At 56.8% G+C, this 57,671-nt stretch carries 47 protein-coding genes (1 of these 47 running past the window's edge); 17 read left to right on the plus strand and 30 right to left on the minus strand.

The window, feature by feature from the left end; translation table 11 throughout:
* Positions 1-130 precede the first annotated feature (130 nt).
* The 8 genes from INF73_RS18685 to lrp all read right to left on the minus strand — a co-directional run bounded on the left by INF73_RS18685 (position 131) and on the right by lrp (position 12,091).
* Positions 131-994, minus strand: a complete 864-nt coding sequence (locus INF73_RS18685) for a dimethyl sulfoxide reductase anchor subunit family protein (protein ID WP_048960585.1) — start codon at positions 992-994, stop codon at positions 131-133.
* A 1-nt stretch (position 995) separates the two neighbouring features.
* A complete protein-coding gene (locus INF73_RS18690) occupies positions 996-1,613 on the minus strand; it encodes a DMSO/selenate family reductase complex B subunit (RefSeq protein ID WP_014883208.1) in 618 nt (205 codons plus the stop codon).
* Positions 1,614-1,623: 10 nt separating this feature from the next.
* Positions 1,624-4,068 carry a dimethylsulfoxide reductase subunit A gene (dmsA, locus tag INF73_RS18695; protein WP_193540378.1) on the minus strand — a complete coding sequence of 815 codons (2,445 nt, stop codon included), beginning with the start codon at positions 4,066-4,068 and terminating at the stop codon, positions 1,624-1,626.
* Positions 4,069-4,279: 211 nt separating this feature from the next.
* Positions 4,280-5,572, minus strand: coding sequence for a serine--tRNA ligase (gene serS, locus INF73_RS18700; protein ID WP_008499983.1), 1,293 nt, complete (start codon positions 5,570-5,572; stop codon positions 4,280-4,282).
* Between the two features lie 92 nt (positions 5,573-5,664).
* Entirely contained in the window at positions 5,665-7,008 is a 1,344-nt protein-coding gene (rarA, locus tag INF73_RS18705) for a replication-associated recombination protein RarA (protein WP_028012558.1), read from the minus strand.
* A 9-nt stretch (positions 7,009-7,017) separates the two neighbouring features.
* Positions 7,018-7,632, minus strand: coding sequence for an outer membrane lipoprotein chaperone LolA (gene lolA, locus INF73_RS18710; protein WP_028012557.1), 615 nt, complete (start codon positions 7,630-7,632; stop codon positions 7,018-7,020).
* Positions 7,633-7,759: 127 nt separating this feature from the next.
* Entirely contained in the window at positions 7,760-11,461 is a 3,702-nt protein-coding gene (locus tag INF73_RS18715; protein WP_193540375.1) for a DNA translocase FtsK 4TM domain-containing protein, read from the minus strand.
* Between the two features lie 135 nt (positions 11,462-11,596).
* A complete protein-coding gene (gene lrp / locus INF73_RS18720; protein WP_000228469.1) occupies positions 11,597-12,091 on the minus strand; it encodes a leucine-responsive transcriptional regulator Lrp in 495 nt (164 codons plus the stop codon).
* Between the two features lie 544 nt (positions 12,092-12,635).
* Here lrp and trxB point away from each other — a divergent pair.
* The 5 genes from trxB to infA all read left to right on the plus strand — a co-directional run bounded on the left by trxB (position 12,636) and on the right by infA (position 18,459).
* The gene (gene trxB / locus INF73_RS18725) at positions 12,636-13,604 is read left to right on the plus strand and encodes a thioredoxin-disulfide reductase (RefSeq protein ID WP_028012555.1); all 969 of its coding nucleotides are present in this window, start codon (positions 12,636-12,638) and stop codon (positions 13,602-13,604) included.
* A gap of 114 nt (positions 13,605-13,718) precedes the next feature.
* Positions 13,719-15,485 (plus strand): cysteine/glutathione ABC transporter permease/ATP-binding protein CydD, encoded by a 1,767-nt coding sequence (gene cydD, locus INF73_RS18730; protein ID WP_193540373.1) that lies wholly within the window; start codon positions 13,719-13,721, stop codon positions 15,483-15,485.
* Entirely contained in the window at positions 15,485-17,206 is a 1,722-nt protein-coding gene (gene cydC, locus INF73_RS18735) for a cysteine/glutathione ABC transporter ATP-binding protein/permease CydC (protein WP_193540371.1), read from the plus strand. The genes cydD and cydC overlap by 1 nt, the downstream gene beginning before the upstream one ends.
* 45 nt (positions 17,207-17,251) lie before the next feature.
* On the plus strand, positions 17,252-17,956 hold the full coding sequence (gene aat, locus INF73_RS18740) for a leucyl/phenylalanyl-tRNA--protein transferase (protein ID WP_041910636.1): 705 nt from the start codon (positions 17,252-17,254) through the stop codon (positions 17,954-17,956).
* A 284-nt stretch (positions 17,957-18,240) separates the two neighbouring features.
* On the plus strand, positions 18,241-18,459 hold the full coding sequence (gene infA, locus INF73_RS18745; protein WP_002211347.1) for a translation initiation factor IF-1: 219 nt from the start codon (positions 18,241-18,243) through the stop codon (positions 18,457-18,459).
* A 70-nt stretch (positions 18,460-18,529) separates the two neighbouring features.
* Here the strand turns inward: infA and INF73_RS18750 are convergent, their stop codons facing one another.
* The 3 genes from INF73_RS18750 to clpS form a co-directional block, all read right to left on the minus strand.
* The gene (locus INF73_RS18750) at positions 18,530-18,979 is read right to left on the minus strand and encodes a hypothetical protein (protein WP_193359485.1); all 450 of its coding nucleotides are present in this window, start codon (positions 18,977-18,979) and stop codon (positions 18,530-18,532) included.
* Positions 18,980-19,281: 302 nt separating this feature from the next.
* The gene (gene clpA, locus INF73_RS18755; protein WP_028012550.1) at positions 19,282-21,561 is read right to left on the minus strand and encodes an ATP-dependent Clp protease ATP-binding subunit ClpA; all 2,280 of its coding nucleotides are present in this window, start codon (positions 21,559-21,561) and stop codon (positions 19,282-19,284) included.
* Between the two features lie 27 nt (positions 21,562-21,588).
* Entirely contained in the window at positions 21,589-21,909 is a 321-nt protein-coding gene (gene clpS, locus INF73_RS18760; protein WP_006174393.1) for an ATP-dependent Clp protease adapter ClpS, read from the minus strand.
* Positions 21,910-22,176: 267 nt separating this feature from the next.
* Here clpS and cspD point away from each other — a divergent pair, with 267 nt between their 5' ends.
* Positions 22,177-22,398 (plus strand): cold shock-like protein CspD, encoded by a 222-nt coding sequence (gene cspD / locus INF73_RS18765; RefSeq protein ID WP_006809408.1) that lies wholly within the window; start codon positions 22,177-22,179, stop codon positions 22,396-22,398.
* Positions 22,399-22,468: 70 nt separating this feature from the next.
* Here cspD and macB read toward each other — a convergent pair whose 3' ends face one another.
* Positions 22,469-24,409, minus strand: coding sequence for a macrolide ABC transporter ATP-binding protein/permease MacB (gene macB, locus INF73_RS18770; protein ID WP_193540369.1), 1,941 nt, complete (start codon positions 24,407-24,409; stop codon positions 22,469-22,471).
* Positions 24,406-25,521 carry a macrolide transporter subunit MacA gene (macA, locus tag INF73_RS18775; protein ID WP_041910641.1) on the minus strand — a complete coding sequence of 372 codons (1,116 nt, stop codon included), beginning with the start codon at positions 25,519-25,521 and terminating at the stop codon, positions 24,406-24,408. The genes macB and macA overlap by 4 nt, the downstream gene beginning before the upstream one ends.
* 159 nt (positions 25,522-25,680) lie before the next feature.
* Here macA and INF73_RS18780 point away from each other — a divergent pair, with 159 nt between their 5' ends.
* Positions 25,681-26,637 (plus strand): VirK/YbjX family protein, encoded by a 957-nt coding sequence (locus tag INF73_RS18780; RefSeq protein ID WP_047368198.1) that lies wholly within the window; start codon positions 25,681-25,683, stop codon positions 26,635-26,637.
* Here the strand turns inward: INF73_RS18780 and INF73_RS18785 are convergent.
* The gene (locus tag INF73_RS18785; protein WP_041910643.1) at positions 26,634-28,292 is read right to left on the minus strand and encodes an ATP-dependent endonuclease; all 1,659 of its coding nucleotides are present in this window, start codon (positions 28,290-28,292) and stop codon (positions 26,634-26,636) included. The genes INF73_RS18780 and INF73_RS18785 overlap by 4 nt on opposite strands.
* Positions 28,293-28,583: 291 nt before the next feature.
* On the opposite strand from INF73_RS18785, the gene aqpZ reads away from it, so the two are divergent.
* From aqpZ to hcr, 4 genes are all read left to right on the plus strand, one after another.
* The gene (gene aqpZ, locus INF73_RS18790) at positions 28,584-29,279 is read left to right on the plus strand and encodes an aquaporin Z (RefSeq protein WP_028012545.1); all 696 of its coding nucleotides are present in this window, start codon (positions 28,584-28,586) and stop codon (positions 29,277-29,279) included.
* Between the two features lie 180 nt (positions 29,280-29,459).
* Positions 29,460-30,359 (plus strand): lysine exporter LysO family protein, encoded by a 900-nt coding sequence (locus INF73_RS18795; RefSeq protein ID WP_028012543.1) that lies wholly within the window; start codon positions 29,460-29,462, stop codon positions 30,357-30,359.
* A 144-nt stretch (positions 30,360-30,503) separates the two neighbouring features.
* Entirely contained in the window at positions 30,504-32,156 is a 1,653-nt protein-coding gene (gene hcp, locus INF73_RS18800) for a hydroxylamine reductase (protein ID WP_041910645.1), read from the plus strand.
* Positions 32,157-32,166: 10 nt separating this feature from the next.
* Complete coding sequence (gene hcr / locus INF73_RS18805) at positions 32,167-33,135, plus strand: NADH oxidoreductase (RefSeq protein WP_193540366.1); 969 nt, start codon at positions 32,167-32,169, stop codon at positions 33,133-33,135.
* Between the two features lie 274 nt (positions 33,136-33,409).
* Here the strand turns inward: hcr and INF73_RS18810 are convergent, their stop codons facing one another.
* Positions 33,410-33,844, minus strand: a complete 435-nt coding sequence (locus INF73_RS18810) for a DoxX family protein (RefSeq protein ID WP_193540364.1) — start codon at positions 33,842-33,844, stop codon at positions 33,410-33,412.
* Positions 33,845-33,995: 151 nt separating this feature from the next.
* Here INF73_RS18810 and poxB point away from each other — a divergent pair, with 151 nt between their 5' ends.
* The 4 genes from poxB (at position 33,996) to INF73_RS18830 (ending at position 39,306) form a co-directional block, all read left to right on the plus strand.
* Positions 33,996-35,714 (plus strand): ubiquinone-dependent pyruvate dehydrogenase, encoded by a 1,719-nt coding sequence (gene poxB, locus INF73_RS18815; RefSeq protein ID WP_193359482.1) that lies wholly within the window; start codon positions 33,996-33,998, stop codon positions 35,712-35,714.
* Positions 35,715-35,752: 38 nt separating this feature from the next.
* Positions 35,753-36,754 carry a low-specificity L-threonine aldolase gene (gene ltaE, locus INF73_RS18820; protein ID WP_193359481.1) on the plus strand — a complete coding sequence of 334 codons (1,002 nt, stop codon included), beginning with the start codon at positions 35,753-35,755 and terminating at the stop codon, positions 36,752-36,754.
* 10 nt (positions 36,755-36,764) lie between these two features.
* The gene (locus INF73_RS18825) at positions 36,765-38,201 is read left to right on the plus strand and encodes an SDR family oxidoreductase (protein WP_045261794.1); all 1,437 of its coding nucleotides are present in this window, start codon (positions 36,765-36,767) and stop codon (positions 38,199-38,201) included.
* A 91-nt stretch (positions 38,202-38,292) separates the two neighbouring features.
* The gene (locus INF73_RS18830; protein ID WP_028012536.1) at positions 38,293-39,306 is read left to right on the plus strand and encodes an NAD(P)-dependent oxidoreductase; all 1,014 of its coding nucleotides are present in this window, start codon (positions 38,293-38,295) and stop codon (positions 39,304-39,306) included.
* A gap of 111 nt (positions 39,307-39,417) precedes the next feature.
* On the opposite strand, the gene INF73_RS18835 is transcribed toward INF73_RS18830, so the two are convergent.
* The 15 genes from INF73_RS18835 to gspC all read right to left on the minus strand — a co-directional run bounded on the left by INF73_RS18835 (position 39,418) and on the right by gspC (position 55,643).
* Positions 39,418-41,238: a chitinase gene (locus INF73_RS18835; RefSeq protein WP_193540362.1), complete on the minus strand. Its 1,821-nt coding sequence runs from the start codon at positions 41,236-41,238 to the stop codon at positions 39,418-39,420.
* 133 nt (positions 41,239-41,371) lie between these two features.
* The gene (iagB, locus tag INF73_RS18840; protein WP_048959679.1) at positions 41,372-41,812 is read right to left on the minus strand and encodes a type III secretion system invasion protein IagB; all 441 of its coding nucleotides are present in this window, start codon (positions 41,810-41,812) and stop codon (positions 41,372-41,374) included.
* 102 nt (positions 41,813-41,914) lie between these two features.
* Positions 41,915-44,641, minus strand: a complete 2,727-nt coding sequence (locus INF73_RS18845) for a glycosyl hydrolase family 18 protein (RefSeq protein ID WP_047368191.1) — start codon at positions 44,639-44,641, stop codon at positions 41,915-41,917.
* Between the two features lie 255 nt (positions 44,642-44,896).
* Positions 44,897-45,694, minus strand: a complete 798-nt coding sequence (locus INF73_RS18850; RefSeq protein WP_193540360.1) for an A24 family peptidase — start codon at positions 45,692-45,694, stop codon at positions 44,897-44,899.
* Positions 45,691-46,176: a type II secretion system protein GspM gene (gene gspM, locus INF73_RS18855; RefSeq protein ID WP_045261799.1), complete on the minus strand. Its 486-nt coding sequence runs from the start codon at positions 46,174-46,176 to the stop codon at positions 45,691-45,693. The genes INF73_RS18850 and gspM overlap by 4 nt, the downstream gene beginning before the upstream one ends.
* Positions 46,173-47,306, minus strand: coding sequence for a type II secretion system protein GspL (gene gspL / locus INF73_RS18860; protein WP_193540358.1), 1,134 nt, complete (start codon positions 47,304-47,306; stop codon positions 46,173-46,175). The genes gspM and gspL overlap by 4 nt, the downstream gene beginning before the upstream one ends.
* A 15-nt stretch (positions 47,307-47,321) precedes the next feature.
* Positions 47,322-48,332 carry a type II secretion system minor pseudopilin GspK gene (gene gspK, locus INF73_RS18865; RefSeq protein WP_045261800.1) on the minus strand — a complete coding sequence of 337 codons (1,011 nt, stop codon included), beginning with the start codon at positions 48,330-48,332 and terminating at the stop codon, positions 47,322-47,324.
* On the minus strand, positions 48,329-48,961 hold the full coding sequence (gspJ, locus tag INF73_RS18870) for a type II secretion system minor pseudopilin GspJ (RefSeq protein WP_193540356.1): 633 nt from the start codon (positions 48,959-48,961) through the stop codon (positions 48,329-48,331). The genes gspK and gspJ overlap by 4 nt, the downstream gene beginning before the upstream one ends.
* Complete coding sequence (gene gspI / locus INF73_RS18875; RefSeq protein ID WP_028012527.1) at positions 48,958-49,335, minus strand: type II secretion system minor pseudopilin GspI; 378 nt, start codon at positions 49,333-49,335, stop codon at positions 48,958-48,960. Before gspI ends, gspJ begins: the two co-directional genes overlap by 4 nt.
* The gene (gene gspH / locus INF73_RS18880; RefSeq protein WP_193540354.1) at positions 49,328-49,813 is read right to left on the minus strand and encodes a type II secretion system minor pseudopilin GspH; all 486 of its coding nucleotides are present in this window, start codon (positions 49,811-49,813) and stop codon (positions 49,328-49,330) included. The genes gspI and gspH overlap by 8 nt, the downstream gene beginning before the upstream one ends.
* On the minus strand, positions 49,813-50,262 hold the full coding sequence (gene gspG / locus INF73_RS18885) for a type II secretion system major pseudopilin GspG (RefSeq protein WP_028012525.1): 450 nt from the start codon (positions 50,260-50,262) through the stop codon (positions 49,813-49,815). Before gspG ends, gspH begins: the two co-directional genes overlap by 1 nt.
* A gap of 3 nt (positions 50,263-50,265) precedes the next feature.
* Positions 50,266-51,471, minus strand: coding sequence for a type II secretion system inner membrane protein GspF (gspF, locus tag INF73_RS18890; RefSeq protein ID WP_193540352.1), 1,206 nt, complete (start codon positions 51,469-51,471; stop codon positions 50,266-50,268).
* Positions 51,471-52,949 carry a type II secretion system ATPase GspE gene (gene gspE / locus INF73_RS18895; protein WP_193540350.1) on the minus strand — a complete coding sequence of 493 codons (1,479 nt, stop codon included), beginning with the start codon at positions 52,947-52,949 and terminating at the stop codon, positions 51,471-51,473. The genes gspF and gspE overlap by 1 nt, the downstream gene beginning before the upstream one ends.
* Before the next feature lie 14 nt (positions 52,950-52,963).
* Positions 52,964-54,898, minus strand: coding sequence for a type II secretion system secretin GspD (gene gspD / locus INF73_RS18900; protein ID WP_193540348.1), 1,935 nt, complete (start codon positions 54,896-54,898; stop codon positions 52,964-52,966).
* Positions 54,899-54,911: 13 nt separating this feature from the next.
* Positions 54,912-55,643 carry a type II secretion system protein GspC gene (gene gspC, locus INF73_RS18905; protein ID WP_059358020.1) on the minus strand — a complete coding sequence of 244 codons (732 nt, stop codon included), beginning with the start codon at positions 55,641-55,643 and terminating at the stop codon, positions 54,912-54,914.
* Between the two features lie 301 nt (positions 55,644-55,944).
* On the opposite strand from gspC, the gene INF73_RS18910 reads away from it, so the two are divergent.
* Together INF73_RS18910 and INF73_RS18915 are read left to right on the plus strand one after the other, a co-directional pair.
* Positions 55,945-57,510, plus strand: coding sequence for an ExeA family protein (locus INF73_RS18910; RefSeq protein WP_028012520.1), 1,566 nt, complete (start codon positions 55,945-55,947; stop codon positions 57,508-57,510).
* Positions 57,510-57,671, plus strand: partial view of a hypothetical protein gene (locus tag INF73_RS18915; protein ID WP_028012519.1) — the beginning only. 477 nt of this gene lie beyond the right edge of the window; 162 of the gene's 639 nt are visible here — the first part of the coding sequence; its start codon is at positions 57,510-57,512; the stop codon falls past the right edge of the window. The genes INF73_RS18910 and INF73_RS18915 overlap by 1 nt, the downstream gene beginning before the upstream one ends.

The raw sequence follows: 57,671 nt of genomic DNA on the forward strand, positions 1-57,671 counted from the left end.
ATATTAATTATGTATCTGTTTTTATTTATTAATGACCTAAATTAAAACAAAACGACAGTCGAAAAATTTCATGAATGAAAAAAAGAAAAGCCGGGCGCTATGTCCCGGCTTTTTATAACGAAAAATGAAATTAGCTGGCGATAGCCATACCGACCGTCATATGCAGGCCGTAAAACACACCGCGACCAATTAACTCCCCTGCCAGCACCAGCACAAAAGCCAGTGACAGGAGCGGCAGTGCAGGCTGATAACCTTTAAGCTGAGGGGCGATCCAGCACACCAGCGCAGCTGCCAGCAACACCACGCGCCAGGCCATCAGCGAACCGTAGTCCGGCACCAGCGCAGAAGCCTGCTGGATAGAGCTGTGAATGGTTGCCAGCTCGGCTCCTTGCATCAGGGCGACCATCGCGCTCACCACCAGCGCCAGCAGCGAAACGGCTGGCAGCAGACGCATTGCCCAACCGTTTACCCCCGCCACGCGCAGCAGCAGGTAGCCCAGCAGCGGCCCGCCGATAAACATCGTCAGGAAGAAGCTCATCGGCGTCCAGACGCTGTACCAGGTTGGAACGGTATCGATGGTGTTATAGACGCGCACCATCATCCACACGAACACCACGCCCAGTACCATGGTGACGATCAGCCACAGGCTGCGCAGGCCCGCAGGCAATTTCTTCAGCGCAGCCAGCAGCCACCCCAGCCCGCCGACGGCAAAGAAGATTGCCCCGCTGGCAATTTCGTTACTGAGCGACGACGCCCCCACGCGGTTCAGGGAGTTGAACGCGCGCATCGGTGAGCCCAGGTGCAGCGTAGAGGCGATAAATCCAATCCCCATCAGCACCCACAGGCCAAACATGCTCAACACTAAACGCTGCTGCTGTTCGGCATTGAGGTTCCCTTTTAACAGCGCCAGCGCCAGAACAATAAAGCCGCCCACTACGCACTGCCCAAAGACCGTGAAGATCATCAGCGGCCATTCATGCCATCCACTTCCCATCTCACACCTCCTTCGGATTTGCCAGGTAGCCGGTGGTGTCACCCGTCGGACGGCTGTTGGCGTTAGGTTTAATGACAATACTCGGCTTCGTGAAGTGCGCGGACGGCAGCGGTGCCACTGCGGCAAGCTGACCGTGTTTCTGACGCAGCTCTTCTATCGGACCAAAATCCAGCGCGCGCAGCGGGCAGGACTCGACGCAGATTGGCTTTTTGCCGTCCGCTACGCGGCTGTGGCAGCCGTCGCACTTGGTCATATGTCCTTTAGCGGCGTTGTACTGTGGCGCGCCGTACGGGCACGCCATATGGCAGTAGCGACAGCCGATGCAGACATCTTCATCCACCACCACAAAACCGTCCTCCCGCTTGTGCATCGCCCCGCTCGGGCACACCTTTGTGCAGGCCGGATCTTCACAGTGGTTACAGGCAATCGACAGGTAATAAGCAAAGACGTTCTGATGCCAGACGCCGTTATCTTCCTGCCAGTCTCCCCCGGCGTATTCGTAAATGCGGCGGAAGCTCACGTCCGGGGTGAGATCTTTATAATCTTTACAGGCCAGCTCGCAGGTTTTGCACCCGGTGCAACGGCTGGAATCAATGAAAAATCCATACTGGGTTGTCATCGGTTACTCCTTAAACCTTTTCAACCTGGACAAGGTTTGTGTGAGACGGGTTGCCTTTCGCCAGCGGCGACGGACGCTGCGTGGTCAGGACGTTAATACTGCCTGCCTGGTCGATGCGGTTGGCATCCGGGCTGTACCAGGCCCCTTCCCCCAGTGCCACTACGCCAGGCATCATGCGCGGTGTCACTTTGGCTTCAATGTGTACCTCGCCGCGACCGTTAAAGATACGCACGCGATCCCCGTTACGGATATCACGTGCTTTGGCATCCATCGGGTTGATCCACATCTCCTGGCGGCAGGCGGCCTTCAGTACGTCAACGTTGCCGTAGGTGGAGTGCACGCGCGCCTTGTAGTGGAAACCGGTCAGCTGCAGCGGGAATTTCGCCGTCAGCGGATCGTTATAGTTTTCGAACCCCGGCGTGTAGATCGGCAGCGGATCGATAACATCTCCCTCCGGCAGCTCCCAGGTAGACGCGATTTTGGCCAGCGCTTCGGAGTAAATTTCGATTTTGCCTGACGGCGTGGTCAGCGGATTCGCCTGCGGATCTTCACGGAACGCTTTATACGCCACGTGATGCCCTTCCGGGTCACGCTGCTTGTACATGCCCTGCTTGCGGAAGGTGTCGAAGTCCGGCAGATCGGGAATTGCTTTAAGAGAGAGCTCGTGCAGATGGCGCATCCACCCTTCCTGAGTACGCCCTTCGGTAAACTGCTGTTCGACGCCCAATCGCTTCGCCAGTTCGGAGGTCATCTCATAGATGGTTTTGCACTCGAAGCGCGGCTTGATGGCCTGGTCGGTAAAGATCACGTAGGACATGTTGCCGCAGGAAGCGTCCAGCGCGAAATCCATCTGCTCAGACGCGGTGCAGTCCGGCAGCAGAATATCGGCATATTTTGCCGAGGAGGTCATGTGGCAGTCGATCACCACAATCATCTCGCACTTCTTGTCGTCCTGCAGAATTTCATGGGTGCGGTTGATTTCCGAGTGCTGGTTGATAAGGCAGTTGCCGGCGTAGTTCCAGATCATCTTGATCGGCACATCCAGCTTGTCTTTGCCCCGAACGCCGTCGCGCAGCGCGGTCATTTCCGGGCCGCGCTCGATCGCGTCAGTCCACATAAACATGGAGATGCTGGTCTGAACCGGGTTATCCAGCGTCGGCATCCGCTCAAACGGCACTTCATAAGAACCTTCGCGCGCGCCGGTGTTACCGCCATGAACGCCGACGTTGCCGGTCAGAATTGAAAGCATGGAGATAGCGCGGGTGGCGATTTCACCGTTCGCATGACGCTGCGGTCCCCAGCCCTGGCTGATGTAGGCCGGTTTAGCTGAACCAATCTCACGCGCCAGCTGAACAATGCGCTCGACCGGAATACCGGTGATGGTGGAGGCCCACTCCGGCGTTTTCGCTACGCCGTCGCTGCCCTGGCCGAGAATATATGCCTTGTAGTGACCATTGGCAGGGGCACTGGCTGGCAGCGTTTTCTCGTCATAACCGACGCAGTATTTATCAAGGAACGGCTGATCGACGAGGTTTTCAGTAATCATCACCCACGCCAGCGCGGAAACCAGTGCCGCATCGGTACCGGGACGAATGGGGATCCACTCATCTTCGCGCCCGGCACCGGTGTCGGTATAGCGCGGATCGATAATGATCATGCGGGCATTAGATTTGGCGCGGGCCTGTTCGAGGTAGTACGTCACCCCGCCGCCGCTCATGCGGGTTTCGCCCGGGTTGTTGCCGAACAGGACGACCAGCTTACTGTTTTCGATATCGGACGGGCTGTTGCCGTCGGCCCAGCCGCCGTAGGTGTAGTTCAGACCTGCGGCAATCTGTGCGGAAGAGTAGTCGCCGTAGTGGTTGAGATAACCGCCGCAGCAGTTCATCAGACGCGCGACCAGCGTTTTACCCGGTGGCCAGGAGCGGGTCATCGTGCCACCCAGCGTCCCGGTGCCATAGTTCAGGTAGATGGACTCGTTGCCGTACTCTTTGATCAGGCGCTGCATGTTGGTGGCGATAATGTCGTAGGCTTCGTCCCAGCTAATGCGCTCAAACTTCCCTTCCCCACGCTTACCGACACGCTTCATTGGGTATTTCAGACGATCCGGGTTGTAGACGCGGCGACGCATGGACCGACCGCGCAGGCAGGCGCGAACCTGGTGTAACCCTTCGTAGTTATCGTCCCCGGTGTTGTCGGTTTCGACATACTTAATTTCGCCATCCACCACATGCATACGCAGCGGACAACGGCTACCGCAGTTTACGGTACACGCACTCCACACCACTTTTTCCGGAGCTGCGGCTGCGGATAGTGCGTCCGCCGCCGACGCCAGCCGGGTAAAAGGGAGCGTGAAGGCGCTGCTGGCTACAGCCAGGCCGCCTATTGCCGTGGTTTTCATCAACCCACGGCGAGTGACCTCGGCAGCCATTAACGCTTCAGGCGCTTTGATTTTCATAGAGACTCACTTTGGTTGCTCACAAAGAAAAAAGAGGCGGCACGAACCGCTATATAGTTTTGTAAATAACGAATTACTTCGTTATCAGCGTCTTATGCTGACTTTCATTCGGAGGAGTATTACTACTTTAGAGGGAGGGGGTATTGCGTCGTGTCAATTCATAGGCATAAAAAAAGCGCCCGAAGGCGCTTTTTTGTTGTGAGGCAAAGAATTAGCCGATGTACTGCTGGCCTTTCATGTATGGACGCAGCACTTCAGGGATCTCGATGCGGCCATCTGCCTGCTGGTAGTTTTCCAGCACGGCAACCAGCGTACGGCCAACAGCCAGACCAGAACCGTTCAGGGTATGCACCAGACGGGTTTTCTTGTCAGATTTGCTGCGGCAGCGTGCCTGCATGCGGCGCGCCTGGAAATCCCAGACGTTAGAGCAGGAGGAGATTTCACGGTAGGTGTTCTGTGCAGGCACCCAGACTTCCAGGTCGAAGGTTTTGCAGGCACCAAAGCCCATGTCACCGGTGCACAGCGCCATGCGGCGATACGGCAGGCCCAGCAGCTCCAGCACTTTTTCCGCATGGCCAGTCATCTCTTCGAGCGCGTCCATGGATTCTTCCGGACGGACAATCTGCACCATCTCGACTTTGTCGAACTGGTGCATACGGATCAGACCACGGGTGTCGCGACCGTAAGAACCGGCTTCTGAACGGAAGCACGGAGAGTGTGCCGTCAGCTTGATTGGCAGATCGTCTTCGTCAATGATCTCATCACGCACGAGGTTGGTCAGCGGTACTTCCGCGGTTGGGATCAGCGCATAGTTGCTGCTGTCTGCTTCTTCATCCAGCGGACGAGTATGGAACAGATCGCCGGCAAATTTCGGCAGCTGGCCTGTACCGTAAAGCGTATCGTGGTTAACCAGATACGGAACATAGGTTTCACTGTAGCCATGCTGCTCGGTGTGCAGATCCAGCATGAACTGCGCCAGGGCGCGGTGCAGATGGGCAATCTGACCTTTCATTACTACGAAGCGAGAGCCGGTCAGCTTAACCGCAGCGGCAAAGTCCAGGCCCGCGTGCATTTCGCCCAGCGTCACGTGATCGCGCACCTCGAAGTCAAACTCGCGAGGCGTACCCCAGCGCTTCACTTCAACGTTGTCGTTCTCGTCTTTGCCGACAGGCACGCTGTCGTCAGGAATGTTCGGGATAGCCAGAGCGATGTCACGAATTTCGGCCTGAAGAACGTCCAGCTCCGCCTTCGCCTGATCCAGCTCTTCACCCAGCTTGTTCACTTCCAGGCGTAATGGCTCAATATCTTCCCCGCGCGCTTTCGCCTGGCCAATGGATTTCGATCGAGAGTTACGCTCTGCCTGCAGATTTTCAGTTTGTACCTGCAGTACTTTACGACGCTCTTCAAGAGCGCGCAGCTTATCTACATCCAGCTTAAAGCCCCGGCGTGCCAGTTTTTCAGCGACTGCGTCTGGCTCATTACGCAGCAGATTGGGATCGAGCATGCTTATCCTGTGCTTATCGAATTAAAATAGGAAATGTGACCACAGCCTGCGGTCACAAGGATACAATTGCCAACATTACCGCAACGATTGAACTAACGGTAGCGTTTTATAGGGCTATTTTGATCCTGTCCGGCGAGCCAGGTGAGCTTTTCACCAATCTTGCCTTCAAGACCTCTGTTTGTGGGATGATAATAGCGCGTTTGTGCCATCTCCTGCGGGAAATATTCCTCCCCGGCGGCGTAGGCGTTAGGCTCATCATGGGCGTAGCGATACTCCTGCCCGTAACCCATCTCTTTCATCAGTTTGGTTGGCGCATTGCGCAGATGAACCGGCACATCATAGTCCGGGCGCTCGCGCGCATCCGACATCGCCGCTTTGAACGCGGTATAGACCGCATTGCTTTTCGGCGCGCAGGCCAGATAGACAATCGCCTGCGCAATGGCGCGTTCGCCTTCCGCCGGGCCTACGCGGGTGAAGCAGTCCCAGGCTGAAAGCGCAACCTGCATGGCGCGCGGGTCAGCATTGCCAACATCTTCTGACGCAATCGCCAGACAGCGGCGCGCAACGTATAGCGGATCGCCACCTGCGGTAATGATACGTGCGTACCAGTAGAGCGCCGCATCCGGCGCGCTGCCGCGTACGGACTTATGCAGCGCCGAGATCAAGTCGTAGAAACGGTCGCCTTTATTATCGAAACGCGCGCTGCGCTCGCCGGCAATTTCGGTGAGCAGTTCAGGCTTCAATACGCGCTTGCCCGCATCGTCCACTTCGGCCATATCGGCCATCATTTCGAGCGTGTTCAACGCGCGGCGCGCATCGCCGTTGACCAGCTCCGCAATCGCACGTCGCGTGTCGTCAGGCAGAACGATATCCTGCCCGCCGTAACCACGCGCTTTGTCGTCCATTGCCTGGGTCAGAACCTTTTCGATATCTTCCGTGGTCAGGGATTTAAGCAGGTAGACGCGGGCGCGGGACAGCAGCGCCGAGTTGAGTTCAAACGACGGGTTTTCCGTGGTCGCGCCGATGAAGAAGATCGTCCCGTCTTCAATGTGCGGCAGGAAAGCATCCTGCTGGCTCTTGTTGAAGCGGTGGACTTCATCGACAAAGAGAATGGTGCGGCGTCCGGCATTGCGGTTTTGACGCGCGCGCTCGATCGCCTCGCGGATCTCCTTCACGCCAGACGTTACCGCCGAGATACGCTCAACGTCCGCGTTGGCATAGCGGGCGATCACTTCAGCTAGCGTGGTTTTTCCGGTGCCGGGCGGCCCCCAGAGGATCATGGAGTGCAGATGCCCCGCCTCAATAGCGCGCGGCAAGGGTTTCCCCGCAGCCAGCAGATGCTGCTGACCGATGTACTGCGCTAAATTTTCTGGCCGCATACGGGCGGCCAGAGGTTGAAACGCATTATCTGAAAAATCGAGCGACAGGTTGCTCACTCACGCCTCTTACTTATTGCGTTGGTCGTCCACCGTTACGCCCTGCGGCGGGGTAAAGGTGAATTTCGATGCGTCAACGGCGCCGTTTTGCTGAGACTTAAGCTGGTAGCTGCTGCGCTGATCGTCCTGCTCAACCGCGCCGAACTGATTAATGGTACCGTTGGTGCTTACGTTGATGGTGAACTGCTTCAGATTGCCGTTGCTGCCTTTCGGCGTCAGGACAAACTCATCACCGTTCTGTTTAATGTTGTACTGCTGCCAGTCGCTGGTCTGGTTGCGGGCGATCAGCATAAACGGCGTATTGCTGGTCGCGTCTTTCAGCCAGGTCGCAGTGGCCTGCTCAACAAACGGGTTGAAGAACCACAGGGTTTTACCGTCAGAAACCAGGATGCTCTCATCCGGCTGGGTCATGTGCCAGTTAAACAGATTGGGGCGTTTCACCCATAAATCACCCTGTCCTTCCTGCACCGCGTTACCGCTGCCGTCCGTCACTTTTTGCGTGAAGCTGGCGTGGAAGCTGCTTACTTTATCCAGTCGGCTTTTAAGGTCGCTGGCTGCATCAGCCCAGACGCTGCTGGCTACAAAACTGGTGAGTAATGCACAGGCGATGGCGATTTTTTTCATTGTTATTCCTTAAAATACGTCTTCCCGAAATGGGGTTTCCGTTTCTATTCTGGACCTGCCAGAAGGCAGGCGACAGAAGAATATGCTTAATTTTTGCTGATTTACCCTTCTTTGCAATCGCTGAAGGTTAATCAAACGGCGGCGGAGCCAGCACCTCACGGTTACCGTTGTGCCCCTGCTCGCTCACAATGCCCTGCGCTTCCATCTGCTCGATGATGCGCGCCGCGCGGTTATAGCCAATGCGGAACTGACGCTGCACGCCAGAGATGGATGCTTTGCGTTTTTCAGTAACGAAATTAACCGCCTGGTCGAATAACGGATCCAGCTCTTCGCCACCGTCAAAGCCACCACCGCCGCCTTCGCTTTCGCTGTCGGAGGTAATGCCGTCAACGTACTGCGGACGTCCGCGCGCCTTCCAGTCCTGCACCACGGCGTGTACTTCCTGGTCGCGAACAAACGCGCCGTGTACGCGCACCGGAGAGGTGGAGTTCGGGCCGGAGTACAGCATGTCACCCATTCCCAGCAGCGACTCAGCGCCGCCCTGATCAAGAATGGTACGGGAGTCGATTTTGCTCGAAACGGTAAACGCAATACGGGTCGGAATATTCGCCTTAATCAGACCGGTGATAACGTCCACGGACGGACGCTGGGTCGCCAGCACCAGGTGAATACCTGCCGCACGCGCTTTCTGTGCCAGACGCGCGATCAGCTCTTCCACTTTCTTCCCGACGGTCATCATCAGGTCGGCGAATTCATCCACCAGCACGACGATATAAGGCAGTTTCTCCAGCACAGGATGCTGGGCATCCATGCTGTCACCCGGCTTCCAGTATGGGTCCGGAATCGGACGACCCATGCGCGCCGCCTCGGCGATCTTCTCGTTATAACCGGCCAGGTTACGCACGCCCAGCGCAGACATCAGCTTGTAGCGACGCTCCATTTCATTGACGCTCCAGCGCAGGGCGTTGGCGGCGTCCTTCATGTCGGTGACCACTTCCGTCAGCAGGTGCGGAATGCCTTCGTAGACCGACAGTTCGAGCATTTTCGGGTCGATCATGATGAAACGCACGTCTTCAGGCTGCGCTTTGTAGAGCATGCTAAGGATCATGGCGTTCACGCCGACCGATTTACCGGAACCGGTGGTACCCGCTACCAGCAGGTGAGGCATTTTCGCGAGGTCTGCCACTACCGGGTCGCCGGCGATATCTTTACCCAACACCACGGTCAGCGGAGATGGGTTATCGCGGAACTTGGTGTTATCCAGCACTTCACGCAGGTAAACGGTCTGACGTTTCTTGTTCGGCAGCTCAAGGCCAACGTACGGTTTACCCGGAATCACTTCCACCACACGTACCGCCACGGTCGACAGAGAACGCGCCAGGTCGCGGGAGAGGTTAGAAATACGCGCGGCTTTGACGCCCGGCGCCAGGTTCAGTTCGAAGCGGGTGATCACCGGACCCGGCGAGTAGTTCACCACGTCCGCCTTGATGCGGAAGTCTGCCAGACGGGCTTCCACCAGACGGGCCATCTGCTCCAGGGCAAACGTATCAACCGGCTCGACTTCAGCCGGTGGCGGCGTCAACAAATCCAGCGACGGCAGCGGCGTGCTCGGACGCTGCAGCGGACGGCTATCACCGTTACGCATCAGCAGCGGGTGAATCAGGCTCTCCTGCGGCTGCGGCTGCGGTGCTGGCTGCTGGTACTGCGGCGGCTGCTGTTGTGGCTGCTGCGGTTGCGCATACGGCTGCTGAACAGGTGGCTGCGGCTGCGCGTAAGTCTGTGCCTGCGGCGCTGGCGGCTGACGCACAGGCTCTGCTTCAGGCATCACGCTTGGGGTGAACAGCGGCTCGCTCGGGCCATCATCCACCAGATCTTTCATCGGCGAGAACTCGAAATCCGATAATGAGAACGGGTTCGCACCAGCTGGCTGTTCACCTGAGTAACGCTGCTGCTGGGTTGCCGCAAACTGACGCGCTAATTCGGCTTCAGCCGCGTCATCTTCGTCTTCCAGCATCGGTTCATCATGCTGATAGTCTTCACCGTAGCGCTGATTCTGCTGCGCGGCGAACTGGCGCGCCAGCTCGTCCTGCTGCATTTCATCAGCATCATCTTCGTAGTCCGTTCCACGCGCTTTCTCTTCGGCCATCCGCTGGGAAGGCAGCTTGATCCCATAGGAGGCAAGCTCACGACGGGTTGGAACGCGGACGCGGTTAGGGCGAGGCAGTTGCGGACCAATTCCCTCTTTCACCTGCGGACGCGGCGCACCGCCCGTTGCCAGGCTAAAGACAGGTGCCGCCGCCGCTGCGGCTGCGGTAGCCTGCTTCACGCTTTCCGCTACGGGGGCATCAGCAGGCGTCGGGTCGACCGGTGGAACCGAAACCGACGGGGCTTTTGGCGCAGGTTCCTGCACCGGTTCAGGCACAGGCTGATACCATGCCGCCAGCTGTTCGCGCTCACGAGCACGGCGTTCTTCAACTTCTTCAAAATAGTACATTGGCGGACGAGACGGTTTCACCTCTTCCACCACCTCAGGTTCAGGCTGAGGCTCGACATAAGGCTGCACAGGTTCAACCGGTTCAGGCACGTACTCCTGATAAGGCTGGGCCACAGGCTGCTCATAGTGCTGCTGTTCATACTCAGGTTGCGGCGGCTGATAAGGCTGCTGCCACTGCTCCTGCTGCACGGGGATATAGCTCTCTGGTTCCGGCGCGATAACAGGCTCCGGCGTGTGGACACCCGGCGCGGTCTGCCAGGCAACCTGAGGCTGCTGAATAGCGGATTCCGGAGGCGGAACTGGCGCGGATGGCATCACGGCTTCGACAGGCGCGGCATACGCCTGTGATGCTGTCGTTGCGGCTGCGGCTGCGGCAACCGGCGCGGTAACGGTATGGCCGTTAAGCAGCGGATCGTATTCATCGAAATCACCCGGCATCGCACGGTTGCCGGAGAAAAGCACATCATCAGGATCGACTGTACTACCCGCAGCGCGGTACTCCACCTGCTCGTCTTCATCCATACGCTTACCGGAGAAGAGCGCCGCGTCGGTTTTACGTCCAAGCGGGTTGGCAAATTTTTCAGCAACGCGCTGGCGACGCGCCAGGGCACCGCGCAGAATACGAGCACGACGAGATTCACGACGTTGCACCGGCGCATCGTCTTCCTCTTCGTACTCATCTTCATATTCTTCTTCATCGACCCACGTGTCGTCGCGGCGGGTACGGTTGCTCGCAAAGGTCAGGATCGTCAGAATAAAGCTGCCGATCTTCTCGGCAATGCTCACCCATGACCAGCCGGTAAACAGCGTCAGCCCGGCCGCCCAGATGCAGAGCAGCGCCAGCGTACCGCCGCTGCTGTGAAGCATCGGCTGTAGCGCAGAGCTCAGCAGGCTGCCAATCACCCCACCGGAGGCGAAGTACCAGATATCATCGGCATTAATCGCCGCCAGCCCGCAGGAGGTGAGGATCAGCGCCAGGGCGCCAATCAGGCGCAGGGAAACCGCAAAATAGTCGATGTAATCATCGTTCTGACGATGACGCCATGCAAACCAGCATCCGCCAATGATTATGACGGGAATGGTGTAGGCCATCACACCGAAAATGAAAAAGAGCGTGTCCGCAAGCCAGGCTCCGGGTACGCCGCCTAAATTATGGATAGGCTCATGCCACGCGGTTTGCGACCAGCTGGGATCGGAGGGGTTAAAACTGAGTAAGGCTGCCATCAGCCAGACGGCAAAAAGGGCAATAACGATCAGCAAAGCCTCGAGGAGACGACGTCCGCTGCTTAGCTTCGATAGTGTGACTTCTTTGTCTTCAGTGTATTCCTGGCTCAAGAAAGGCTCTCCAGGTATCAGGCATATCCTGCCTGTTTGCTAAAACGGACAACAGCGCCGGGGCTCCCCGGCACTGTTGCTGTATGGATTAACAGGAGTGTAATCAAACTACGCTGATTTTGCACCTGTTCCGTGTTAGCGCGTCTTAATAACCAGACGATTGCTCTGTTTGACCTCTTCCATCACCACATAGGTACGGGTGTCGTTCACGCCTGGCAGACGCAGCAGGGTTTCCCCCAGCAGCTTACGGTAGGCGGACATATCAGGCACACGGGTTTTCAACAGGTAGTCGAAATCACCGGACACCAGATGACACTCTTGAATTTCTTCAAGTTTTTGTACAGCGGCGTTAAATTGCTCAAACACATCCGGCGCACCACGATTCAGAGTAATCTCAACAAATACCAGAAGTGAGGCATCCAGATAATGCGGGTTCAGCAGAGCCGTATAGCCCTGAATAAAACCCTGTCTTTCCAGTCGGCGCACACGCTCAAGGCACGGCGTCGGGGAAAGTCCCACACGTTTTGAAAGCTCGACGTTGGAAATACGCCCATCCTTTTGCAATTCATTAAGAATGTTACGATCGATACGGTCGAGATCTTTGCCAGGGCGCTTCTTGCTATCTACCATTATTATTGTCTCTCTGTATTCCTTCCCTACTCCTGCCTGGACCCTGTGCACATCACTGTTCAGAGCCTGTACCCGTTAGTCATCACATCGCCTGGTTATGTATTAGACGCGATGCGGATTCGGGTTCTGTTGGTAAGAAGACCGCTGCCCGAAGGCTGTCACCGACATCACGTATGGCGTCTGTCCACGCCATGCGTAGATTTCACTGACACGGTAAAAATGGCATTTACGTGCATGCCTATGCGGCATACGGTTAACGCGGTTTTTTTTCTTCCTTGAATGTTTTCGCAAATGCGCAGGGGATTGTCAAAGCAAAACATCGTTTTTTAGTACAAGATGCCGGATATTCATTACGGGGGGGTATTAATCCTCATTTTACTGCTTTATAAACGAGCGGTTTTCAGTAGAAAACGTGACGTAACGGCACTGGATTCATCGGGCGCAGCTATTGCATATATCGAAAGCAAAATCCCAGTGCTCTTTTTTTACGGCAACAAATTCCCTACAATCCAGCCCATTGCCTGCCAACAACAATGGGGATCTCATGGGCACGACCAAACACAGTAAGTTGTTAATCCTTGGTTCTGGACCTGCGGGATATACCGCGGCGGTCTATGCTGCACGCGCAAACCTGCAGCCGGTTCTGATCACCGGCATGGAAAAAGGCGGTCAGTTGACCACCACCACGGAAGTGGAAAACTGGCCGGGCGACCCGAACGATCTGACCGGGCCGCTGCTGATGGAACGCATGCACGAGCATGCCGCCAAATTCGAAACCGAAATCCTGTTCGACCACATTAATAAAGTGGATTTGCAGAACCGTCCGTTCCGCCTGACGGGTGACAGCGGTGAATACACCTGCGATGCGCTAATCATTGCCACCGGCGCCTCTGCCCGTTATCTCGGCCTGCCGTCTGAAGAAGCGTTCAAAGGCCGCGGCGTCTCTGCCTGTGCGACCTGCGACGGTTTCTTCTACCGTAACCAGAAAGTGGCGGTTATCGGCGGCGGTAATACCGCGGTGGAAGAAGCGCTGTACCTGGCGAACATTGCCTCCGAGGTGCATCTGATCCACCGTCGTGACACCTTCCGCGCCGAGAAGATCCTCATTAAGCGCCTGATGGATAAAGTGGCGAGCGGCAACATCGTGCTGCACACCAACCGTACCCTGGAAGAAGTCACCGGCGATCAGATGGGCGTTGCGGGTCTGCGCATTCGTGATACCCAGAACACCGATAACGTCGAAACGCTGGAAGTGGCGGGCCTGTTTGTGGCAATCGGCCACAGCCCGAACACCGCGATCTTCGAAGGCCAGTTGGAGCTGGAAAACGGCTATATCAAAGTGCAGTCCGGCATTCACGGTAACGCGACCCAGACCAGCATCCCGGGCGTGTTCGCTGCCGGTGACGTGATGGACCATATTTATCGTCAGGCGATCACCTCTGCGGGCACCGGCTGTATGGCCGCGCTGGACGCTGAACGCTACCTCGACGGACTGGCTGAACAAGGTAAATAATCTTTACAAGTCAGTAACAAACGTAAATAAAGGCGGCCACAGGTCGCCTTTATTTTTGCTCGCGTGTAACATGCAGATGTCTAATTTCTTATAACGTCACCTGCAAAATACGCAATGGAAAAAACCCGTCAACAAGAGTTAACACGCTGGCTGAAACAGCAAAGCGTTATTTCCCGCCGATGGCTTACGATCTCCCGTCTTCTGGGGTTCGTTAGCGGTCTGTTGATTGTTGCCCAGGCATGGCTGCTGGCCCGCATTCTTAATCACATGATCATGGAGAACATTCCCCGCGAAGCGCTCCTGCTGCCTTTTATCGTTCTGATCCTGGTTTTTGTCCTGCGCGCCTGGGTGGTGTGGCTGCGTGAACGTGTCGGCTTCCACGCCGGACAGCATATCCGCTACGAGATCCGTCGTCAGGTGCTCGACCGCCTGCAGGAAGCCGGGCCCGCGTGGATCCAGGGTAAACCGGCCGGAAGCTGGGCGACGCTGATCCTTGAGCAGATCGACGATATGCACGATTACTACGCGCGCTATCTTCCGCAGATGGCGCTGGCGGTTTTTGTGCCGCTGTTGATTGTTATTGCCATCTTCCCGGTTAACTGGGTGGCGGCGCTGATCCTGCTGGGGACCGCCCCGCTGATCCCGCTGTTTATGGCGATGGTCGGCATGGGTGCGGCTGATGCCAACCGCCGCAACTTCCTGGCGCTGGGCCGGCTGAGCGGACATTTTCTCGATCGTCTGCGCGGGATGGAAACCCTGCGTATTTTTGGTCGCGGTGAAGCGGAAACCGAGAATATTCGCCTGGCATCACAGGACTTCCGCCAGCGCACGATGGAAGTGTTACGCCTGGCGTTCCTCTCGTCCGGCGTGCTGGAATTCTTTACCTCGCTGTCGATTGCCCTCGTGGCGGTTTATTTCGGTTTCTCCTATCTCGGCGCGCTGGATTTCGGCCACTACGGCACGGCGGTGACCCTCTCTGCCGGTTTCCTCGCGCTCATCCTGGCTCCGGAGTTTTTCCAGCCGCTTCGCGACCTGGGGACCTTCTATCATGCCAAAGCGCAGGCCGTTGGCGCGGCCGACAGCCTGAAAACCTTCCTGGAGACGCCGCTGGCGCACCCGGAGCGTGGTGACGTGGCGCTAAACGCTAAAGAGCCGGTAACCGTCGACGCGAGCGATTTCTGCATTCTCTCGCCGGAAGGAAAAGTGCTGGCTGGCCCGCTAAACTTTAGCCTGACCGCCGGAAAACGCGTGGTGCTGGTCGGCACCAGCGGTTCAGGGAAGAGTTCGCTACTGAATGCGTTATCCGGTTTTATGGCCTACACCGGTTCGCTGCGGATAAACAAAACTGAACTGCGTAATCTCGATCCCGACGCCTGGCGTAAGCAGCTCAGTTGGGTCGGACAAAACCCTCAGCTACCTGCTTCCACGCTGCGCGAAAACGTGCTCCTGGCACGCCCGGATGCTCGTGAAGACGAACTTCAGTCCGTTCTCGACCGCGCGTGGGTCAGTGAATTTCTGCCGCTGCTCCCGCAGGGTGTCGATACCGTGGTAGGCGATCAGTCTGCCGGGCTGTCTGTCGGCCAGGCACAGCGCGTGGCCGTCGCCCGTGCGCTGCTGAACCCGTGCCAGCTGATGCTGCTTGATGAGCCTGCTGCCAGCCTGGATTCACACAGCGAGCAGCGCGTCATGGCGGCCCTGAGCGCCGCTTCCCTGCAGCAAACCACCCTGATGGTTACCCATCAGCTGGAAGGCATTGCTGACTGGGATGAGATCTGGGTGATGGAAAACGGTCATATTGTTGAGCAAGGCAATTACGCCGCTCTTGTTGCCGCGCAGGGGCCGTTCGCCGCCCTGCTGGCGAACCGTCAGGAGGACATCTGATGCGTGCTCTGCTGCCTTATCTTGCGCTCTATAAACGCCACAAGTGGATGCTGACGCTGGGGATCGTGCTGGCGATTGTCACGCTGCTTGCCAGCATCGGCCTGCTCACGCTTTCCGGCTGGTTCCTGTCGGCCTCCGCCGTAGCCGGGTTCGCCGGATTATACAGCTTCAACTATATGCTGCCGGCGGCGGGCGTGCGGGGTACCGCCATTACCCGTACTGCCGGACGCTATTTCGAGCGGCTGGTCAGCCACGACGCGACGTTCCGCGTCCTGCAGCACCTGCGCATTTACACCTTCAGCAAACTGCTTCCCCTCTCCCCTGCCGGGCTGGCGCGTTTTCGCCAGGGCGAATTACTGAACCGTGTCGTTGCGGATGTCGACACGCTGGACCACCTTTACCTGCGGGTGATCTCCCCGATAGTGGGCGCGTTTGTGGTGATTGTGGTAGTTACGCTGGGGCTGTCCGTTCTGGATGTTCCCGTTGCGCTGACGCTGGGCGGGATCATGCTGCTGACGCTTATCATTCTGCCGCCGCTCTTTTACCGCGCCGGAAAATCCACCGGAGAAAACCTGACGCGGCTGCGCGGGGATTACCGCCAGCAGCTGACCTCCTGGCTTCAGGGCCAGGCGGAGCTGACCATTTTTGGAGCCAGCAAGCGCTACCGTGCCCGAATGGAAGGTACGGAGCTGAACTGGCATGAAGCCCAGCGCCGCCAGTCGGAACTGACGGCCTTCTCGCAGGCGCTGATGGTGTTAATCGGCGGCGTGGCGGTGATTGCCATGCTGTGGCTGGCATCCGGCGGGATTGGCGGTAATACCCAGCCAGGCCCTCTTATTGCCCTCTTTGTTTTCTGCGCGCTGGCCGCATTTGAGGCTCTGGCCCCGGTGACGGGCGCTTTCCAGCATCTTGGACAGGTGATCGCCTCTGCCCTGCGCATCACTCAGATTGCCGAACAGGAGCCTGAAGTCACGTTCAGTGCCGGGCAAACCACCGTGCCTGAGCAGGTGGCGCTGACGCTTGATAACGTGACCTTCGCCTATGACAAACAGGCGCAGAACGCGCTGGAGGGTATCAACCTTTCCGTTAATGCAGGGCAGCGGATTGCGATCCTCGGCCGTACCGGCTGCGGTAAGTCGACGCTGCTGCAGCTGCTGACGCGCGCCTGGGATCCACAGCACGGTCAGATTCGTTTTAATAATACGTTGCTGACTGATTTCAGCGAGCAGGCCCTGCGCAAGACCGTGGGCGTTGTTCCACAGCGCGTGCATCTGTTTAGCGCCACCCTGCGCGATAACCTGCTGCTGGCCGCACCAGAGGCTTCGGACGATGATCTTCGCGCCGTACTGGAGCAGGTCGGACTGCAAAAGCTGCTTGAGGACGAAGGACTGAACAGCTGGCTGGGAGAAGGCGGTCGTCAGCTTTCCGGCGGAGAGCTGCGCCGTCTGGCCATTGCGCGTGCGCTGCTGCATGATGCACCTCTGATGCTGCTCGACGAACCTACAGAAGGGCTTGATGCGACAACCGAGAGTCAGATCCTTGATTTACTGGCAAACGTTATGGCAGGAAAAACCGTCCTGATGGTGACGCACCGCCTGCGCGGGCTGGCAAGTTTTGATCGGATAATTGTGATGGACAACGGACACATTATTGAGCAAGGTAGTCACGCAGAGCTGTTGGCGAAACAGGGTCGCTACTACCAGTTCAAACAGCGTCTGTAGACTATATTTGTAGCGTCCTCACTCGCGTACTGGAGTTTTGCTGTCATGCGCCTGGTCCAGCTTTCTCGTCATAACATCGCGTTTCCTTCGCCGGAGGGAGCGCTGCGTGAGCCCAACGGGCTGCTGGCCCTTGGCGGTGACCTTAGCCCTGCGCGGCTATTAATGGCCTACCAGCGCGGCATCTTCCCGTGGTTTTCTCCCGGCGACCCAATTTTATGGTGGTCTCCCGACCCACGTGCCGTGCTGTGGCCAGCGCAGTTCCATCTGAGCCGCAGCATGAAGCGTTTCCATGCAAAATCCCCGTATCGCGTCACGCTGAATCACGCCTTTGGGCAGGTGATCGAAGGCTGTGCCGAAGATCGCCATGAAGGGACGTGGATCACCCGCGATATCGTCAACGCCTACCACCAGCTCCATGAGCTTGGCTACGCCCACTCCATTGAGGTTTGGGAAAAGGGGGAACTGGTTGGCGGCATGTACGGCGTGGCGCAAGGGACGCTGTTTTGCGGCGAATCGATGTTCTCCCGTGCGGTCAACGCCTCGAAAACCGCGCTGCTGGTCTTCTGCGAGGCCTTTGCCCAGCGCGGCGGACGCCTGATCGATTGTCAGGTGCTCAACGAGCACACGGCCTCTCTTGGTGCAGTTGACATCCCGCGACGACAGTATATCGAGCATCTGGACGCCTGCCGTCAGGAGAAGCTCCCACGCGACTTCTGGATCCCCAGAACGCTCTTTATGCCCAATGCTTAAATGTTTTCCGCATATTTTTTGTGAGGGTGTTATAATTATGCCGCAGAGTAGCTTCTGCCTGTTGCCCCGCCGCCGTTTGGGACCCTCGCTTCAGATAACGTTCTGACGTTTATCCTGTCGTCTCCCCTTTACGAATGCGCTTCCTGTTCGGTTGTACCGTGACGCTTGGGCAATGCGCCGAAACTGTTTTGCTGCGTTTTAATCGCGCAATTCTTTACTTAATTGATGAATTTCGGCATTATCTTGCCGGTTCAAAACTTGGTAGTGATACCCCAGAGGATTAGATGGCCAAAGAAGACAATATTGAAATGCAGGGTACCGTACTTGATACGTTGCCTAATACCATGTTTCGCGTAGAGCTGGAAAACGGTCACGTGGTAACTGCGCACATCTCCGGTAAAATGCGCAAAAACTACATCCGCATTTTGACGGGCGACAAAGTGACTGTTGAACTGACCCCGTACGACCTGAGCAAAGGCCGCATTGTCTTCCGTAGTCGCTAATTTTTTCGCCTGTAATGGCAGATGAATATATAAAAGGTCGGGTTAATCCCGGCCTTTTTTATTTATGGCGTTAGTGTTGCTGCTTCGGAAGATGTATTGTCATCCATGGTTGTACAGGAGCGATTAAATCCCCCGCCATAGAATGAGCCATGTCATGAAGTAATCCCGTCAGGTGCGGCAGCATATCACGGTCCAAATGCGACACCAGCAGCACATGATTCAACGCCCGGCAGTAGTCACATTTCGTTTCTGTATCTTCAAGCAACCACTCTTTTTGTCGCGGTTGTTCCGCTTCTTCCTCAAATTCCACCACCTGAAAATCACGCATTGATTCTGTGAGGCCGGATTTCACCTCTTCCAGGTAGGCTCCGAGACAACGGCAAACGGGCTGCGTTTGCGGAAGTGATTTGCAATCCAGCAGGATTTCGGTGAGCAGTTGGCAGCGCTCTGCAAGGGTTGGGAGATCGGGGTTGAGGGAGAGTTCGGTGTAGAGTTGGGCGAAGCTATTAATATTAGTCATATGTGATCCTTTATGCACGCAAGATTATCTGTGCACACACTTTCAGGACGCCAATCCCGGCACCTAATTTTTGCAGGTGCGCCGCCATTTTATTACTGTGGATTTATCCAGAAACCAACGTCGAACAAAACTGGAAAGCGCCTCGCAAAATTTCGCTGCGGCCTGTTCCCCTCTCCCTAAAGGGGCGAGGGAACTGTTCAGTGCATACACTATTTTGTGTGAAACCCTCAGCCACAGCGAAAGGAAAAAGGCAGGCATAAAAAAACCGGGCTATTGCCCGGTTTTTAGACCTACGTAAGAAATCAGTGAGCCGCTTCCGGCTTGTGCTTCGCCGCACTCTGGAAATCGTACGTCAGTTCGTTCTTCGCCTGGTCCAGCGCCACGGTCACCTGACCGCCGTCTACCAGCGAGCCAAATAGCAGCTCGTTCGCGAGCGGTTTCTTCAGGTTATCCTGAATCACGCGCGCCATCGGACGGGCGCCCATCGCACGGTCGTAGCCTTTCTCGGCCAGCCAGTTGCGGGCCTCCTGGCTCACTTCCAGCGACACGCCTTTCTGATCCAGCTGAACCTGCAGCTCGACGATGAACTTGTCTACGACCTGGTGGATCACTTCGGTAGACAGGTGATCGAACCAGATAATGTTGTCCAGACGGTTACGGAACTCCGGCGTGAAGATCTTCTTGATCTCCTCCATCGCATCGGTGCTGTTATCCTGGTGGATCAAGCCGATGGATTTGCGCTCGGTTTCACGTACCCCGGCGTTAGTGGTCATCACCAGCACCACGTTGCGGAAGTCCGCCTTGCGCCCGTTGTTATCGGTCAGCGTCCCGTTGTCCATCACCTGCAACAGGATGTTGAACACGTCCGGATGCGCTTTCTCGATTTCATCGAGCAGCAGGACCGCATGCGGATGCTTGATCACCGCGTCAGTGAGCAGGCCGCCCTGGTCAAAGCCCACGTAGCCCGGAGGTGCACCAATCAAACGGCTGACGGTGTGACGCTCCATATACTCGGACATATCAAAGCGCAGCAGCTCAATGCCCAACGCTTTGGAGAGCTGAACCGTCACCTCGGTTTTCCCCACGCCGGTCGGGCCGGCAAACAGGAAGGAACCAACGGGCTTGTGGTCATGCCCCAGTCCGGCACGGGCCATCTTGATCGCTTCGGTTAAGGCCTCAATGGCTTTATCCTGACCAAAGACCAGCATTTTCAGGCGATTGCCGAGGGTGCGCAGCGTATCGCGATCGCTCTGAGAAACGCTCTTCTCAGGAATACGCGCGATGCGGGCGACCACGGACTCGATATCCGCCACGTTAACGGTTTTCTTACGCTTGCTGGCCGGCATCAGGCGCGCACGCGCCCCGGCCTCATCAATCACGTCAATCGCCTTATCCGGCAGGTGACGGTCGTTGATGTATTTCACCGCCAGCTCCACCGCCGCACGCACCGCTTTCGCCGTGTAACGCACGTCGTGGTGCGCTTCGTACTTCGTTTTCAGGCCGTTGATGATCTGCACCGTTTCGTCAACCGACGGCTCGGTGACGTCGATTTTCTGGAAACGACGCGCCAGCGCGCGATCTTTCTCAAAAATGTTGCTGAACTCCTGGTACGTCGTGGAGCCCATCACGCGGATCTTGCCGCTTGAAAGCAGCGGTTTGATCAGGTTTGCCGCATCCACCTGGCCACCGGAAGCCGCACCTGCGCCGATGATGGTGTGGATCTCATCGATAAACAGGATACTGTTGGTGTCCTGCTCCAGCTGTTTCAACAGCGCCTTGAAGCGTTTTTCAAAATCACCGCGGTATTTAGTGCCCGCCAGCAGCGAGCCAATATCCAGCGAGTAGATGGTGCAGTCGGCAATCACTTCCGGCACGTCGCCCTGCACAATGCGCCAGGCAAGACCTTCGGCAATCGCCGTTTTACCCACGCCTGACTCGCCCACCAGCAGCGGATTGTTCTTGCGGCGACGGCACAGCACCTGAATCGCACGCTCCAGCTCTTTATCGCGGCCAATCAGCGGGTCGATGCCGCCAACGCGAGCAAGCTGATTAAGGTTGGTGGTGAAGTTTTCCATACGATCCTCCCCGCCTGCTTGCTCTTCATTGTTATTGACCTGATTGCTGGAATCCGATGCCTGGTTAGGCTCGTCTTTGCGCGTTCCGTGAGAAATAAAGTTAACCACGTCGAGGCGGCTGACTTCGTGTTTGCGCAGCAGATAGGCAGCCTGTGACTCCTGCTCGCTGAAGATGGCGACTAAGACGTTTGCGCCAGTCACTTCGCTACGTCCGGAAGACTGGACGTGGAATACCGCGCGCTGCAACACGCGCTGGAAGCTGAGCGTCGGCTGCGTGTCGCGCTCCTCTTCACTGGCTGGCAGCACCGGTGTGGTTTGTTCGATGAAGGCTTCGAGTTCCTGACGTAGCGCCACCAGATCCACGGAGCAGGCTTCCAGCGCTTCGCGGGCAGATGGGTTGCTAAGCAGTGCGAGCAGTAAATGCTCGACGGTCATAAACTCATGTCGGTGCTCACGCGCTCTGGCGAAAGCCATGTTTAAACTGAGTTCCAGTTCTTGATTGAGCATAGGCACCTCCCCCAATTTTATGCCTTATCAGGCCTTTTCCAGCGTACACAGCAACGGATGCTCGTTCTCCCTCGCATAGTCGTTCACCATCGCCACTTTGGTTTCCGCCACTTCGGCGGTAAAAATGCCGCAGATAGCTTTGCCACGATAATGAACGGTAAGCATCAGTTGCGTTGCACGTTCTACATCATAAGAAAAGAACTTTTGTAGCACGTCAATAACAAATTCCATCGGCGTGTAATCATCGTTCATTAACATAACTTTATACATAGATGGCGGTTTTAGCGCGTCGCGCACTTTATCTTCCGCCAGCTGGTCAAAATCCAGCCAGTCGTTGGTCTTACCCATTTTGCATAACCACTTTGAATCTACCTCAGATGTTAGATAACAATCATCTATTACTGTCATCCGCGATGTCTGTCACAAACTGTTGCAATAGCGTTAACTGCTTCAAACTTTGGTTGATTATTGTCCCAACTCCAGCGCCAAACGCTTGACGACGTCTTTCGTTTATCTAAATTGTACAAGCGTGAGATGGCGAGGTTTTGAACAGCCCCCACTCCACCACCGGTTCATTCCATCTTAATTTATAAGATTTACGAAGGATGTCGAAGCATGGAAATGGGTACTGTTAAGTGGTTCAACAACGCCAAGGGGTTTGGCTTCATCTGCCCCGAAGGCGGCGGCGAAGATATCTTCGCTCACTATTCCACCATTCAGATGGATGGTTACAGGACGCTCAAAGCCGGGCAGTCCGTCCGGTTCGATGTACACCAGGGACCAAAAGGCAATCATGCAAGCCTAATCGTACCCGTTGAAGCAGAAACGGTTGCATAGCTCTCTGTTTTATTGTGTACATCACGCAGTCAAAATGCCAGCCCGATCGGCTGGCATTTTTATTTTCGGGTTATTCCCGAGCCAGCGCGTCCACCGGATCCAGCCGCGCCGCGTTGCGCGCAGGCAGCCAGCCAAACAAAATCCCGGTAAAGGTGGAACACAAAAACGCGGTGAGTATCGCCATCGGCGAGAAGCCAATCTCCCAGCCGGGTAAAAAGAGCTGGAGCGCAAAGGCAATCATCATCGAGAGCGCAATGCCCATCGCGCCGCCCACCAGGCATACCAGCACCGCTTCAATTAAAAACTGCTGAAGCACGTCGCTGGCCCTGGCCCCAACCGCCATGCGGATGCCAATCTCCCGGGTGCGTTCAGTTACCGACACCAGCATGATATTCATCACCCCGATACCGCCAACGACCAGCGAGATCACCGCCACCAGCGTCAGGAACAGCTGAAGAGTACGTGTGGTCTTTTCCGCCGTTTTCAAGAGGCCGTCCATATTCCAGGTGAAGAAATCCTTCTTCCCGTGGCGCAACGTTAACAGCCGTTCCAGCTGCTGTTCCGCCAGCGCGCTGTCGTAGCCCTCCTTCACGCGCACGGTGATGGAGTTAAGCCACGACTGGCCCATAATCCGCCCGGAGATGGTGGTATACGGCAGCCAGACGCGCAGGATCTTGCTGCTGCCGAACATCGACTGCTTCTCTTCCGCCACGCCAATGACCGTGGCAGGCATGTTGCCGACGAGGATCACTTCGCCCACCACGTTCGCTTTATTGGGGAAGAGCTGCCTGCGCGAGTTGGCGTCCAGCACCACCACCTGCGCCCTCCCCGCCAGCTGCTCGGCGTTGAAGGTGGCGCCTTCGCTGAAGGTCATGCCGTAGACGTTGAAGTAGTCGCCGCTCACGCCGTTGGCGCTGGCCGCCACGTCGATGTTGCCGTAGCGCAGACGCAGGTTTTGCGAGACCGCAGGCGTAGCGGAGTTCACCCACGGCTGCTTCTGAATCGCCGCCAGATCGTCATACTTGAGCGCCTGCTGATACTGCGGCTCGTCGTCGCCGAAGTCTTTGCCGGGATAAACGTCAATGGTGTTGGTCCCAATGGCGCGGATATCCGCCAGCACCAGCTGCTTGGCCGCGTCGCCCACCACCACAATCGACACCACCGAGGCGATACCGATAATGATGCCGAGCATGGTCAGCAGGGTGCGCATTTTGTTGGCCGCCATCGCCAGCCAGGCCATGGTCAGCGCTTCACGAAAGCCGCTGGAGAACTGCGCCCAGCCGGTCGACGCAGGCAGCGCTTCCTTCGGTGCCGCCGCGCGGGACTCACGCGGCGGCGCGTTGCTCACCAGCTCGCCGTCGTGGATCTCTATAATGCGTTCGGCCTGCGCCGCTACCTGCGGATCGTGGGTAACGATAATCACCGTGTGGCCCTGATCGCGCAGCTGGTGCAGGATCGCCATCACCTCTTCGCCGGAGTGGCTGTCGAGCGCCCCGGTCGGTTCATCCGCGAGGATCACCTGCCCGCCGTTCATCAGGGCGCGGGCAATACTCACGCGCTGCTGCTGGCCGCCGGACAGCTGCGACGGCTGGTACTCCACCCGCTCCGCCAGCCCCAAACGCGTTAACAGCGCCTTCGCGCGCTCAAGGCGTTTCTTCCGCTCAACGCCCGCATACACCGCGGGAACCTCCACGTTCTGCGCCGCGCTCAGGTGAGAGAGCAAGTGGTAACGCTGGAAGATAAAGCCAAAGTGTTCCCGGCGCAGCTTCGCCAGCGCGTCGCCGTCGAGCGTCGAGACGTCCGTCCCGGCCACGCGGTACGTACCGCTGGTGGGTTTATCCAGACAGCCGAGAATGTTCATCAGCGTCGATTTACCGGAACCCGACGCGCCTACAATCGCTACCATCTCGCCCGCCTCCACGCTCAGGGAGATGCCTTTCAGCACCTCCACCGGGCCGTCGCCGGACGGATAGCTGCGACGAATGTCCTTCAGCTCAAGCAGCGCGGTCATTTAGCGGCTCCGGGCAGGCTTTCGCTGACAACAACCTCCTCGCCCTCTTCCAGCCCTTTCTCCACCACCACGTCGGTGTCGTTGCGCGCGCCAATCACCACCTCGCGCTCGCGCGTTTCACCGTTGCGCAGCACTTTCACCTTGTAGCGATTGTCCCCGGCGGATTCACCCAGCGCGGAGAGCGGAACGGTCAGCACGTTCTTCACGCCGGTCAGCTGGATGTGCACCTGCGCGGTCATGTCCAGGCGCAGCACGCCCTTCGGGTTTGGCACTTCAAAACGCGCATAGTAGAAAATGGCGTCGTTAACCTTTTCCGGCGTCGGCAGAATGTCTTTCAGCACGCCTTCGTAGCGGGTCTGCGGATCGCCGAGTACGGTAAACCAGGCATTCTGCCCCGGCTTAAGATGGATCACGTCTGCCTCGGAGACCTGGGCCTTCACCAGCATGGTGCTCATGTCCGCCAGCGTCAGAATGTTTGGCGCCTGCTGGGCGGCAATCACCGTCTGGCCCTGCAGCGTGGTAATTTGCGTCACTTCCCCGGCCATCGGCGCGACGATCTTTGTGTAATCAAGATTGGTTTTCGCCGTATCCAGCGAGGCCTGATTACGCTTGATTTGCGCGTCGATCGTGCCAATCTGCGCCTGTTTCACCGCCAGTTCAGTCGCGGCGGTGTCTAAATCCTGTTTCGAGATAGCCTGGGTTTTCGCCAGCGCCTGCTGGCGGGTCAGCGTCACCTGTGCCAGGTTACGCTCTGCCTGCGCCTGCGCACGCTGCGCGCGCAGCTCCATCAGCGTCGCTTCCACTTCGCGGATCTGGTTCTCAGCCTGCTCGGGATCGATAACGCCAAGCAGCTGGCCTTTTTTCACCTTGTCGCCAATCTCTACCGACAGCGTTTTCAGCTGGCCGCTGACCTGAGCGCCGACGTCAACTTTGCGCAGCGCATCAAGTTTGCCCGTCGCAAGGACATTTTGCTGCAGTTCACCCGGACGAACGATCAGCGTCTGGTACTGCGGCACAGGCGCGTTAAGCACCTGCCATAACCAGAATCCACCGGCTACAATCACCAGCGCCAGCAGCAGAAACAGCGTTCTGCGTTTTCCCTTGAGGTTCATAAATATTCCAAATAAATGTTCTGGCAATAATAAACGTTGATTCTATCTAAACGACTCCTTAACGAAACCCCTGTTCTCCGAAATCACCCTAATTTGTTTACAAGACGTTGATATTTCCCCTGCTGAAATAGCGGTATTCCAAAAGACTCAGGATTTATCATGTCTTCTATCGTCGATACACCTCTTCCAAACCTGACGCAGCCGACATCCGGCTGGCAACTCTTCAAAAACCTGGCGTTTGGCAAGATCGCGCCCGGCCTTGCATGGCAGAACCCCGCCTATCGCCGTAAGTTCATGCTGCGTTCTCTGGCGACGCCCGTGAGCACGTCTCGCCTGTTAACAAACCTCGCTAAGCAGCCGCGTCTGATGCAGATGCTGCAGGTGCAGCCCGGTTTGCCGTGTCGGCTTCATCGTCCCTGGCTGACGGTGAAGATGGATCGCCAGCACGCGCTGGAATCCCTGAACTGGCACTATCAGGCCATGAGCCGCCAGCTCCCGGCCACGCTCCTGAAGGGCTATCTTTCGACGCAGGGGACTACGCTGCTGACCTTAACCGGGAAAGATGAACAGCAATTTACCGTCCGCCTGTGTGCCGATGCGTTCCTGGATAAAGAGGGAGAGGCCACCCTCACCTTCTGCGACGTTCAGAATACGGTGCTGGCGGAGCTAACCTTTACGCTCTGCCAGTTTGAAGGTAAATCGACGCTGTTCATCGGCGGTTTGCAGGGCGCGAAAGCGCATGTTCCCCATGAGCTGATCCAGAAAGCGACGAAGGCCTGCCACGGTCTGTTCCCGAAACGCCTGCTGGTTGAAGCCGCCATGACGTTCGGCGCCGCATTCCCGGTCGTGCAGATTGTTGCCGTCAGTAATGCCACCCATATTTATCGCAGCTGGCGCTACCGCAAGAAAAAAGAGGGAAAACTGCTGGCCGATTACGACGGCTTCTGGAGTTCCCTCGGTGGGGAAAAACAGGAGAGCGGCCACTTTATGCTGCCGCTTGCCATGCCGCGTAAACCCGTGGAAGAGATCGCGAGCAAAAAACGCGCCGAATACCGTCGCCGCTACGCGCTGCTGGATAGCCTGATTCAGCAGGTGAAACAGGCGACCGAACGTTAATCCGCCCTTCCGCGTGCCAGCCACAGCACGCGGGAGAACATTTTCCGCAGCAGGGTCGGAACCGCCTCTACGCCCCGCCTTCCCGCTTCCGTCGCCACTTCAATGGCTAAGTCCGGTTTCGACGAACGGTGAATAGCTTTGGCGATCACGCGCCGCATGTTCATCGGGACGTCGACCGGCACCATCGCAATGCGGTGGAATACATCGTCAAAGCCCTGACGGTACATAAAATGCTCCATGTCCATCGCGGGCAGCATCGTTAAATGGTCCCGTTCTTCTTCCCGCTCGTTGTTCAGCAGGCTGCGCACGGTTGAGGCATATTTTTTCCCCGCTTCGTCGCCGTCCACCAGCACATGCCATTCAATTCCCATTCGGCGGGCAAATTTTATCAGCGGTTTTAATCCCGACTGGGCAAATTCGATCACCTTAATACCTTCTGCATCAAAATGGTGGCCGCACTGGCGCGCCAGTTCGTTGATGACCCAGGTCTCCGTTTCCCCCTCCACCAGCAGCCAGCAGCGGGCGAAGAGCGACGAGGCGCGATTAAAGCGTATATGAAACGCGATTCGCCGCCCGTCTTCGGCGTTCATCCCGCCGGGCCCGAGGCGGTACGCGGATACGCGGGAGGACTCGCGCACCAGACGGCAAATGTGCTCCACCGGCGTCAGCGATAGCAGCTCACCGGAGTTGGTGGTGGTAATCCGCTGGAGCGGCAGCAGATTCAGCAGGTGCCACGCCACGGAGAGCATGATGGGGTGCAGGCGCGTTTCCGGATCTTCCACCAGCAGCAGCGGGCGGGCATCCCGGTCAAGACGCACGGTGCCCTTCGCCTGCAGAAGCGTTGAAAACAGCCCCAGCAAAATCACCCGATGGGTACGCCCGCCGGGCCGGTCGATCATCCGGTTGATGATGTCGAGATAGCGCCAGCTGCGCTGTTCATCATGAGAACGGCGGCGCATCAAACGATGGCGCGACTCCGAGGTGCCCTGCTCGGAAAAATAGTGCTCCAGCAGTTGCACCATCGCCGACAGCCCCTGACGAATTTGACCATCGGTGAGGTTTTGCGGACGCGACACCAGCTCTCGCGCCAGGAAATCCAGCTCGCGGGCGGTGACTTCCACCTCCGGCATATTCGGTACGGTGCCGTTACGAATACGGCGCATAAAGCGGGCATCGCGCAGGCGTAACACCGGCGTCAGGCGGATAAGGTGACGCGCCAGATCGTCGATATTCTCCAGCGGAATCGGGTTGGCTTTCTCATCGAGGAATTCACGCAGGGTCAGTACCCCCTCGTTTTCCGCCATCTCACCTTCCAGCCGATAGAAAATCCGGTGGAAACCGTCGTCGCAGGGCACCCAGCAGGGCGACAGCGGGCGGAAGCGACGCACGCGGTGACGGCCGGGTTCGGATTCACGGAACGTCAGGATGATATGCAGGTGCTTCTCGCGGCCCGCGATATCGCCGGGCGGGAACCAGAAATCATCGTGGACGAAGTGATACAGCTTGTCTTCGGGTGAAAGCAGCAGCGTCAGCGCATCAAGCAGGCTGGACTTACCCCACGCGTTCTCGCCGATCAGGACGTTGTTCTGCTCCAGCTGCAGCGACAGGCGGTTAATACCGCGAAACCCGACAATTTCCACACGTTCGAGAAGCATAGATCCCCCGCGAAATGATCACTTTTTCCTTTAAGTTATCAGCAGTATAGCGGCAGGAACCCTGGCACGACAGCAGAACATTCACCCTTGCGGGATTTGAACTATGCTCTATTTACCGCTGAGTTGAACAAGGATTGACATCACATTGCCTTAAATCAAATTAACCGAATTTATTTAAGTGGCGAAGGGATGTTGTTGGTTTTTAAAATACGGGCTCTTTGAGTCGTCATCCCTTTATGGCGATATATCCCGCGCGCGGGAAAACGCGTGGAAAATTATTTTGAGGTGGTTATGTTTAGAAAATTGGCAGCAGAATGCTTTGGTACATTCTGGCTGGTATTTGGTGGCTGCGGTAGCGCCGTTCTGGCAGCAGCATTCCCGGAATTAGGTATTGGTTTTGTCGGCGTCGCGCTGGCATTTGGCTTAACCGTATTAACCATGGCTTTCGCCGTGGGGCATATTTCCGGCGGTCATTTTAACCCGGCGGTGACATTAGGCTTATGGGCGGGCGGGCGTTTCCCGGCGAAAGAGGTTATTGGCTACATCGTGGCGCAGGTGGTTGGCGGTATTATTGCGGCGGGCGTGCTGTACGTCATTGCCAGCGGTAAAGCAGGCTTTGACGCGGCGGCCAGCGGCTTCGCCTCTAACGGCTTCGGCGAACACTCTCCGGGCGGTTATTCCATGCTTTCTGCCATTGTAATTGAAATTGTACTGACCGCAGGCTTCCTGCTGGTGATCCACGGTGCAACCGACAAACACGCGCCTGCAGGCTTCGCGCCCATCGCCATTGGTCTGGCGCTGACGCTGATCCACCTGATCTCCATTCCGGTTACCAACACCTCCGTTAACCCGGCGCGCAGCACCGCCGTCGCCATTTTCCAGGGCGGCTGGGCGCTTGAACAGCTGTGGCTGTTCTGGGTGATGCCGATCGTCGGCGGTATTCTGGGCGGCGTGCTGTACCGCACTCTGCTGGAAAAACGCGATTAATCTTTCCCTCCCTCTCCCCGTGGGAGAGGGCCGGGGTGAGGGCAACAGGCCGCACCCCCACATAGACACAAGCCGGGTAAGGCGTAGCCACCGCCCGGCTTTCTTTTGCCGCTTTACTGAGCAGCCTTTATTGGGTAGTGTCTCTGGCGCTTAACAGAAACTCAAAAGGACCGGCTGTTCATGTTTTCAGGACTCCTCATTATTCTGCTGCCCCTGATTGTGGGCTATCTTATTCCGCTGCGTCATGAATCGGCCTTAAAGCTTATTAACCGTTTTCTCAGCTGGATTGTTTACGTCATTCTGTTCTTTATGGGGATCAGCCTGGCCTTCCTGGATAATCTGGCGACAAATTTACTTTCCATCCTGCATTATTCTGCGGTCACCGTGGTGGTTATTTTGCTGTGCAATATTGCCGCCCTGCTGTGGCTGGAACGCACTATTCCGTGGAAAAATAATCACCACCAGGAAAAGCTTCCCTCCCGAATTGCAATGGCGCTGGAATCATTAAAGCTCTGCGGCGTCGTGGTGCTTGGATTTCTTCTGGGCCTTACCGGATGGACTTTTTTGCAGCACGCGACGGACGCCAGCGAATATACCCTGATCTTCCTGCTGTTCCTTATTGGTATTCAGCTGCGAAATAACGGCATGACGCTGAAACAGATTGTCCTGAACCGTCGGGGAATGATCGTTGCCGTTATGGTTGTCGTCAGCTCCATGGTCGCGGGCGTGATTAATGCCTTTATTCTCGATCTGCCGCTAAAAACCGGCCTGGCGATGGCCTCCGGGTTTGGCTGGTACTCCCTCTCCGGTATTCTGCTGACCGAATCCTTCGGCCCGGTGATCGGCAGCGCCGCCTTCTTTAACGATCTGGCGCGAGAGCTGATTGCCATCATGCTGATCCCGGGTCTGGTTCGCCGCAGCCGCTCGACGGCACTGGGCCTGTGCGGCGCCACGTCGATGGACTTTACCCTGCCGGTCCTCCAGCGTTCGGGCGGGCTGGAGATGGTGCCCGCAGCCATCGTTCACGGCTTTATTTTGAGCCTGCTGGTTCCCGTCCTGATGGCGTTTTTCTCTGCCTGATACCTCTGTGGCGGTAGGGCTCCTGCCGCCAAAATTGCGCTAAATCAATCTCCCTCTATTTTGTCGCAGAAAGCTCTTTTCACCGTTCTGGCACAGGCATACCCTTAAACATGTATATTAAATATAACTTTTACAGGTGTGATTATGTTTTGTGTGCAATGTGAACAAACCATCCGTACCCCGGCAGGCAACGGCTGCTCTTACGCGCAGGGTATGTGCGGTAAAACCGCAGAAACATCAGACCTTCAGGATCTGCTGATAGCCGCCCTGCATGGTCTTTCCGCCTGGGCCTTCAAAGCCCGTGAATACGGCATCGTCGACCATTACGTCGACAGCTTCGCGCCGCGCGCGTTTTTCTCCACGCTGACTAACGTCAACTTCGATTCTCCTCGCATCGTCGGCTATGCCCGCGAAGCGATTGCCCTGCGCGAAGCTTTGAAAGCGCAGTGCCTGAATGCCGATACCAGTGCCCGCGTGGACAACCCAATGGCGGAGCTTCAGCTGGTGAGCGACGACCTGGGCGAGCTACAGCGCCAGGCCGCAGAATTTACCCCTAATAAGGACAAAGCGGCGATTGGCGAGAACATCCTCGGCCTGCGTCTGCTGTGCCTGTACGGCCTGAAAGGTGCAGCGGCCTATATGGAACACGCGCACGTTCTCGGGAAGTCAGATAACGACATTTACGCCCAGTACCACAAAATTATGGCGTGGCTCGGCACCTGGCCTTCCGACATGAACGCCCTGCTCGAGTGCGCAATGGAAATCGGCCAGATGAACTTCAGGGTCATGAGCATTCTTGATGCCGGTGAAACCAGCACTTACGGTCATCCAACCCCGACGCAGGTCAACGTCAAAGCGACCGAAGGCAAATGCATCCTGATTTCCGGCCACGACCTGAAAGATCTCTACAACCTGCTGAAGCAGACCGAAGGCACCGGCGTTAACGTCTATACCCACGGCGAAATGCTGCCCGCCCACGGCTACCCGGAACTGCGCAAGTTCAAGCATCTGGTGGGTAACTACGGCAGCGGCTGGCAGAATCAGCAGGTAGAGTTCGCCCGCTTCCCTGGCCCTATCGTGATGACCTCCAACTGCATCATCGACCCTACCGTGGGCGCGTATGACGACCGCATCTGGACCCGCAGCATCGTCGGCTGGCCGGGCGTGAGCCACCTTGAAGGCGACGATTTCGGTCCGGTTATCGAGCAGGCGCAGCAGATGGCGGGCTTCCCGTACAGCGAAATCGAACATCTGATCACCGTTGGCTTCGGTCGTGAAACGCTGCTGGGTGCGGCAGATTCTCTGATTGACCTCGTCAGCCGTGAAAAGCTGCGCCACATCTTCCTCGTTGGGGGATGCGACGGCGCGCGCGGCGAGCGTAACTACTTCACCGATTTCGCCACCAGCGTGCCGGATGATTGCCTGATCCTGACCCTGGCGTGCGGTAAATACCGTTTCAACAAGCTGGACTTCGGCAACATCGAAGGCCTGCCGCGCCTGATTGATGCAGGCCAGTGCAACGATGCTTACTCGGCCATCATTCTGGCGGTCACGCTGGCGGAAAAACTCGGTTGCGGCGTGAACGACCTCCCGCTGTCGCTGGTGCTCTCCTGGTTTGAGCAGAAAGCGATTGTCATCCTGCTGACCCTGCTCTCTTTGGGCGTAACCAACATCGTAACCGGCCCGACGGCGCCAGGCTTCCTGACGCCGGACCTGCTGGCGGTGCTGAACGAGAAATTCGGTCTGCGTTCCGTGACCAACGTTGAAGATGATATGAAGCAACTGCTGAGCGCGTAAGGAGCGATTCATGACCATGCCAACCTCACAATGTCCGTGGCGGATGCAGGTTCATCACATCCATCAGGAGACGCCGGATGTGTGGACGCTGTCGCTGCTCTGCCACGACTACTATCCGTACCGTGCGGGCCAGTATGCGCTGGTCAGCGTTCGCAACTCGGCGGACACGCTTCGCGCCTATACGATCTCCTCCACGCCGGGCGTGAGCGAGTACATTACGCTCACTATCCGCCGCATTGATGACGGTGCAGGCTCCCAGTGGCTGACCCGTGACGTGAAGCGCGGGGATTACATCTGGCTGTCTGACGCGCAGGGGGATTTCACCTGTGACGACAAGGCAGACGATAAATTCCTGCTGCTGGCGGCGGGCTGCGGCGTAACGCCGATCATGTCGATGCGCCGCTGGCTGGCGAAGAACCGCCCGCAGGCCGACGTGCAGACAATCTTCAGCGTGCGCTCTCCGGAAGATGTGATTTTTGCCGGTGAGTGGCGTGACTATCCGGTGACGCTGGTGGCGGAACACAACGCGACCCACGGTTTTGTGCCCGGTCGCCTGAGCCGCGAGTTGCTGCAAAGCGTGCCGGACATTGCGAACCGTACCGTGATGACTTGCGGCCCGGCGCCGTACATGGATATCGTGGAGAAAGAAGTTAGAGCGCTTGGCGTGACCCGCTTCTTCAAAGAGCGGTTCTTCACGCCGGTGGCGGAAGCGGCAACCAGCGGGATTCAGTTCACCAAACTGCAGCCCGCACAGACCTTCTTTGGCAGCGTGGGCACCACGCTGCTGGAAGCGCTGGAAAGCAACAAGGTGCCGGTAGTCGCGGCCTGCCGTGCGGGCGTGTGCGGCTGCTGTAAAACGAAAGTGGTTTCCGGGGAATATACCGTCACCAGCACCATGATGCTGTCCGACGCGGAAATTGCCGAGGGTTACGTGCTGGCGTGCTCGTGCCACCCGCAGGGGGATTTGGTCCTCGCATAAGCAATAAACGTTCGATCGTAGGCCCGGTAAGCGTCAGCGCCACCGGGCTTTTTTGCCGGGTGGCACTGCGTTTACCCGGCCTACGTTGTGCATGCTGCCTGTACGGCAGTGAACTGGAACAATCTACACCTATCACCTTGTCAGATAAAGAATTCCCCTAAAAAATACCCCTTAAACCCTTTTTCATCACAAATAATTCCGCTTAATAAAATCAAAGAGTTAAAAACCACCAATAAAAAGAGGCCAGAGACCCTTATATTTTCAGTACCCAGCTTTATTGCCACGCAGGCGCTTTCCCTAACGCAAACCGCCCTGCCCCTAAACACGCCACCGCCAGCGAGCCAACAAAGAAGTACACCAGACTTTCAATCGCCCATGCCCCAACCTTATCGAGCGCGAACGTTTCACCCACTCCCACCATCAGCCATGCCACGATCATCGTAAACGCCAGCACCAGCGCGGCCGGGCGCGTAAAGAGCCCGACAATAATCAGGATCGGTGCCACCACTTCGCCAATCAACACGCCGTAGGCAATAAATCCCGGCAGCCCTTTCTCTACCAGCATGCCGCTGATAAAACCCACGCCGCCAAACAGCTTATGCAAACCGTGAAAAAGCATCAGCCCACCGACGGCAAGTCGTAACAAGAGTTTGCCAAGATCGTCGCACGATAGCTTTTCATTAACAGTAATTAACAATGATTTAACCATTTGAAATGATTCCTGTTTTCACTGAGGCATCACCAGATTATGCCGAAGCGTGGCGCGTGAAAAGCACCTTTTAAATGGGGGGATTTGACGGGCAATACAGTGACTTTCTTCTAAGCTTGTAAGCGATATCACAAAAAGGAGACGGACAACCATGAAACAAACCGTGGCTGCATATATAGCGAAAACGCTTGAACAGGCTGGCGTAAAACGTATCTGGGGCGTGACCGGCGATTCCCTGAACGGGCTTAGCGACAGCCTGAACAAGATGAAAACCATCGAATGGATGCCGACCCGTCATGAGGAGGTCGCTGCCTTCGCTGCCGGTGCCGAAGCGCAGCTCACAGGAGAACTGGCCGTGTGTGCAGGCTCGTGCGGGCCTGGCAACCTGCATCTGATCAACGGCCTGTTCGACTGCCATCGTAACCACGTGCCGGTGCTGGCGATTGCCGCCCATATCCCCTCTTCCGAAATCGGCAGCGGCTATTTTCAGGAGACGCATCCGCAGGAGCTGTTCCGTGAATGCAGCCACTACTGTGAGCTGGTTTCATCCCCGGAGCAGATCCCGCAGGTGCTGGCGATCGCCATGCGCAAAGCCGTACTAAACCGTGGCGTTTCCGTGGTCGTTATCCCGGGAGATGTGGCGCTCAAGGCTGCGCCTGAAGGGGCCAGCACCCACTGGTATCACGCTCCGCAGCCGGTGGTAACGCCAGCCGAAGAGGAGCTGAAAAAGCTGGCGCAGCTGCTGCGCTACTCCAGCAACATCGCCCTGATGTGCGGCAGCGGCTGTGCGGGCGCGCATAAAGAGCTGCTGGAATTTGCCGGTAAGCTCAAAGCGCCCATCGTCCACGCCCTGCGCGGCAAAGAGCACGTCGAATACGATAACCCGTACGATGTGGGCATGACCGGGCTGATCGGTTTTTCTTCCGGCTTCCACACCATGATGAACGCCGACACGCTGATCCTGCTCGGCACCCAGTTCCCGTACCGCGCGTTCTATCCGACGGATGCCAAAATCATTCAGATTGATATCAACCCGGCCAGCATCGGCGCGCACAGCAAGGTCGATATGGCGCTGGTGGGCGATATTAAATCCACCCTTGCCGCCCTGCTGCCGCTGCTGGAAGAGAAAACCGACCGCAAATTCCTTGATAAGGCGTTGGGCGACTACCGCGACGCGCGCAAGGGGCTGGACGATCTCGCCAAACCGAGCGACAAAGCCATTCATCCGCAGTATCTGGCGCAGCAGATCAGCCATTTTGCGGACGACGACGCTATTTTTACCTGCGACGTCGGCACGCCAACCGTCTGGGCGGCGCGCTACCTGAAGATGAACGGCAAACGTCGCCTGCTCGGCTCGTTCAACCACGGCTCGATGGCCAACGCCATGCCGCAGGCGCTGGGGGCAAAAGCGACGGCACCGGAGCGTCAGGTTGTGGCGATGTGCGGCGACGGCGGGTTCAGCATGCTGATGGGGGATTTCCTGTCGGTGGTGCAGATGAAGCTTCCGCTGAAAATCGTGGTCTTTAACAACAGCGTGCTGGGCTTCGTGGCGATGGAGATGAAGGCAGGAGGCTATCTCACGGATGGCACCGAGCTGCACGACACCAACTTTGCCCGCATCGCCGAAGCGTGCGGCATCACCGGCATCCGCGTGGAGAAAGCCTCAGAGGTGGATGAAGCCCTGCAGCGCGCCTTCTCCATCGACGGTCCGGTACTGGTTGACGTCGTCGTCGCCAAAGAAGAGCTGGCGATCCCGCCGCAGATCAAGCTGGAACAGGCCAAAGGTTTTAGCCTCTACATGCTGCGCGCCATCATCAGCGGGCGCGGTGACGAAGTGATCGAACTGGCAAAAACCAACTGGCTCAGGTAAAACGTTTCGCATGACCTCTTAAAATAAAGGGATGTGAAATGATTGATTTGCGTAGTGATACCGTTACCCGCCCGAGCCGCGCCATGCTCGAAGAGATGATGGCCGCCCCGGTCGGGGACGACGTCTACGGCGATGACCCGACGGTCAACGAACTGCAGCGCTATGCGGCAGAGCTGAGCGGCAAGGAGGCCGCGCTGTTCCTGCCGACCGGCACGCAGGCTAACCTGGTGGCGCTGCTCAGCCACTGCGAGCGCGGTGAAGAGTATATCGTCGGCCAGGGTGCGCATAACTACCTGTACGAAGCTGGCGGCGCGGCGGTGCTTGGCAGCATCCAGCCGCAGCCGATTGACGCCGCGCCGGACGGCACCCTGCCGCTGGATAAAGTCGCGGCAAAAATCAAAGCTGACGATATTCACTTCGCCCGCACCAGGCTGCTCAGCCTCGAAAACACCCACAACGGTAAAGTGCTGCCGCGCGAATACCTGAAAGCAGCGTGGGAATTCACTCGCGAGCGCAACCTCGGCCTGCACGTCGACGGCGCACGCATCTTTAACGCCGTGGTGGAGTACGGCTGCGAGCTAAAAGAGATAACGCAATATTGCGACTCGTTCACCATTTGCCTCTCAAAAGGGCTGGGTACGCCGGTGGGTTCGCTGCTGGTCGGCAGCGCAGACTACATCAAGCGCGCCAACCGCTGGCGTAAAATGACCGGCGGCGGCATGCGTCAGGCGGGCATTCTGGCGGCTGCCGGACTGTACGCATTAAAAAATAACCTGGCGCGCCTCAAGGACGATCATGACAACGCCGCGTGGATGGCAACGCAGCTGCGCGAGATCGGCGCGGACGTGATGCGTCACGACACCAACATGCTTTTTGTGCGCGTGGGCGACGAGCACGCCGCTGCGCTGGGTGAATTTATGAAAGCGCGTGGCGTGCTGATCAACGCCTCCCCGGTCGTGCGCCTGGTGATGCATCTCGACGTAAGCCGCGAACAGCTGGCGGACGTGGTAAAACACTGGCAGGCGTTTTTACAGGGTTAAGGAGTATCACGTGCCGCAACGTATTCTGGTGCTTGGCGCCAGCGGATATATCGGTCAGCACCTCACTACTGCATTAAGCCAGCAGGGGCATCAGGTGCGGGCAGCGGCACGCAATACCGAGCGCCTGCAAAAGCTTGGTTTGCCTGGCGTGACCTGTCACAACGTCGATCTCAACTGGCCGAAGGAACTCCCCGCGCTGCTGGAAGGGGTCGACACGCTTTACTACCTGGTCCACAGCATGGGCGAAGGCGGGGATTTTATCGCCCACGAGCGTCAGGTGGCGATGAACGTCCGCGATGCCCTGCTGCAAACCCCGGTTAAGCAGGTGATTTTTTTAAGCTCGCTCCAGGCACCCGAACACGAGCAGTCCGACCATCTGCGCGCCCGCCAACTGACGGCAGACACGCTGCGCGGGGCGAATATTCCCGTCACCGAACTGCGCGCCGGGATCATCGTCGGCGCGGGTTCCGCCGCCTTCGAAGTAATGCGCGATATGGTCTACAACCTGCCGGTGCTGACCCCGCCGCGCTGGGTGCGCTCGCGCACCACGCCGATTGCGCTGGAGAATTTGCTCCACTATCTGGTGGCCCTGCTGGATCACCCGGCAGAGCAACACCGCGTGCTGGAGGCGGCAGGCCCGGAAGTGCTGAGCTATCAGGAGCAGTTCGAACATTTCATGCGCGTCAGCGGACGCCGCCGCTGGCTGATCCCCATCCCCTTCCCGACCCGCTGGATTTCAGTGTGGTTTTTGAATGTGATCACCTCGGTTCCCCCGACGACTGCCAAAGCACTGATCCAGGGGCTAAAGCACGATCTGCTGGCGGACGATCGCGCGCTGCGCGCATTGATCCCCCAGGCGTTGATCCGCTTTGACGACGCGGTGCGCCATACGCTGAAAGAAGAAGAGAAGCTGGTGAACTCCAGCGACTGGGGCTACGACGCGCAGGCCTTTGCCCGCTGGCGCCCCGAGTACGGGTATTACCCGAAGCAGGCGGGCTGCACGGTAAAAACCTCTGCCAGCCTTCACGCGCTGTGGGAGGTGGTGAACCAGATCGGCGGCAAAGAGCGCTATTTCTTCGGCAATATCCTCTGGCAGACGCGCGGTGCGATGGATCTGCTGGTCGGTCACCGGCTGGCGAAAGGCCGCCCGGCGCATCCGTATCTTAAGCCAGGCGATGCGGTCGACAGCTGGAAGGTGATCGTCGTCGAGCCGGAAAAACAGCTGGCGCTACTGTTCGGCATGAAGGCGCCGGGGCTGGGGCGGCTCTGCTTTACGCTCAAGGACAAAGGCGACCATCGGGAACTGGACGTTCGCGCCTGGTGGCACCCACACGGGATGCCGGGTCTGTTCTACTGGCTGTTTATGATCCCCGCCCATCTGTTTATCTTCCGGGGTATGGCAAAACGCATTGCGCAACTGGCAGAACAAAAGACGAAAATAAGTTAATAAAACCCTCTTTCTTTCACCTTTCCCATTGCAACACATCGTAATTCACGAAAGAATGCGCACGAAATTCTTTTCAACACAGTGGATTGATATGAAGGTACTGGTTACCGGGGCGACCAGCGGCTTAGGCCGAAATGCGGTCGAATTTCTGCGCAACAAGGGCATCAGCGTCAGGGCCACCGGTCGCAACGAAGCGATGGGGAAACTGCTGCAAAAAATGGGCGCGGAGTTCGTCCATGCCGACCTGACGGAGCTGGTCTCCTCGCAGGCGAAGGTGATGCTCGCCGGTATCGACACGCTGTGGCACTGCTCCAGTTTTACCTCCCCGTGGGGAACCCAGGAAGCCTTCGATCTCGCCAACGTGCGCGCCACGCGTCGTCTGGGCGAATGGGCCGTCGCCTGGGGCGTGCGTAACTTTATCCATATCTCCTCCCCGTCGCTCTATTTCGATTATCACCACCATCGCGACGTGCAGGAAGACTTCCGCCCTGCTCGCTTTGCCTGCGAGTTTGCCCGCAGCAAGGCGGCCAGCGAAGAGGTGATCGACCTGCTGGCGCAGTCAAACCCGCATACCCGTTTTACCGTCTTGCGCCCGCAGAGCCTCTTCGGACCGCACGACAAAGTGTTTATTCCGCGTCTGGCGCAGATGATGCACCACTACGGCAGCGTGCTGCTGCCGCGCGGCGGCGATGCGCTGGTGGACATGACCTATTACGAAAATGCCGTCCACGCCATGTGGCTGGCAAGCCAGCCGGACTGCGACAAGCTTATCTCCGGTCGCGCCTATAACATCACCAACGGTGAACCGTGCACATTGCGCAGCATTGTGCAGCGGCTGATTGATGAACTGCAGATCGACTGCCGTATCCGTTCCGTGCCCTACCCGATGCTGGACATGATCGCCCGCAGCATGGAGCGTTTTGGCAGTAAATCCGCCAAAGAGCCCGCGCTGACGCACTACGGCGTATCGAAGCTTAACTTTGATTTTACGCTGGATATCACGCGCGCGGAGACTGAGCTGGGGTATAAGCCGATTGTGACGCTGGATGAAGGCATTGTGCGCACGGCGGCGTGGTTACGGGATCACGGGAAGTTGCACCGCTAGCCTTTTTGCCCGGTGGCGGCTTCGCCTTACCGGGCCTACATCTCCTCGCCCCTCCGGGGTGAGGGGAAAGTGCAAATACTAAAACGGCAACCTTTCGGTTGCCGTTTGCTTTTACAGAGCCGTCCAGGCATCAGCCCATGCCAGACCTGCGCCTGGTTCATAGTATGCTGGGGCGTTGTTACACCAGCCGCTGTACGGGAACGGTTTGCACTGGAACAGTTTACCGTGGTTGTTCACGATATCACCTGCGTTGTACTTGCTGTTCGCGCTCCACGCCGGGTAAGCACCTTCGTCACCTGATGGCGTTGCCGCTTTCGCTTTAACGTTCAGCAGGTAAGTGGTGGTATTGCTCAGCTCGCCATCGCTGACGGTCAGGCTGATTTCAATCTGCTGCGCCGTTGCGGACTCAGGCGCCTTGAAGGTCACCACCGCTTTATCTTCGCCGGTCACAGTCTGGCCATCCTGAGAATGCCAGGTGTAGGTCAGCTTGTTGCCGTCCGCGTCGGTAGAGCCTTCCGCGCTCAGAGACACCTGTGCGCCCGCTTCAACTGCACCGATTGGACCCGCAATCTGCGCAACCGGCGCGTGGTTCACCGCAACAGGTTCAGCAGGGGTTTCATCCGGCGTTGGCGCTGGGGTCGGCGTGACGTCTTCAGATGGCGTAGGCGTTGGTGTGACCGGGGTTTCGTCCGGCTTCACCGCAGAACCGTCGTCATTCACGATATTCACGTTATAGAACTTCTGCACGCACTTGGTGTAGTCGCCCTCTTTGAACGCGCTGAACGGCGTCTGGTAGCCCACCAGCTGGCACGCATAGGTTGAACCGTTTGGCGTATCCGGGCTCCATCCCCAGTCCTGTTCCCAGTAAATCTTCAGGGCACCGGCACCGTATTCGTCGAACTGCTTCATGTTGGCACAGCCCAGCACTTCATTGGCCGGAACAGGCACTTTCAGGTAGTTCGCGAACTCTTTGTAGTACTTGATACGGTTCTGAGACTGAGCGATTTCAGTCGGGCCGCCGCACTCTACGCCGCCGTTGATGATCTGGGTGGTCACGCCGAAGCCAGGGACCAGACCGTTGGCTTTATCATGATCGTTCGGCTGCCACGTGCCGTCGATAACCTGCAGCATGCTTGGTTTTGGCGGCTGCGGGTAGGCGAAGAAGAAGATCGCGCTCGCCAGGTTCAGCCAGGTATCCGCCACCAGCTCAGGTTTATCCAGCAGGGTACGCACGTCGCCGTACATTGCTTCGGAGAACGGACCGTAGTTGTAGTTGTAGGACAGCTGCTTCGCGCCGCGACCGAAGTAGCTCAGGAAGTCGCCGTCTTTATCCTTACCGCACGGCCAGGTCTGGCCCTGCCATACTTTCGGGTCACATTCGCCGTTATAGCCGCCCTTTTGGCCTTCGCTCCAGCCCATTTCACGCACGTGGACCAGCGCCTGACGCCACTCGGCTTCCGGACGCCAGCTTTCGTGTCCGCCGGTTTCCTGGGCAAAGTGGGCAAACATGGTGGCCAGCTCTTTGCGGCAGATCGCATCGCTGTCGCGACCGTCGTTATAGGTCTTACACAGCGCCGGGAATTTACCTACGGCTTTCAGGAAGTTGCTGTAGGTATAGGCCTGAGCGCGCAGCGGGAAGAGATAATCCCAGTCGCTGGCCTTCACGATCCCTTCCACGCGCTTAACGTTGTCCGGGTTCGCCGCACGACCTGGCTCAATCATTTCGACCTGCGCGTTATCAAGGGTCTGAATCGTCTCTTTAACGGAGGTCATCAGCGGGAAGTTAGTGAGCTCCTGCTCTTTCTTCGCCAGATCGCTGGCTTTCATGGTGTACGGCTCGCCGGTGGTCGCCTGCAAAGAGGCAGCCTGCGCCATAAAAGGTGCAACGCAAGCACCAGCAACAAGTACACTCAGTAACGTCCTTTTGTTCATTTCAATATTCCTGTTTCAGTAAGATTAAAAAAAGAATCCCGGTTTATGTATTAATCCATTAATAAATAAACCACAGACAGCTGTTTTCACTTTTCGAAGAACACCAAAAGGAATTCTTCAAAAATAAAAAACGTTAATAACGCGCTGCTAATTTCAATTCCTGATATTTTTTCCAGACTTTGTGGGCATACATCATACGCTGCGGATAGTTCTCTCTTTTTAATCCGGCGTTATAAGCCCCTACTGCTTCCCAGTTATAACCGTAGACCTTAATCATGTTTGAGAGAATCGACGCTCCCACCATAATTGAGGTACAGGGTTCGGCCATCAACCGATACTCATCAATGCCTTTTCTCTCAAGCTCCGTAAAGTGTGAGCTGTTTATTTGCATTAATCCGACATCGCGTGTGCCATCATGATTTTGCCCTACCGCATACGGGTTCATCCCCGATTCAACGTTAGCGATGGCGTACAGCAAATAAGGATCGACATGATAATAGTGCGCGGCGTTATTCCAACAGTTTGCCAGTGCGCCGTGGCTTATTATCAATAATAACAAGATGAACTTTTTCATTTTTACCTGCTGACATTTTCGGTTATTTCTCCTGGCCAACATCCTGTAAAATGAAGTTTGAATTGCTCCCCCCAATAAGGGGGGAGCATTTATTGGGCTAGATTATTTGCAGTCTGTTGCTGCGCCTTCTTTTACCCATACATCGCTGTTAGCCGGGTTATCACCACGGGTCCACCATTTGGCACGGTAAACGCTGCCCTGGTAAGTGGTGGTATCACCGCCGTTATAGACCAGGTCAGAACGCCAGTTCATCTTCACGTTGCTCACCAGTTCCCATGCATCCACACCGAAGCCAGGCTGGTTGCCCTGAGTCCAGTACTTCGCTTTCCACACCAGATGGTCGAAGCTTACGGTATCGCCATTGTTGTAGATTTTGCTGGCATCCCAGGCAGCATATTTGCTGGCGTTAGCATCGACAGGCGCGTCGCAGCTACCGGTTGCAGAACCTTCGTCAGATGGCGGAGTCACATCATCAGCCGGAGGGGTCACATCGTCAGCTGGTGGGGTCACATCGTCAGCCGGAGGGGTCACCTCATCAGCCGGTGGCGTTACGTCAGCCGGTTTTGGATTCACAGTCACCTGCACGTTAGACTGCACGCTGGTTTTACCATCCGTCACAACAACGCTCAGCGTGTAAGAAGAGGTATTGTTCACCTCTGGCGCAGTGATGCGAACGTTAGCAGTATCGGTACCCGTTGCGTTCATATCAGCCGGTACGCTCCAGCTGTAGGTCAGCGCATCGCCATCAGGATCGGAGGCTTGTGCATGCAGAGAAATCGCTTCACCGGATTCAACGGTAACGGATTCCATGGCATTGATCACCGGAGCCTGGTTGGCCTTAGGCGCTTTGTTCACTACCTGTACGTCGATAGCGTTGCTCAACCCTTTAGCGTCGGTCACGGTCAGGCGGAACACCAGGTTCTGATCGCTGGTCACGGCCGGTACGCTGAAGCTGGCTTTCGCTTTGGTGCTGTTCGCCAGGGTCACGGTGGCGCCGGAAACCTGCGTCCATTTATAGGTCAGCGCATCGCCGTCCTGGTCGCTGGAGGCTGAGCCGTCGAGCGTGACAGTCGCCGGGCCCGTTACCGTCATGTCGGTTGCAGAAGCGACCGGCGCATGGTTGGTTACAACCGGCTCAACAGGCGTAGAGCTGCCGCCCAGCAGGCTTTCGTTCATGGCATTCAGGATATCGCCGTTATCAGATTCGATAGACCATGCGAACAAACCACCCAGGTTTTTGCTCAGCACGTATTTGCCTTTCGCATTGACGGAACGGGCGTTATCGTATGTCACCAGCTCACCGGTGGATTTGTTGAACACGTACGGCGCTTCTGCTGCTTCGTCGTATTTGTATTCCCAGCCTGGTTTGCCCAGCATCTGGTTTACAATCTGACGGTAGTCAACAATACCGTTTTCCCATGTCCCTTTGATTGGACCCGTCGCGGTACCGGTGAATGGATTGTCACCCGTGTAACCGTGAACGCCGGTCCAGCCGCGGCCATACATGCCCGCACCGACGACGATCTTGCCAGGCTGAACGCCCTGCGCCAGCATCTCTTTCACTGCGTTATCGGTGGTGTAGTTGGTATCTGGTTTCCAGGACGCACCGTACAGCGCGGTCTGGTGACCCAAATCGGTATTACTCCACGCACCGTAGAAGTCGTAGCTCATCAGGAAGATATGGTCGATGTACTGCTGCGCGGTGTTGTAGTCCACGTCTTCGATCTTATCTTTACCTGCACCGATTGCCGTGGTCAGCTCGTAGGTACGGCCAGTTTCCGCAGACAGCTCGTTCAGCATCTGACGCAGGTCATGCATCAGCGCGGTGTAAGTCGCTTTGTCGGTCTGCGGGTTACCCAGCTTGGCGTTCTCACCGCCGCCGCCCGGGAATTCCCAGTCGATATCCACACCGTCGAACACTTTCCAGGTGGTCAGGAAGTCTTTAACGGACGCAACGAAGCGGTCGCGCAGCACTTTGTTATCCATCTGATAGAACGGGTCAGACAGAGTCCAGCCGCCTACGGATGGCAGGATTTTCAGATCAGGATGGGCTTTTTTCATCGCCATCAGCTGGCCGTAGTTGCCTTTGTACGGGTCGTCCCAGTTGCTTACGCCCTGCTGAGGTTTTTGCAGCGCAGCCCACGGGTCGTGGATCGCCACGGTGTAGTCCTGGCGGCCCTGACAGGCGCGTTTCAGAGACTCCAGCGCGCCGGAGGATTTGGCGCTGTCGTTAATGCCGTCGCCGCCACAGATTGGAATGAAGCCGTACAGCAGGTGGTTAATGTTCGCGACAGGAATTTTGTCTGCCGAGAAGTTACGGTCGTACACGCCCCACTCAGGGAAGTAAGCGCCAACCACTTTATCGGTGTGCTGCGCGAACGCTTTGTTGTTTTCCAGCAGCGGGGTGTTCAGAGGAAGCAGGTGGCTACCGTCGGTGTCCGCCACGATGATCAGCTTGCTGGCGCTCTTGGTGCAGCCGCTGTCGTTACACAGCTCAACCTGCTCCTGATAGCGTCCGCCTTTCTTCACTTTAAAGGTCGCAGAGCCTGCGGCACTACCCGCACCGGTCCAGACGGTCTTGCCGTCCAGCAAAACTTTTGCAGACGTTGGGGCATCGCCGCTCCAGACGTTCCACTCCACCTTCACGTCAACGCCATCTTTATGCACTTTGATGAGGTTGTTGTAGTCCTGTGCCGCCTGATCCACCTCTACCAGCGCAAACTTATCATTGCCTGATGTAATTGACGGTGTACCCGGCGCCGCTGCAAATACTGAGCTTGTTGCGGCTGCAACAAAAAGCGCCAGATATTTAGGCTTCATAAATTTCATTTTTTATTTCCTGATAAATTTATTCGTAACGTAATAATCCATGTCTTCCTTGAGAGCATGGAGTCTATTTGCGTAATGCGTATTTAACCAACCTGAAAACCGTGACAAAAAACGTCTTGCTGCGTTGTATTCCTCCATAAAAAGATACAAGCCCAAATTCCGTGTAGCTTATATCTTTTACGATACACTGAGCGCAAAGAGACATCCTTCTCTTCCACCGTCAAAAAAACTTATAAAAAAACTTGACCTGTATATTTAAAATATGAAAGCAAACTGCTGTCCAATAAACACGACTATTCCAGCAAATGACAGATAGGGTCCGAAAGAAATAGTGAGGTTATTTTTATTTAAATTATTTAACGCGAAATAGCCCGCGATACCGCTCAACGCTGCGGCAAGTTCAATTGAAGGCAGCGCCTGCCAGCCGCACCAGGCGCCTAAGGCCGCCAGCAGCTTAAAATCGCCGTAGCCCAGCCCTTCCCGCCCGGTCAGCAGGCGAAAGGCCCAGTAGAGCAGCCAGAGCGACAGATAGCCCGCTACCGCACCGAACAGTGCGTCCTGCAACGGCAACCTGTGGTCAAATACATGGAGTAAGAGACCTGCCCACAACAGCGGCTGGGTCAGGCAGTCCGGGAGAAGCTGATGCTGCCAGTCGATCATCGCCAGAGGCAGTAAAAACAGCGCGAGTAACCACAGCGAAAACAACCCCTGAACGTCCGGCATGCACCAGGCCGTAACGCCAAAAAACAGCGCCGAGAAAAATTCGATCAAAAATAACCGCAGCGGAATGGTCGTGCCGCAATGGTGGCAGCGTCCCCGTAATAACAGCCAGCTGACCAGGGGGATATTTTCCCATGCAGCAAGCGTGTGCTGGCACACCGGACAGTGCGAAGCAGGAAAGAGCAGATTGCCGCTTCCCTCTTCATCCATTACGATCCCCGGCAGGCGCTCGGCAACAACGCCAAGAAAACTGCCCATAATCCCGCCCAGGATCGTACTCATTATCGGAAAACTAACCGGGCAGGCCTCCCGGATCAGCGAGAAGGTATTCATGCGTTTTTTGCCCAGGTGAGCTGCACCTGCGCTTTTACATCACTGAGATGGTCAACCGGCGTGAGGTTTATTTTTTGCAATCTGACGCCGGAGGTTTGATTAATTTCGCGCAGCCAGTTTTTTAATTCATAAACATTTACCCGATTAACCACGAACGATAAAGTTTGTCCCTCCTGGCGCACGTCCGTCAGCGACAGGTTAATTTCATTGGCGCTTTTCTCGACCACCGTGCGTGGATTATCCGTTTTGACTAACTGAACCTGAAGATGATTTTTATCAATTTCATTGCGCATCCAGTTAAGCGTCTCTTTTTGTCTTTTAAGCGTCGATTTACTATTTTGAATCATATTATCCAAAGGGATGACTCCTGCGTAATACACCGCAGCCCCAAGCAGGGCAACGATGCAGAGTTTTAAAATAACTTTCTCCCGGGCGCTGTAGTTCTGGTAGCGTGATTTCAGCTGCGCGATTCGCTCTTTCATTTATGTTTCCCTACGATCATGGCGGTATAGGGTTTGGTGGTTGAAACAGGCTGTAAGGTAAAATCGAAATTCTCACGGGTCTGGTTAACAAACGCCTGCAACGCGGGCTGGTTTTGCGCGCTGACGCTCAGCGTCAGCGTGTTTTGCTGCGCATCGTATTCCAGAAGATCGATTTCCATCGCAGGCACTGACTGCCGGGCGGCCGCCAGCTCGTCCAGCTGAAGGAAGATCCCCTTACTCTGTTTTTTGACGTTCTGACCAAAGTGATATTTGATGTTGGTCTGGTGACGCATGCTGGGGAAATGGTGCTTATACACCTGGAGGATCTCTTCCTGTATCTGGTTTTCCTGCTGCACCAACATCCAGGCCATCGCAATGCGCGGCCCCAGCAGCAGGCCAACGGACAGCAGGCCCGCAATTGCCACTGCGGCTTTCATGCTTTTCGCGACGCGCCCGTTACCGGCCTTAAGGCTGAATTCACCGTGAAGCAGATTCACGCGACAGGCCTGCCACTGCGGCTGGATCAGCACCAACGGATGCTGCCAGGGCTGGGCAATGTCGACGTCCACACCAGCAGGCGCTTCGCCGTAACAGCACACATCCCCCTCTCCGGCCTTCTGCATCAGAAGCGGCAGCAGGCTCGCTTCCATTTCGCTGGCAACATGCGGTGATAAACGTAGCCAGTAGCCGTCGTCCTGAGCGACAAGAGTACTTCCGCCAGCCGTCACGGGCAGCAACCAGGCATCCGGCAGCACCTGGATCACTTTTAACCCCGCCTCCTGACAGCGGCTTAACCACCCGCGCAGCAGATCGGCGTCTATCGCCACCGCATCAACCTCAGCGCCTTTTTTGTTCAGCACCGTCCAGTGGAGATTATCCACCTCGCCAATCAGCGTCTCTTCCGCCATCCAGGAGAATGCCGTCGCCTGAGAGGCGACTTTCTTCGGCAGCGTAAAATGGCGGAAGATCATGCTGCTGGCGGGCAGCAGCAGACAAACACGGGCCGCCAGTGGGTGGTCCGCCAGCGCGTCCAGGCTCTCCAGCGTCTCAACCTGCTGGCTGCCGGAGACACACCCCATTATTTTCCCGCCCTCGCGGTTATCGGGACGAACAAAAAGTACCTGTTTCATAGCGATCTACTTTTCTTATTCAATCATTCGGTAACGACGTTGCCACGTCACGATCTCACCGGCCTCGTTATTGACCTGAAGCTGGCTAACCACGCGAAGCGTTAATTCATCGGTATTGCCGGTATAGTTCACGCGGAAATACCGGCTGCTGATGGAGAGAAGCTCAGCCACCTGCGGGAGATCGTCTTTCAACTGCGGGAAGGTCTGCTCCAGCGCTTTGCTGAAGGTTTCCATATTTTCCCAGCCGGTTTCTGGACGCGAATCAATCAGGCGAACGGCATCATCTTCCGTTAATTTTCCGGGGAACAGGGCGGCCAGTAAGGCGGCCTGTTCCGGTTTCAGGGTGTTCACATCCACCTTGCTGGCAGAGTCCGGCAGCGCGCAGAGCAGCTTGCTCACCTTCGGATATGCCGCTACCGGGAACGCGGGCAGCTGTTTGATCTCAGCAATGGTGCGCATCATCTGGTTCGCGGGCTGTCGGGCGGGCACAACGCCCGCCCAGGCATCGCTCTCTGCACCGTCTTTGGCCGTCGTCGCGTCGCCATCGAGATAGTCCACCAGCTGTTGATACACCTCTTCTGCCGTAGTGTGGCTGATGCCGCTTTCCGTCAGGATCTGCTCAACAATCTGCTCGTTGCGCGGTTTTTCCGGCACGGCGGGCGCGTTTTGCCCCTGTGGTATTTTCTCTGCGGCCAGCAGGTTATTGACGTTAAAGCAGTCCTGCGCGTCTTCCACCTGGCTGACCACCGTGTAATCTTCGCCCCGCGTCTCCAGCGGCTGGTGCCAGTCGCCGTCAAGGTTCAGGGCCTTGTTTTCACCGGTGGCATCGGTCTGCAGGCGATCTTTCACCACCTTCTCCTGCGCCTGCATCGCCCAGCGCAACTGCTGCTGGCTGACCTGATAATGGGTTTTCTGCAGATTGCGACAGAACTGCTGGCTAATTTTGGCGGCCAGCGCCGACATCATGACCAGCAGGATCAGCACCACCAGCAGCGCTACCCCTTTCTGTTTACGTAATGCACTCATGATTTTGCTTCCGGTGCCGGCAGCGGCGCAGGTGCGGTCTCTGGCGCAGCGGCGGGCGTCGCCGCCGCTTCAGGCATATCGCCCGGGGTCGTAAAGACCCAGCGCCAGGTATCGCCGTTTTCCATGTTCAGCGTCAGCTCCACGCCGTCCGGCAGATGCGCCGGGTCGCTCCAGCTTTTCTGCCAGCCCTGACGGTAAAAACGCCACTGCAGCGATTTCACCTCACTGACAATCGGCACTTCATCGGGCTTCGCGTCCACCGGGCCATCAATCACCGGCCAGACGTCGCGATACAGACGCCCCTCTTCCAGGCGCCAGCGCACACGCTCCAGCTGGATCGTTCCGCTCACGCCATTCAGCGTGGTCAGCTCAAGCGCATCATCCACCTGACGAAACAGATCCGGCTCGTTACGCGGGGCGCGCGCCTGCAGCTGGTAGAAATCGCGCTCCATCAGATTCCAGGCCCGCTGCAGCTGATTGAGCTTCGCGGCGCTGGCGTCGGTTGCCGAACTGGTGCGCATTGCGCCGTCCAGAATTTGCCAGGCCAGGGTGCTGATCACCGCGAAAATGGTCAGGGCAATCATGATCTCCAGCAGGGTAAACCCGCGCTGGCGTCGCGTTTTTTTCACTTGCTCTCTCCCGGCGGAACGATCTGCAAAGCGATAACCGGCTGGCTGTCGTCCCCTTCCGCGTAGACGCGAATGGCGTTCGCCCAGCCGTTGTCGGCGGTTTTCACCCGCTGCTTGCGCCAGTTCCAGCTGCGCCCGCCCATGATTTCCGTCCCCTGCGCCTCGGCGTCCGGGAAGTCGGTTTTCGTGAGCTGCGCTTCCGCCAGCTGATTTTCCGCCACCCAGCTGGCCTGCAGGGTATCGGCCAGGCCGTGAGTGAAACGCACGTTCAGGGAGACCGAATTCATCAGCGCCAGCGCGGCGGTGGAGAAGATCACCAGCGCGACCATCACCTCCAGCAGCGTCATCCCCTTTTGCTTTTTGCCGTTAGCCATCGTTCTCTACCGATACAGGCGCAGCGCCTTGCGACACAACGCGGAAATGGTGCTGTTTGTCATAGCTTTGCAGCGTCAGCGTGAAGCGGCTGATTTCGCCGTCCGGTAAAAAGAGCACCTGCGGATCGGCGCTTACCGTGGCGGCAAGGCGCTGGGGCGAGAGCGAAACGTGCATCTCTTCCGGGAAATCGCCTTTGGTGGTAATACGCCCGGCGGATAACGGCACCCAGTGACGTTCGCCGTTTTTATCCTCAAGCGTCACCAGCTGATAATTATCCGTCGTGATGACCAGCCCGACGATATTTCCGTCCATCACCGCACGGTCTGAACCATAATCAACGAGGGCTTTTAATTGCTGGCCAAATATATCCGCACCGCTGCGTGAGGGTATGGTTGACACCACCATCATGGCGCAGCTGGCAAATATCACCAGCGCCAGAATAATTTCCAGCAACGTAAAGCCGCGTTGTTTAGTCATTATTTCTCTTTCTTATCCAGAGACCAGTTCGTAATATCATCGGCGGTATTGGCTTCACCGTCCGGACCGGCGGAGAATACGTCGACCGCGCCGTGTTCGCCCGGGCTAACCAGAATATAATCTCCGCCCCACGGGTCCTGCGGCAGGCGACGGATATAGCCATCAGCACGGTAGCCGTTCGGGATTGGCGCGATTTCAGGCTTGGTGACCAGCGCCTGTAAACCCTGCTCGGTTGTCGGGTAGCGGTGGTTATCCAGCTTATACATATCCAGCGAACCTTCGAGCGCGACAATATCGCTGGTTGCTTTTTGCGTATCTGCTTTTTCTTTATTGCCCATTAAGTTTGGCACTACCATGCTCGCCAGTACGCCGAGAATAACAATGACCACCATTAATTCGAGCAAGGTGAAACCCGCCTGACGCGCCAGGTTTTTACGTTTTAAAGCCATGATTTAACCTACCATATTATTAAGTTGCAGAAGCGGTTGTAATATTGACAGCACGATGAATAAAACAATCGTCGCCATGGATACCACCAGCGCCGGTTCAAATACCGACAGCGTTAATGTAATTCGATGCTGCAATGCCGATTCCTGGTTTTCCGCCGCGCGGTCCATTAAATTGCCTAATTCCCCGCTCTCTTCGCCGGAGGCAATCATATACAGCATGGTTGGCGGGAATAATTTCGCCTGCTCCAGCGCCGCATACAAAGATGCCCCCTGGCGCACGGTATCCGCCGCCTGCTCCAGCACCTGCCGGGCGTAGAGGTTTTCGATACCGTCCATCGCGATGTACATCCCCTCCAGCAGCGGCACGCTGCTGGCCTGAAGAATGCTCAGGGTACGGATGTAGCGGGCGCTGTTGATGGCGCACACCAGCTTTTTGATCGGCGATCCGTTCACCAGCCAGCTATGCCAGCGGAAACGGTTTTTGGCGTTTCTCAGCCAGGTCTTAAAGCCGACAAACCCGCCGCCGAGGATCCCCACGATGTAGATCCCGTACGCCTGCAGAAAATCACTCACCGCAATCAGCGTGCGGGTGGTGATCGGCAGCTGCTGCTTCATGTGGGTGAACTGCTCGATCACCTGCGGCACCACCGCCACCAGCAGAATGCTGATGACCGCGATGGCGACCACGGTCAGGGTAATCGGGTAGACCATCGCCTGCGTCAGCTTGCTTTTCATCTTCTGGCGCTGCTCGTTGTACTCCGCCAGCTTCTCCAGCACGTCGCCCAGGTGGCCGGTTTTTTCGCCGGCCATCACCAGGGTGCAGTAGAGCTTGTCGAAGGTGCGCGGAAACTGGCTAAACGCGTCGAACAGCGTGTGGCCTTCCACGACTTTCTCGCGGATCTCCACCACCATCGCCGCCAGCTTTTTGTCCTCCGTCTGCTTCGAGATAGCCTTCAGCGCGCTTTCCAGCGGCAGCGCGGCGTTGACCAGCGTCGAAAGCTGGCGGGTAAACATCGACAGCACCGGCGTGGAGAGCTTTGCGCCGGTTTTCGCTTTACCGGACGCCGCCTCGCGGGTTTCGTTGATGCTGACGGGCATCAGCTTTTGCTCGCGAAGCCACTGGCGAACCTGCTTTTGCCCCTCGGCCTGCAGCGTGCCGCGCTGGGTTTTCCCCGCGCCGTCCGTTGCGGTCCAGGCGTAGAAGGCCATTACGCATCCCCCCCACGCTCGGCGGTGACGCGCATCACCTCTTCCAGCGAGGTCACGCCGCTAATCACCTTCAGCAGCCCGTTTTCACGCAGGCTGTAAGCCTGCTTAAAGAGTTGCGTCTCGATGGACATTTCGTCCTTATCTTCATGAATGGCGCGGCGCATGGTGCTGTCCACCACCAGGAACTCATGAATACCGGCCCGGCCCTGATAGCCGCTCTGGCGGCAGTGTTCACAGCCCACCGCGCGGTAGATTGCTTTTGGCGGCGCGTCCATAAAGCTGAACAGCGCTTTTTCATTGGCATCCAGCGGACTGGTAGTCCGGCAGTGCGTACACAGCCGACGCACCAGACGCTGGGCAATGACGCCGAGCAACGATGAACCGATTAAAAAGGATTCCAGCCCCATATCCCGCAGGCGCGTAATCGCCCCGGCGGCGCTGTTGGTGTGCAGCGTAGACATGACCAGGTGACCGGTAAGCGACGCCTGCACCGCAATTTGCGCGGTCTCACCGTCACGAATTTCCCCGATCATCACCACGTCCGGGTCCTGACGCAGAATGGCGCGCAGCCCGCGGGCAAAGGTCATGTCCACGCGCGGGTTAACCTGCGTCTGCCCCACCCCTTCCAGCTCGTATTCAATCGGGTCTTCAACGGTCAGAATGTTGCGTTCGTGACCGTTCAGTGCCGAAAGAATGGCGTACAGGGTGGTACTTTTACCGGAGCCTGTCGGCCCGGTGACCAGGATAATGCCGTGCGGGCGGTCAATCAGCCCTTTCAGCTTCTCCAGCTCTTCATCAATCAGGCCCAGCTTGTTGATGTCAGGCTTAAGATTGCTTTTATCGAGCAGACGCATCACCACGCGCTCGCCGTACTGGGACGGAATGGTCGAGACGCGCACGTCGATCGCCTTGCGACCAATGCGCAGGGAGATACGGCCATCCTGCGGCAGGCGCTTCTCGGCGATGTCGAGTTTTGACATGACCTTGATGCGCGATACCAGCAGCGGCGCGAGCTTGCGCGCAGGCTGCAGCACCGGGCGCAGCACGCCGTCAACGCGGAAGCGAATGCTCAGCGTGCGCTCAAAGGTTTCGATATGAATATCCGACGCGCCGTCCTTCACCGCCTCGCCGAGAATGGCGTTGATCAGGCGGATCACCGGCGAGTTTTCGTCGTTATCGAGCAGATCTTCGTTATCCGGGATCTCCTCGGTTAACGCCATCAGGTCGATATCGGCGTCCATATCTTCCACCAGCTGCTGTGAGACGCCGCTGCTCTGCTGCCAGATTTTGGCCAGCATCTCGTCAAACGCTTCCGGCGTGAGGGTGACCGGGACGAACGCGCGTCCCAGCACCCGGCGCACTTCCAGCAGTGCAAATGCCGGGGTGTCATCACGGATATAGACGTCATTGTTATAAAATAAAACGCCGTTATCTTTTGCGTAGCTGCTGCTACACAGTGTTTTACTCAGTTCGTCCACGTTGCCCCTCCGCCTTACTCTTTAAACGGATTGCGTGTCGCGCTGGTTTTCACCGGTGCGGCATGGGTGGCCGTCTTAGTGTCGGCAGACGGAAACGCGGGCAGAATGGCGTTATCCGCTGGCTCAATAATGCCGAGCTTATTCTCCTCCACGCGCTGCATCTGGCGAACGCGGATCTGGTCATATTTCTCTTTCGACGCGGCGCTGTAGTTGTCGTCGTCACGCAGGACGGTGGTATGGATAAACACCATCAGGTTGCGTTTCGACGTGTCCTGCGAGGTGTAGCGGAACAGCTGGCCCACCAGCGGGATATCGCCGAGCAGCGGCACTTTGGAAACCGACTGCTTGGTGACGTTTTCCATCAGGCCGCCGAGCACCACCGTCTGGCCACTGTGGACCATCACTTCGTTATTAATGGTGCGAGTGTTGAAGGTTGGGCCGAGGCTGGCGTCTTCCGTCGCGCTGTTGTCAACGCTGGAGACTTCCTGCTCAATCTTCAGGTGGATCATGTCGCCGTCGTTAATCTGCGGCACAATTTTCAGCTTGGTACCGACGGTCTTACGCTCAACGGAGTTAAAGACGTTGTCGCCGCTGGTGGTCTGCGAACCGGCAAGGACCGGCACGTCCTGGCCCACGTTAAACGACGCTTCTTTGTTATCCAGCGTGACCACGCTCGGCGTGGAGAGAATGTCGTTTTTACCGTCGGTGGAGAGCGCGGTCATCAGGGCACCGAAGTCGCCGTTGAAGAAACCGGTCGCCAGGCCGGTGAAGCTTGCCCCCTTCATGGTGCCGTTTTTAATCTGGCTGATAGGCAGGCCGGTTGAGCCGAACTGCACGCCGCCGTGTTTGCTGGTCCACTGCACGCCGAGATCCAGGCCGTTACCGTCCTGCACTTCAGCAATGATCGCTTCCACCAGCACCTGCGGACGGCGAATGTCGAGCTTGTCGATCACCTTCTCCAGGGAGTTCATCACGTTAGGCTGCGCGGTGATCACCAGCGAGTTCGTTGACTCATCGGCGCTAATATTCAGATCGCTGGCCGCCGTGGCGGTTTTCGACTTCGGCGCACCCGCCTTGTCTTTCAGCTGCTCGCCAATACCGGTCAGCACCGGAACCACTTTGGTGGCGCTGGCGTATTTGAGGTAGAAGACGCGGGTATTCCCCTCGTTGTTCTGCTCGCGATCCAGCTGATGGATCAGGGAACGGGTGCGCATGCGCGCATCTTCCGAACCGCTGATCACCAGGCTGTTGGTCTCGTCATCCGCTACCACCTTGGTGGCGAGCTGCGGCGCGTTCTGCCCCTTCTGCTCTTCGTTGTTGAGGTTGTTCAACATGTCGGAGAGCTCTTTGGCGGACGCAAAGCGCAGCGGCACGATTTCGCGACGCTGAATGCCGTCTCTGTCGACGCGCTGCACCAGATCCACCAGGCGGTTCACCACCGAGGCTTTCCCGGTTAACAGCAGGACGTTCGACGGCTCAAAATGCACCACGTTACCGATACCGGTGGCATCGTTCAGCTGGCGCAGCAGCGGCGCCAGCTCGCGCACCGGCACGTTTTCCATGCGCACGACGCGGGTGATGATCTCATCGCCTTTGCCCGGATTTTTGCTGTCGGCCAGCGGGGCCCCGGCGGTGCGGGCTACGCTTGAGCGCACCACTTTCACCATGCCGTTGTCCATCGGGATGACAGACAGACCGTACAGGTCCAGCACGCTCAGGAAGAACTGGTAATACTCATCTTCCGTCAGCACGTTATAGGTTCTGACCGACACCGTGCCCTGAACGGACGGGTCGACGAGAATGGTTTTGTTAAGATTGCGGCCTACCGTATCGATAAACTCGCGGATATCGGTATTTTTAAAGCTCGCGCTAAAGTTAGCTGCAAGCAGCGAACTGGAATATAACGACAATGCGGTCAGCGCCACGCACGCCCAAGGAAATTTCTTCATGTCTGTACACTTGTTAATTGTTTAGAACATTAACCCGAATATTTTCAAGGTGAGCGTGACGTCTGACGACGACCTCCGCTTCTTTCATTTTCGACCAGTTGGCAATAATACTTTTTGCCTTTGCTTCATCGGTCATATCGACAGAGTTGACTTTCACAGCCACGTCGCCCTTTTCCAGCCCGGAATGGCTGAAGAATGCTGAGGCATTCCTTGGATTGATGTTGTAGCCTTCCAGTTGGCCTTTTTCGATTACCGGTTTTAACACCAGATAATCATCCAGATGCACGCTTTCCGCGCCTGCATCTTTCGTCGATTTGGTTACCGGGCCGCTTTCAACGCCGCCCTTAAAATAGTCAGGCTTATTTAACGCCAGTACCTGCGTAGCACCTTCATAATTAACCACCACATTGTCTTTGTTAATTTCCTGAATAAAGGCATCGTTAAAACCGGTCAGCGGCTCGCCTTCGCGATAGCTGCGCTGGCCTGCCGGGGTTTTAATCACCGCAAAGGAGAGCCAGGCATCGTCACTGCTGACAATTCCTTCAATTTCCGCTGCCAGCGGGGCTTTCGCGGCAGCCGGTAAGTTATCCTGACGCACCGCAGCCGTGAACAGAGTAAATGTCTTTTCTTCACGACGATTTTTCAGCGGCTGTTCATCAGATTTAGCCAACTTATTCGTAACTTTTTTATAATCTTTAAACGTGAGATATCCTTGCTGGCCGCAAAAAATTAACAGCACAAACATAATACAAGGCGTTATCCACCGTGACAGAAATGAGAACCTCATTTTTCATCTGGCCTTTAGCAAAGCGGAAATAAGCAGCATCGGGCTGCGCCAATATGTGTGAAAAATAGTAATTAACTGCCGTAAATACGACCATCGACTTCGCCATTAACTTTAATAAAAAAAACTATTGACCAAAGAAAATCGGGATGTTAGGTCATTACAACTGGATATTTTTACCCTGTGCGCAAATTGACCACCCTGTAGCGTTGCTTTACTTTCTCGTCCTGTTGCTATTCCTAATCAGAGACGGTAAGTCGTTATGTATCAGAGCCACTTTAAATTTAAACAACCGCCATTCAGAACAATCACGGCTTTCTCCGGCGATTTTCTGGTGCCTTATCATCAGGACGTATTCAACCTGCTGAAAGAGAAAAGCCAGGTGGCGGGAATTATCGGGCTCTTTTGCAACGACGCACCGCTGCTGGGCCACTTCAGCGATGCGCTGAAGGCCAGCCTTCCTGGCGCCATTGCCATCAACGCGTTTCCTAAGCTGAGTGCCAGTAGCCTGCTGTACAAGCTCAACCCGGGAACGAAAGAGAGCAAGAGCCGCATTCAGGCGGTGGATGCCGTGCTGCATCAGTGGCAGGGCGGAAAAAACCGCAGCAAAACCCTGGTCATCCGTCACGCGGAAGCGATGAAGGAGACCTGCCGTGAGGTGCTGGGGATGTTGCTTACGCGTGCTCAGGAGCTGGAGTTCCGTCTGTCCATCGTGCTGATGGGCAGCGCGGAGCAGGAAGCCGCCCTCTTACCCCCATCTGAACTTCGCGAATATGCCCATACCCGTCATACATTGCGTCCCCTGACCTGCCGGGAATTTCTCAGCTATGTGCAGGCGCAGTGTGAAGAACACGGGTGCGAGAATTCGCCGCTAACCCCGGCGCGCGTGCGCAAGATGCACGCGCTGACCAAAGGCAACATCAGCAAACTGAATGAACTGGCGCACCTGTCAATGCTCGCGGCCTGGACCGAACGTGCAGCGCAGGTCAGCCCGCGTCATTTACGCCTGGCGGCAGGCGAGATCCTCCCGGCAAAAAAACACGGTAAGCGCCTGGCGACCGTGGGATTGTTCGCCTCGGTTCTGTTCGCCGCCTGCGGATGGTATTTAACCGCCTCAATCAATGCAAAACTGCCGATTCAGCTTCCCGTACCGGCGAGCTGGAAACAGCAGAAGCCAAAAGCCGACGCGCCTGTCGTGCCGGTTATCGATAATGAAGTGGTTAATCAGCCGGATGCGATGCACCAGCTGTACCTGATGTGGGGGTATGACGCCTCCGCGGATGATGCGCTGTGTCAGAACGCCGGGAAGGTCAATCTGATGTGTAAACAGGGCAACGCGTCACCGGATGCGCTGGCACAGGAGGGTTATCCGTGGGTCAGTGAACTCAAAACCGGTAACCATCTTAACTACGCTGTTGTCGCCCGCGTAGGCGATGACTCGATGGATCTGCTGATGAATAACCGCACCTGGCAGGTGAGCCGCAGCTGGTTTAACCAGCATGCCACCGGTAACTTTACCCAGCTGCATCGCCTGACGCCGGAAGGCAAAGATGCCATCAGCGCCGCCAGCGATGCGAAAGACATGGGCTGGCTGGATCAGGCGCTGAGTCTGGCTCTTGGCCAGCCTGAAACCCATGCTCAGACCTGGACGGCTGAGATGATGAAACGCACCCGCGAGTTCCAGCAAAAAATGCATCTGCATGTGGATGGCATTCCTGGGGAAGATACGCTGATGCAGTTAATGCGTGAAACCCATACCACGCCGAGCGTGTTGATTCAGGCCACGCATGCCACACCGGACGCCAACACGCAGGAGAAGCATTCCTAATGTCTACCATCTGTCTTGCGGCTCAGCGCAGCTACGTCACCGGAGAGGCGGTCTGGTTTTCGTACCGCCTCCCCAGCCTGAGAAAAATTTGCGGTCATACCTTTTTATGGGTATTGGGTTTGTGCGCCCTGGTCATGGCAGGGCTGTACGCGCATATTTAC

The organism is Enterobacter cloacae complex sp. P6RS, assembly GCF_014982245.1.
GTDB lineage: Bacteria > Pseudomonadota > Gammaproteobacteria > Enterobacterales > Enterobacteriaceae > Enterobacter > Enterobacter bugandensis.

Excerpts from the sequence above, each read along its gene's own strand:
- INF73_RS18685 (WP_048960585.1), bottom strand. The coding sequence starts at position 994 with ATGGGAAGTGGATGGCATGAATGGCCGCTGATGATCTTCACGGTCTTT.
- INF73_RS18690 (WP_014883208.1), bottom strand. The coding sequence starts at position 1,613 with ATGACAACCCAGTATGGATTTTTCATTGATTCCAGCCGTTGCACCGGG.
- dmsA (WP_193540378.1), bottom strand. The coding sequence starts at position 4,068 with ATGAAAATCAAAGCGCCTGAAGCGTTAATGGCTGCCGAGGTCACTCGC.
- serS (WP_008499983.1), bottom strand. The coding sequence starts at position 5,572 with ATGCTCGATCCCAATCTGCTGCGTAATGAGCCAGACGCAGTCGCTGAA.
- lolA (WP_028012557.1), bottom strand. The coding sequence starts at position 7,632 with ATGAAAAAAATCGCCATCGCCTGTGCATTACTCACCAGTTTTGTAGCC.
- lrp (WP_000228469.1), bottom strand. The coding sequence starts at position 12,091 with ATGGTAGATAGCAAGAAGCGCCCTGGCAAAGATCTCGACCGTATCGAT.
- trxB (WP_028012555.1), top strand. The coding sequence starts at position 12,636 with ATGGGCACGACCAAACACAGTAAGTTGTTAATCCTTGGTTCTGGACCT.
- cydD (WP_193540373.1), top strand. The coding sequence starts at position 13,719 with ATGGAAAAAACCCGTCAACAAGAGTTAACACGCTGGCTGAAACAGCAA.
- cydC (WP_193540371.1), top strand. The coding sequence starts at position 15,485 with ATGCGTGCTCTGCTGCCTTATCTTGCGCTCTATAAACGCCACAAGTGG.
- aat (WP_041910636.1), top strand. The coding sequence starts at position 17,252 with ATGCGCCTGGTCCAGCTTTCTCGTCATAACATCGCGTTTCCTTCGCCG.
- infA (WP_002211347.1), top strand. The coding sequence starts at position 18,241 with ATGGCCAAAGAAGACAATATTGAAATGCAGGGTACCGTACTTGATACG.
- INF73_RS18750 (WP_193359485.1), bottom strand. The coding sequence starts at position 18,979 with ATGACTAATATTAATAGCTTCGCCCAACTCTACACCGAACTCTCCCTC.
- clpA (WP_028012550.1), bottom strand. The coding sequence starts at position 21,561 with ATGCTCAATCAAGAACTGGAACTCAGTTTAAACATGGCTTTCGCCAGA.
- clpS (WP_006174393.1), bottom strand. The coding sequence starts at position 21,909 with ATGGGTAAGACCAACGACTGGCTGGATTTTGACCAGCTGGCGGAAGAT.
- cspD (WP_006809408.1), top strand. The coding sequence starts at position 22,177 with ATGGAAATGGGTACTGTTAAGTGGTTCAACAACGCCAAGGGGTTTGGC.
- macB (WP_193540369.1), bottom strand. The coding sequence starts at position 24,409 with ATGACCGCGCTGCTTGAGCTGAAGGACATTCGTCGCAGCTATCCGTCC.
- macA (WP_041910641.1), bottom strand. The coding sequence starts at position 25,521 with ATGAACCTCAAGGGAAAACGCAGAACGCTGTTTCTGCTGCTGGCGCTG.
- INF73_RS18780 (WP_047368198.1), top strand. The coding sequence starts at position 25,681 with ATGTCTTCTATCGTCGATACACCTCTTCCAAACCTGACGCAGCCGACA.
- INF73_RS18785 (WP_041910643.1), bottom strand. The coding sequence starts at position 28,292 with ATGCTTCTCGAACGTGTGGAAATTGTCGGGTTTCGCGGTATTAACCGC.
- aqpZ (WP_028012545.1), top strand. The coding sequence starts at position 28,584 with ATGTTTAGAAAATTGGCAGCAGAATGCTTTGGTACATTCTGGCTGGTA.
- INF73_RS18795 (WP_028012543.1), top strand. The coding sequence starts at position 29,460 with ATGTTTTCAGGACTCCTCATTATTCTGCTGCCCCTGATTGTGGGCTAT.
- hcp (WP_041910645.1), top strand. The coding sequence starts at position 30,504 with ATGTTTTGTGTGCAATGTGAACAAACCATCCGTACCCCGGCAGGCAAC.
- hcr (WP_193540366.1), top strand. The coding sequence starts at position 32,167 with ATGACCATGCCAACCTCACAATGTCCGTGGCGGATGCAGGTTCATCAC.
- INF73_RS18810 (WP_193540364.1), bottom strand. The coding sequence starts at position 33,844 with ATGGTTAAATCATTGTTAATTACTGTTAATGAAAAGCTATCGTGCGAC.
- poxB (WP_193359482.1), top strand. The coding sequence starts at position 33,996 with ATGAAACAAACCGTGGCTGCATATATAGCGAAAACGCTTGAACAGGCT.
- ltaE (WP_193359481.1), top strand. The coding sequence starts at position 35,753 with ATGATTGATTTGCGTAGTGATACCGTTACCCGCCCGAGCCGCGCCATG.
- INF73_RS18830 (WP_028012536.1), top strand. The coding sequence starts at position 38,293 with ATGAAGGTACTGGTTACCGGGGCGACCAGCGGCTTAGGCCGAAATGCG.
- INF73_RS18835 (WP_193540362.1), bottom strand. The coding sequence starts at position 41,238 with ATGAACAAAAGGACGTTACTGAGTGTACTTGTTGCTGGTGCTTGCGTT.
- iagB (WP_048959679.1), bottom strand. The coding sequence starts at position 41,812 with ATGAAAAAGTTCATCTTGTTATTATTGATAATAAGCCACGGCGCACTG.
- INF73_RS18845 (WP_047368191.1), bottom strand. The coding sequence starts at position 44,641 with ATGAAATTTATGAAGCCTAAATATCTGGCGCTTTTTGTTGCAGCCGCA.
- INF73_RS18850 (WP_193540360.1), bottom strand. The coding sequence starts at position 45,694 with ATGAATACCTTCTCGCTGATCCGGGAGGCCTGCCCGGTTAGTTTTCCG.
- gspM (WP_045261799.1), bottom strand. The coding sequence starts at position 46,176 with ATGAAAGAGCGAATCGCGCAGCTGAAATCACGCTACCAGAACTACAGC.
- gspL (WP_193540358.1), bottom strand. The coding sequence starts at position 47,306 with ATGAAACAGGTACTTTTTGTTCGTCCCGATAACCGCGAGGGCGGGAAA.
- gspK (WP_045261800.1), bottom strand. The coding sequence starts at position 48,332 with ATGAGTGCATTACGTAAACAGAAAGGGGTAGCGCTGCTGGTGGTGCTG.
- gspI (WP_028012527.1), bottom strand. The coding sequence starts at position 49,335 with ATGGCTAACGGCAAAAAGCAAAAGGGGATGACGCTGCTGGAGGTGATG.
- gspH (WP_193540354.1), bottom strand. The coding sequence starts at position 49,813 with ATGACTAAACAACGCGGCTTTACGTTGCTGGAAATTATTCTGGCGCTG.
- gspG (WP_028012525.1), bottom strand. The coding sequence starts at position 50,262 with ATGGCTTTAAAACGTAAAAACCTGGCGCGTCAGGCGGGTTTCACCTTG.
- gspF (WP_193540352.1), bottom strand. The coding sequence starts at position 51,471 with ATGGCCTTCTACGCCTGGACCGCAACGGACGGCGCGGGGAAAACCCAG.
- gspD (WP_193540348.1), bottom strand. The coding sequence starts at position 54,898 with ATGAAGAAATTTCCTTGGGCGTGCGTGGCGCTGACCGCATTGTCGTTA.
- gspC (WP_059358020.1), bottom strand. The coding sequence starts at position 55,643 with ATGTTTGTGCTGTTAATTTTTTGCGGCCAGCAAGGATATCTCACGTTT.
- INF73_RS18910 (WP_028012520.1), top strand. The coding sequence starts at position 55,945 with ATGTATCAGAGCCACTTTAAATTTAAACAACCGCCATTCAGAACAATC.